The sequence below is a fragment of the Klebsiella ornithinolytica genome (genome assembly GCF_030505655.1).
Taxonomy (GTDB): domain Bacteria; phylum Pseudomonadota; class Gammaproteobacteria; order Enterobacterales; family Enterobacteriaceae; genus Klebsiella; species Klebsiella ornithinolytica.
On the sequence record NZ_CP130153.1, the window covers coordinates 5314985 to 5372655 of the forward strand.

52 protein-coding genes and 4 tRNA genes (2 of these 56 running past the window's edge) are annotated in these 57671 nt (G+C 56.1%); 12 read left to right on the forward strand and 44 right to left on the reverse strand.

The window, feature by feature from the left end; all coding sequences use genetic code 11:
• From tatC to udp, 8 genes are all read right to left on the reverse strand, one after another.
• On the reverse strand, window positions 1-709 hold the 5' portion of the coding sequence (gene tatC, locus Q1L34_RS25125) for a Sec-independent protein translocase subunit TatC (protein WP_004869672.1). The gene continues 65 nt to the left of window position 1, outside the view; the window shows 709 of its 774 coding nt (coding positions 1-709); its start codon is at window positions 707-709; its stop codon lies beyond the left edge, outside the window.
• Between the two features lie 2 nt (window positions 710-711).
• Window positions 712-1260, reverse strand: coding sequence for a Sec-independent protein translocase protein TatB (gene tatB / locus Q1L34_RS25130; RefSeq protein ID WP_004869670.1), 549 nt, complete (start codon window positions 1258-1260; stop codon window positions 712-714).
• Between the two features lie 3 nt (window positions 1261-1263).
• The gene (tatA, locus tag Q1L34_RS25135) at window positions 1264-1515 is read right to left on the reverse strand and encodes a Sec-independent protein translocase subunit TatA (RefSeq protein ID WP_004869668.1); all 252 of its coding nucleotides are present in this window, start codon (window positions 1513-1515) and stop codon (window positions 1264-1266) included.
• A gap of 131 nt (window positions 1516-1646) precedes the next feature.
• On the reverse strand, window positions 1647-3287 hold the full coding sequence (ubiB, locus tag Q1L34_RS25140; RefSeq protein WP_004869667.1) for a ubiquinone biosynthesis regulatory protein kinase UbiB: 1641 nt from the start codon (window positions 3285-3287) through the stop codon (window positions 1647-1649).
• Window positions 3284-3889 carry a ubiquinone biosynthesis protein UbiJ gene (gene ubiJ, locus Q1L34_RS25145; RefSeq protein WP_004869663.1) on the reverse strand — a complete coding sequence of 202 codons (606 nt, stop codon included), beginning with the start codon at window positions 3887-3889 and terminating at the stop codon, window positions 3284-3286. Before ubiJ ends, ubiB begins: the two co-directional genes overlap by 4 nt.
• A 13-nt stretch (window positions 3890-3902) precedes the next feature.
• Window positions 3903-4658 carry a bifunctional demethylmenaquinone methyltransferase/2-methoxy-6-polyprenyl-1,4-benzoquinol methylase UbiE gene (ubiE, locus tag Q1L34_RS25150; RefSeq protein WP_004869660.1) on the reverse strand — a complete coding sequence of 252 codons (756 nt, stop codon included), beginning with the start codon at window positions 4656-4658 and terminating at the stop codon, window positions 3903-3905.
• Between the two features lie 66 nt (window positions 4659-4724).
• Window positions 4725-6173 (reverse strand): DNA recombination protein RmuC, encoded by a 1449-nt coding sequence (rmuC, locus tag Q1L34_RS25155; RefSeq protein WP_032718485.1) that lies wholly within the window; start codon window positions 6171-6173, stop codon window positions 4725-4727.
• Window positions 6174-6312: 139 nt separating this feature from the next.
• Window positions 6313-7074, reverse strand: a complete 762-nt coding sequence (udp, locus tag Q1L34_RS25160) for a uridine phosphorylase (protein WP_004869655.1) — start codon at window positions 7072-7074, stop codon at window positions 6313-6315.
• A 266-nt stretch (window positions 7075-7340) separates the two neighbouring features.
• Here udp and Q1L34_RS25165 point away from each other — a divergent pair, with 266 nt between their 5' ends.
• Window positions 7341-8153 carry a dienelactone hydrolase family protein gene (locus Q1L34_RS25165; protein ID WP_004869653.1) on the forward strand — a complete coding sequence of 271 codons (813 nt, stop codon included), beginning with the start codon at window positions 7341-7343 and terminating at the stop codon, window positions 8151-8153.
• A 4-nt stretch (window positions 8154-8157) separates the two neighbouring features.
• Here the strand turns inward: Q1L34_RS25165 and Q1L34_RS25170 are convergent, their stop codons facing one another.
• On the reverse strand, window positions 8158-8847 hold the full coding sequence (locus Q1L34_RS25170; protein ID WP_015585395.1) for a transporter substrate-binding domain-containing protein: 690 nt from the start codon (window positions 8845-8847) through the stop codon (window positions 8158-8160).
• Between the two features lie 161 nt (window positions 8848-9008).
• On the reverse strand, window positions 9009-11270 hold the full coding sequence (metE, locus tag Q1L34_RS25175) for a 5-methyltetrahydropteroyltriglutamate--homocysteine S-methyltransferase (RefSeq protein ID WP_004869646.1): 2262 nt from the start codon (window positions 11268-11270) through the stop codon (window positions 9009-9011).
• A 231-nt stretch (window positions 11271-11501) separates the two neighbouring features.
• Here metE and metR point away from each other — a divergent pair, with 231 nt between their 5' ends.
• Window positions 11502-12455 carry an HTH-type transcriptional regulator MetR gene (gene metR / locus Q1L34_RS25180; protein WP_004869643.1) on the forward strand — a complete coding sequence of 318 codons (954 nt, stop codon included), beginning with the start codon at window positions 11502-11504 and terminating at the stop codon, window positions 12453-12455.
• Here the strand turns inward: metR and Q1L34_RS25185 are convergent.
• The 3 genes from Q1L34_RS25185 to pldB all read right to left on the reverse strand — a co-directional run bounded on the left by Q1L34_RS25185 (window position 12343) and on the right by pldB (window position 15168).
• A complete protein-coding gene (locus Q1L34_RS25185) occupies window positions 12343-13242 on the reverse strand; it encodes a carboxylate/amino acid/amine transporter (RefSeq protein ID WP_004869640.1) in 900 nt (299 codons plus the stop codon). The genes metR and Q1L34_RS25185 overlap by 113 nt on opposite strands.
• Before the next feature lie 88 nt (window positions 13243-13330).
• Window positions 13331-14131, reverse strand: coding sequence for a sugar/pyridoxal phosphate phosphatase YigL (yigL, locus tag Q1L34_RS25190; RefSeq protein WP_163980683.1), 801 nt, complete (start codon window positions 14129-14131; stop codon window positions 13331-13333).
• 14 nt (window positions 14132-14145) lie between these two features.
• The gene (gene pldB, locus Q1L34_RS25195) at window positions 14146-15168 is read right to left on the reverse strand and encodes a lysophospholipase L2 (RefSeq protein WP_004869634.1); all 1023 of its coding nucleotides are present in this window, start codon (window positions 15166-15168) and stop codon (window positions 14146-14148) included.
• A 109-nt stretch (window positions 15169-15277) separates the two neighbouring features.
• On the opposite strand from pldB, the gene rhtB reads away from it, so the two are divergent.
• On the forward strand, window positions 15278-15898 hold the full coding sequence (rhtB, locus tag Q1L34_RS25200; RefSeq protein WP_004869632.1) for a homoserine/homoserine lactone efflux protein: 621 nt from the start codon (window positions 15278-15280) through the stop codon (window positions 15896-15898).
• A gap of 45 nt (window positions 15899-15943) precedes the next feature.
• On the opposite strand, the gene rhtC is transcribed toward rhtB, so the two are convergent.
• The 3 genes from rhtC to pldA all read right to left on the reverse strand — a co-directional run bounded on the left by rhtC (window position 15944) and on the right by pldA (window position 19415).
• Window positions 15944-16564: a threonine export protein RhtC gene (gene rhtC, locus Q1L34_RS25205; protein ID WP_015585398.1), complete on the reverse strand. Its 621-nt coding sequence runs from the start codon at window positions 16562-16564 to the stop codon at window positions 15944-15946.
• An 84-nt stretch (window positions 16565-16648) separates the two neighbouring features.
• Window positions 16649-18475, reverse strand: coding sequence for an ATP-dependent DNA helicase RecQ (gene recQ, locus Q1L34_RS25210; protein ID WP_327204316.1), 1827 nt, complete (start codon window positions 18473-18475; stop codon window positions 16649-16651).
• A 67-nt stretch (window positions 18476-18542) separates the two neighbouring features.
• Window positions 18543-19415, reverse strand: a complete 873-nt coding sequence (pldA, locus tag Q1L34_RS25215; protein WP_004869621.1) for a phospholipase A — start codon at window positions 19413-19415, stop codon at window positions 18543-18545.
• A gap of 155 nt (window positions 19416-19570) precedes the next feature.
• On the opposite strand from pldA, the gene yigI reads away from it, so the two are divergent.
• Window positions 19571-20035, forward strand: coding sequence for an acyl-CoA thioesterase YigI (gene yigI, locus Q1L34_RS25220; protein WP_004869617.1), 465 nt, complete (start codon window positions 19571-19573; stop codon window positions 20033-20035).
• 49 nt (window positions 20036-20084) lie between these two features.
• On the forward strand, window positions 20085-20978 hold the full coding sequence (gene rarD / locus Q1L34_RS25225; RefSeq protein WP_325993573.1) for an EamA family transporter RarD: 894 nt from the start codon (window positions 20085-20087) through the stop codon (window positions 20976-20978).
• Window positions 20979-21035: 57 nt separating this feature from the next.
• Here the strand turns inward: rarD and Q1L34_RS25230 are convergent, their stop codons facing one another.
• The 9 genes from Q1L34_RS25230 to lptM all read right to left on the reverse strand — a co-directional run bounded on the left by Q1L34_RS25230 (window position 21036) and on the right by lptM (window position 29080).
• A complete protein-coding gene (locus tag Q1L34_RS25230) occupies window positions 21036-21938 on the reverse strand; it encodes an endonuclease/exonuclease/phosphatase family protein (protein WP_327204317.1) in 903 nt (300 codons plus the stop codon).
• Between the two features lie 214 nt (window positions 21939-22152).
• Window positions 22153-23103 carry a magnesium/cobalt transporter CorA gene (corA, locus tag Q1L34_RS25235; protein ID WP_004869610.1) on the reverse strand — a complete coding sequence of 317 codons (951 nt, stop codon included), beginning with the start codon at window positions 23101-23103 and terminating at the stop codon, window positions 22153-22155.
• Between the two features lie 148 nt (window positions 23104-23251).
• Complete coding sequence (ysgD, locus tag Q1L34_RS28445) at window positions 23252-23308, reverse strand: YsgD/CorL family protein (protein ID WP_350028775.1); 57 nt, start codon at window positions 23306-23308, stop codon at window positions 23252-23254.
• A gap of 148 nt (window positions 23309-23456) precedes the next feature.
• Window positions 23457-25619: a DNA helicase II gene (gene uvrD, locus Q1L34_RS25240; protein WP_004869607.1), complete on the reverse strand. Its 2163-nt coding sequence runs from the start codon at window positions 25617-25619 to the stop codon at window positions 23457-23459.
• Window positions 25620-25697: 78 nt separating this feature from the next.
• The gene (gene yigB / locus Q1L34_RS25245) at window positions 25698-26414 is read right to left on the reverse strand and encodes a 5-amino-6-(5-phospho-D-ribitylamino)uracil phosphatase YigB (RefSeq protein WP_048024896.1); all 717 of its coding nucleotides are present in this window, start codon (window positions 26412-26414) and stop codon (window positions 25698-25700) included.
• On the reverse strand, window positions 26414-27316 hold the full coding sequence (gene xerC / locus Q1L34_RS25250) for a tyrosine recombinase XerC (protein ID WP_004869598.1): 903 nt from the start codon (window positions 27314-27316) through the stop codon (window positions 26414-26416). Before xerC ends, yigB begins: the two co-directional genes overlap by 1 nt.
• Window positions 27313-28020 carry a DUF484 domain-containing protein gene (locus Q1L34_RS25255; RefSeq protein ID WP_004869595.1) on the reverse strand — a complete coding sequence of 236 codons (708 nt, stop codon included), beginning with the start codon at window positions 28018-28020 and terminating at the stop codon, window positions 27313-27315. The genes xerC and Q1L34_RS25255 overlap by 4 nt, the downstream gene beginning before the upstream one ends.
• On the reverse strand, window positions 28017-28841 hold the full coding sequence (dapF, locus tag Q1L34_RS25260) for a diaminopimelate epimerase (protein WP_004869591.1): 825 nt from the start codon (window positions 28839-28841) through the stop codon (window positions 28017-28019). Before dapF ends, Q1L34_RS25255 begins: the two co-directional genes overlap by 4 nt.
• A 35-nt stretch (window positions 28842-28876) precedes the next feature.
• Window positions 28877-29080 (reverse strand): LPS translocon maturation chaperone LptM, encoded by a 204-nt coding sequence (lptM, locus tag Q1L34_RS25265; protein WP_015585402.1) that lies wholly within the window; start codon window positions 29078-29080, stop codon window positions 28877-28879.
• Between the two features lie 138 nt (window positions 29081-29218).
• Between lptM and cyaY the strand changes: the two genes are divergently transcribed.
• The gene (gene cyaY / locus Q1L34_RS25270) at window positions 29219-29539 is read left to right on the forward strand and encodes an iron donor protein CyaY (RefSeq protein ID WP_004869588.1); all 321 of its coding nucleotides are present in this window, start codon (window positions 29219-29221) and stop codon (window positions 29537-29539) included.
• Window positions 29540-29623: 84 nt separating this feature from the next.
• Here cyaY and cyaA read toward each other — a convergent pair whose 3' ends face one another.
• Complete coding sequence (gene cyaA, locus Q1L34_RS25275; RefSeq protein WP_015585404.1) at window positions 29624-32176, reverse strand: class I adenylate cyclase; 2553 nt, start codon at window positions 32174-32176, stop codon at window positions 29624-29626.
• Between the two features lie 356 nt (window positions 32177-32532).
• Between cyaA and hemC the strand changes: the two genes are divergently transcribed.
• The 4 genes from hemC to hemY are packed head-to-tail and all read left to right on the forward strand — an operon-like array spanning window position 32533 to window position 36614.
• The gene (gene hemC, locus Q1L34_RS25280) at window positions 32533-33474 is read left to right on the forward strand and encodes a hydroxymethylbilane synthase (RefSeq protein ID WP_032724311.1); all 942 of its coding nucleotides are present in this window, start codon (window positions 32533-32535) and stop codon (window positions 33472-33474) included.
• Complete coding sequence (gene hemD / locus Q1L34_RS25285; protein WP_015585406.1) at window positions 33471-34211, forward strand: uroporphyrinogen-III synthase; 741 nt, start codon at window positions 33471-33473, stop codon at window positions 34209-34211. The genes hemC and hemD overlap by 4 nt, the downstream gene beginning before the upstream one ends.
• 21 nt (window positions 34212-34232) lie before the next feature.
• Window positions 34233-35414: a uroporphyrinogen-III C-methyltransferase gene (gene hemX, locus Q1L34_RS25290; protein WP_004869577.1), complete on the forward strand. Its 1182-nt coding sequence runs from the start codon at window positions 34233-34235 to the stop codon at window positions 35412-35414.
• Window positions 35415-35417: 3 nt separating this feature from the next.
• Window positions 35418-36614, forward strand: coding sequence for a protoheme IX biogenesis protein HemY (hemY, locus tag Q1L34_RS25295; protein WP_004869575.1), 1197 nt, complete (start codon window positions 35418-35420; stop codon window positions 36612-36614).
• A 529-nt stretch (window positions 36615-37143) separates the two neighbouring features.
• Here the strand turns inward: hemY and Q1L34_RS25300 are convergent.
• The 17 genes from Q1L34_RS25300 to trxA form a co-directional block, all read right to left on the reverse strand.
• A tRNA-Pro gene (locus tag Q1L34_RS25300) sits at window positions 37144-37220 on the reverse strand.
• A 42-nt stretch (window positions 37221-37262) separates the two neighbouring features.
• Window positions 37263-37349, reverse strand: a tRNA-Leu gene (locus tag Q1L34_RS25305).
• A 22-nt stretch (window positions 37350-37371) separates the two neighbouring features.
• Window positions 37372-37447 (reverse strand) — tRNA-His (locus Q1L34_RS25310).
• Between the two features lie 67 nt (window positions 37448-37514).
• A tRNA-Arg gene (locus Q1L34_RS25315) sits at window positions 37515-37591 on the reverse strand.
• 102 nt (window positions 37592-37693) lie between these two features.
• Window positions 37694-39079, reverse strand: a complete 1386-nt coding sequence (gene thrP, locus Q1L34_RS25320; RefSeq protein WP_004869573.1) for a bifunctional threonine/serine APC transporter ThrP — start codon at window positions 39077-39079, stop codon at window positions 37694-37696.
• 340 nt (window positions 39080-39419) lie between these two features.
• On the reverse strand, window positions 39420-40160 hold the full coding sequence (gene wecG, locus Q1L34_RS25325; protein ID WP_015585408.1) for a lipopolysaccharide N-acetylmannosaminouronosyltransferase: 741 nt from the start codon (window positions 40158-40160) through the stop codon (window positions 39420-39422).
• An 8-nt stretch (window positions 40161-40168) separates the two neighbouring features.
• Window positions 40169-41518: an ECA oligosaccharide polymerase gene (gene wzyE, locus Q1L34_RS25330; RefSeq protein ID WP_015585409.1), complete on the reverse strand. Its 1350-nt coding sequence runs from the start codon at window positions 41516-41518 to the stop codon at window positions 40169-40171.
• Complete coding sequence (locus Q1L34_RS25335; RefSeq protein WP_032718474.1) at window positions 41515-42594, reverse strand: TDP-N-acetylfucosamine:lipid II N-acetylfucosaminyltransferase; 1080 nt, start codon at window positions 42592-42594, stop codon at window positions 41515-41517. Before Q1L34_RS25335 ends, wzyE begins: the two co-directional genes overlap by 4 nt.
• On the reverse strand, window positions 42591-43841 hold the full coding sequence (gene wzxE / locus Q1L34_RS25340) for a lipid III flippase WzxE (RefSeq protein ID WP_004869559.1): 1251 nt from the start codon (window positions 43839-43841) through the stop codon (window positions 42591-42593). The genes Q1L34_RS25335 and wzxE overlap by 4 nt, the downstream gene beginning before the upstream one ends.
• A gap of 1 nt (window position 43842) precedes the next feature.
• Window positions 43843-44973 carry a dTDP-4-amino-4,6-dideoxygalactose transaminase gene (rffA, locus tag Q1L34_RS25345; protein ID WP_015585412.1) on the reverse strand — a complete coding sequence of 377 codons (1131 nt, stop codon included), beginning with the start codon at window positions 44971-44973 and terminating at the stop codon, window positions 43843-43845.
• 4 nt (window positions 44974-44977) lie between these two features.
• Entirely contained in the window at window positions 44978-45652 is a 675-nt protein-coding gene (rffC, locus tag Q1L34_RS25350; protein WP_048024886.1) for a dTDP-4-amino-4,6-dideoxy-D-galactose acyltransferase, read from the reverse strand.
• Window positions 45653-45730: 78 nt separating this feature from the next.
• Window positions 45731-46993, reverse strand: a complete 1263-nt coding sequence (wecC, locus tag Q1L34_RS25355; RefSeq protein ID WP_004869543.1) for a UDP-N-acetyl-D-mannosamine dehydrogenase — start codon at window positions 46991-46993, stop codon at window positions 45731-45733.
• The gene (gene wecB, locus Q1L34_RS25360; protein ID WP_004869538.1) at window positions 46990-48120 is read right to left on the reverse strand and encodes a non-hydrolyzing UDP-N-acetylglucosamine 2-epimerase; all 1131 of its coding nucleotides are present in this window, start codon (window positions 48118-48120) and stop codon (window positions 46990-46992) included. Before wecB ends, wecC begins: the two co-directional genes overlap by 4 nt.
• A gap of 56 nt (window positions 48121-48176) precedes the next feature.
• Entirely contained in the window at window positions 48177-49223 is a 1047-nt protein-coding gene (wzzE, locus tag Q1L34_RS25365) for an ECA polysaccharide chain length modulation protein (RefSeq protein WP_015585414.1), read from the reverse strand.
• Between the two features lie 13 nt (window positions 49224-49236).
• The gene (wecA, locus tag Q1L34_RS25370) at window positions 49237-50340 is read right to left on the reverse strand and encodes a UDP-N-acetylglucosamine--undecaprenyl-phosphate N-acetylglucosaminephosphotransferase (protein WP_004869531.1); all 1104 of its coding nucleotides are present in this window, start codon (window positions 50338-50340) and stop codon (window positions 49237-49239) included.
• 241 nt (window positions 50341-50581) lie between these two features.
• Window positions 50582-51841 (reverse strand): transcription termination factor Rho, encoded by a 1260-nt coding sequence (gene rho / locus Q1L34_RS25375; protein ID WP_002883293.1) that lies wholly within the window; start codon window positions 51839-51841, stop codon window positions 50582-50584.
• A 333-nt stretch (window positions 51842-52174) separates the two neighbouring features.
• Window positions 52175-52504 (reverse strand): thioredoxin TrxA, encoded by a 330-nt coding sequence (gene trxA, locus Q1L34_RS25380; RefSeq protein WP_004869525.1) that lies wholly within the window; start codon window positions 52502-52504, stop codon window positions 52175-52177.
• 342 nt (window positions 52505-52846) lie between these two features.
• On the opposite strand from trxA, the gene rhlB reads away from it, so the two are divergent.
• Both rhlB and gppA read left to right on the forward strand, forming a co-directional pair.
• Window positions 52847-54112 (forward strand): ATP-dependent RNA helicase RhlB, encoded by a 1266-nt coding sequence (gene rhlB / locus Q1L34_RS25385; RefSeq protein WP_004869522.1) that lies wholly within the window; start codon window positions 52847-52849, stop codon window positions 54110-54112.
• A gap of 8 nt (window positions 54113-54120) precedes the next feature.
• On the forward strand, window positions 54121-55605 hold the full coding sequence (gene gppA / locus Q1L34_RS25390; RefSeq protein ID WP_015585415.1) for a guanosine-5'-triphosphate,3'-diphosphate diphosphatase: 1485 nt from the start codon (window positions 54121-54123) through the stop codon (window positions 55603-55605).
• 68 nt (window positions 55606-55673) lie between these two features.
• Here gppA and rep read toward each other — a convergent pair whose 3' ends face one another.
• Window positions 55674-57671: the 3' portion of a DNA helicase Rep gene (rep, locus tag Q1L34_RS25395; protein ID WP_004869516.1), read on the reverse strand. The gene runs 24 nt beyond the window's last position; only the last 1998 of its 2022 coding nucleotides appear in the window; the start codon falls outside the window, past its right edge — the gene reads right to left on this strand; the stop codon is at window positions 55674-55676.

The window sequence follows — 57671 nt, forward strand, 5'->3', positions numbered from 1 at the left end:
TATAGAAACGCGCAAAGAAAACCCCGATCTCAAACAAGCAGTACATCGGAATCGCCAGCAGCGTTTGCGAGAAGACATCCGGCGGCGTCAGCAGCATGCCGACGACGAATGCTCCCACCAGCACGTACGGCCGCTTCTTACGCAAATCTTCCGGGGTCGTGACGCCCATCCAGCACAGCAGCACGATCGCAACCGGCACTTCAAACGAAACGCCAAAGGCGATAAACAGCGCCATGACGAAATCGAGATAGCTGCGAATATCCGTCGAGACCTGCACGCCCTCCGGCGCCGCGTGGGTCAGGAAACCAAACGCCAGCGGGAAAACGACAAAGTAGGCAAACGCCATACCGATATAGAACAGCAGCGTACTGGAAACCAGCAGCGGCATAACCAGCCGACGCTCATGTTTATACAGCGCCGGGGCAACAAACGCCCAGACCTGGTAAAGAATAACCGGCACCGACAGAATCACCGAAACCATGAAGGTCAGTTTGATCGGCGTAAAGAAAGGGGAAGCCACGTCGGTGGCGATCATCGTTGCACCCACCGGCATCTGCCGGATAAGCGGTGCGGAAACCAGCTGATAGATGTCGTTGGCGAAGTACACTAACGCCAGAAAAATGACCAGTATCGCGATGATGCTATTGATCAGGCGCTTGCGCAGCTCAATCAAATGCGAAATTAGCGGTTGAGTATCTTCTACGCCCATTTTTACGGTTTATCACTCGATGCAGGGGAGGAATCGGAAGCTGTCACGGCAACTTTTTCTTTGGCGACCGGGAGAGGGTCAGGCTGCGCAGCCGGCTGCTCTGACGCCACGCTCTCTTCTGCGGCTGGAGCGTGAACGGGCGCGCTGGCCTGATGTTCAGCCGTCGCCGGCGTAATGTCCTGGCGCTGCGCTTCACTGCCCTTCACTACCGGGTTATGAATCGTGTTCGCTTCGTCGCTCGCTTTCTCAGGATCGTGGGCGGTATAAGAACGTTTCATAGATTCAGCGGCTTCACGCAGCTCATCCATCGACGCTTTCAGCTCCGGCGTCAGGTTATCCAGGCTCGCCTTTTCCACTTTCTTCAGGCTTTCCTGGAACTCCTGCAGTTTTAGTTCCTGAGTGATCTCATTTTGTACGGTGGCCGCCAGCGATCGTAGCGTACGAATCCAGCTGGCCACCGTTTTTACCGCTACAGGCAATCGCTGTGGCCCCAGAACAATGAGGCCAATAACGAACACCAGCAGTAGTTCACTAAAACCGATATCGAACACGAATTACACCTGCTCTTTGTCGTGGCGTTTTGTCTCGTCTTTTTTCGCATCATCCGGCTTATCGGCGATCGATTTCGCCGTGAAATCTGCATCCGGAGCAGACTTTTCAGGTTTTTCATCATCGCTCATGGCCTTTTTAAAGCCTTTAATCGATGCACCCAAATCTGACCCCAGCGAGCTCAGCTTTTTCGTCCCGAAAAGCAGAACCACAATGACGACAACAATTAATAACTGCCAAATACTGATACCACCCATACACATTCCTCTATGACAGATGATGAATTATTAGGACGCATTATACACGTCATCCCACAAGCCGCCTCTTTGTCAGGCCGCTCGTATGACTTCGCGCAACAACGAATGCGCGGTGATAAAGGCGCTTCCCATCAGTGCGTTTTCCGCCAGCCAATCAGCCAGGACACCGCGCCAGCGGCCATCAGCCAGCCTGGCATCATGCCCCATTCCGGGCGGTGGATAAATAACAGCGTACCACTCAGTAACAGAACCGCGCCTATACCAAACAGATAACGGGACTGCCCCTGACGAACATGTCGCACCTGGAAGTCGCGCACGATGGTATCCACGCTGGTCTGCAGCTGTTTGCTTTGCTGCAAAGTCTGGTACACCAGCTCAGGTATTTCCGGCATTCTTTCGATCCAGAACGGCGCTTTTTCTTTAAACGCACGCACCAGCGCCGGAATGCCGACCTGATCTTTAATCCACGACTCAAGGAAAGGTTTCGCCGTTTTCCACAAGTCTAACTGAGGATAGAGCTGGCGGCCTACCCCTTCTACGTAAAGTAATGTCTTCTGCAGTAATACCAGCTGCGGCTGCACTTCCATATTGAAGCGCCGGGCGGTGTTAAACAGGTTCAGCAGCACATGACCAAACGAGATCTCAGCCAGCGGCTTCTCGAAGATCGGCTCGCAGACGGTGCGAATAGCAAACTCGAACTCTTCAACATTGGTATCCGCAGGAACCCAGCCTGAATCTACGTGCAGCTCGGCGACTTTACGATAATCGCGGTTGAAGAACGCAATGAAGTTTTCCGCCAGGTAGCGCTTATCTTCTTTGTTCAGCGACCCCACGATACCGCAGTCGATCCCGATGTACTGGGGGTTCTCCGGATGGTCGTAGCTAACAAAAATATTGCCTGGATGCATGTCTGCGTGGAAGAAGCTGTCGCGGAACACCTGGGTGAAAAAGACCTGCACGCCGCGTTCCGCCAGCAGCTTCATGTTCGTGCCCTGCGCTTCCAGCGCCTCCACGTCGGAAACCGGGATCCCGTAAATCCGCTCCATGACCATCATGTTTTCGCTACAGTAATCGGAGTAGACCTCCGGTACATATAGCATCGGGCTGTCTTCAAAGTTGCGCCGCAGCTGAATGGCGTTCGCCGATTCACGTAGCAGGTTGAGTTCATCCAGCAGCGTTTTTTCGTATTCGCGAACCACTTCCTGCGGGCGCAGGCGGCGACCGTCGGGCAGTAAACGCGGCACCCAGCGCGCGAGACGATAGATAAGCTTCATGTCCGCTTTAATCACCGGCACGATATCCGGGCGGATCACTTTGATAACGACCTCTTTACCGTTTTCTTTCAGCCGTGCGGTATGGACCTGCGCAATAGAGGCCGATGCCAGCGGTTCAATCGAGAAATCGTCAAACCAGGCCTCTACGGGAAGACCGCCCATCGCCTGTTCGATCTGCTGTTTTGCCAACCGGCCATCGAAGGGCGCTACGCGATCCTGCAGCAGCGCGAGCTGATCGGCGATTTGCGGCGGGAACAGATCGCGGCGGGTGGAGAGCATCTGGCCGAACTTGATCCACACCGGCCCCAGCTCCTGCAGCGCAAGGCGCAGACGTTCGCCGAGAGGTTGGTTTTTATGACGATTCGGCATCCAGAACAGCATCCGCCGCCCGATACGCAGCGGCAGCGTGATACGCATTTTGGGAATGAGCTCATCAAGCCCATAGCTCAAAAAGGTGCGGATAATAAGATACAGGCGCCGTAATTCTCCTGGCGTCATTTGCCCTCCAGCGTTTCCAGCCGTTTTTCCAGTGCGGAAAGCGCGCGTTCCACAGCCGCGGTCTCTTCGCCAAACCAGGCCATTTCCAGCGGCCCAGGCGCCATACGCCACTCTTCGGTCAGCGCTTCAGCGACATACCGCTGCTGACGCTGAGCGCCGTGCAGCAGAAAACGAGCTCCGGAGCGAAAGACCTTACTGACCCCTTCCGCAACGATATCGCCGGTGTAAGGCGCCAGCAGCTCAGCCGGATCGAATTCCGCCAGGTCACATAGCGCCACCGTGTTCTGCACCACCTGCAGGTCGCCCTGCACTTCCAGATCACCGCTGCGAATAAGCGCCGTGAGCTGTTGACGGTTGCGCAGCTGTGGCAGCACGCTGAGACGAGTAATGACGGTACAGTCGGCATCGCCTTCCCAGGTCCCCAGCACATCCACCTGACGCTCGCTGAAGACCAGCACAACCGGCGTCGACAGCTCCTTCAGCTCAACGCGCAGCACCTTCCCCAGCAGACGCTGGCGAGCAGGTTTTAACGCTTTGTCGCGCCAGAGAAAGGTATTGAGGGCGGTTTCAATGCCAGCGGTAACCAGTGGTTTGAAAGGCATGCGATCCCTCCTGTCAGAACTTATAACCGCGGTGCAACGCAACGATACCAGCCGTCAGGTTGTAGTAGTCGACGTTTTCGAAACCGGCGTCCTGCATCATGGCTTTCAGGGTGTCCTGATTCGGGTGCATACGAATAGATTCCGCCAGGTAGCGATAGCTTTCACCGTCTTTGGCAACCAGTTCCCCTACGCGCGGCAGCACGTGGAAGGAGTAGGCATCATAGGCTTTGCTGAGCGGCTCAATAATCGGTTTCGAGAACTCGAGCACCAGCAGACGACCGCCCGGCTTCAGGACGCGATACATTGAACGCAGCGCCTTTTCTTTATCGGTGACGTTACGCAGGCCAAATGAAATCGTGATGCAGTCAAAAGTGTTGTCGGCAAACGGCAGCGCTTCTGCGTTAGCCTGAACGTATTCAACGTTGCCGACGATGCCGATGTTGCGCAGCTTTTCGCGCCCCATTTTCAGCATAGAGTCGTTGATATCTGCCAGCATGACGCGCCCCGTTTCACCCACCAGACGAGAGAACTTCGCCGTCAGGTCGCCGGTGCCGCCGGCCAGGTCCAGAACGGTCTGTCCACGGCGTACGCCGCTGCAATCGATGGTGAAACGCTTCCACAAACGATGAATACCGAACGACATCAGATCATTCATAACATCATATTTTGCGGCCACAGAATGGAATACATGTGCCACCATGTCCGCCTTCTGCTCTTTGGCTACCGTCTGAAAACCAAAGTGCGTCGTTTCTTGTGAATCCTCAACCATCTCAATGCCTGCTTATCAAGAAAATGTTCGCCGAGTGTAACAGATTCAGCGCATTTCCCATACGGTTCAACGCGGCATAGAGGACTCGCCGGACATCGTCTCATCGGCCGGATCGGAGGTATATTCGTTATCTTCAAGCGCTTTTTCGTCTTCTTCAGAACGATATTCGTCATCCTGAGCCGTTGCCTGATCGACTAAATCAGGATTAATCCCGCGCTTCACTTCAACGCCAAGACCGCGGAACGCTTCTGCCTGCACCAGCAGATTTCCGCGCCCGGAAGCAAGCTTTTTCATCGCCTGGCGATAGTTATCCTGGGCTTTATCCAGGCTCTGCCCAATGGCGGACATATCATCAACGAACAGTCGCATTTTGTCGTACAGACGACCTGCGCGCTCAGCGATTTTCTGCGCATTGCGGCTTTGATGTTCATAACGCCAGAGATTGGCAATCGTCCGCAGCGCCACCAGCAGCGTCGTCGGACTGACCAGCATAATGTTGTTCTTCAGCGCTTCGCTGATAAGTTCAGGCTGGCGGTCGATAGCCAGCAGGAAAGCCGGCTCCACGGGAATAAACATCAGCACATAGTCGAGCGAGCGCAGGCCCGGCAGCTGTTGATAATCTTTACGTCCGAGCAGGCGAATATGGTTACGCACCGAGGCGATATGCTCCTGCAGCGCCGCCTCGCGGGTGTAGTCATCTTCGGCATTGAAATAGCGTTCGTAGGCCACCAGCGTCATTTTGGCATCAATGACCACATCTTTCCCCTGCGGCAGGCGAACGATGACATCGGGCTGCATGCGCGAACGACCTTCTGTTTCGATGCTGACCTGGGTCTGGTATTCATACCCTTCGCGTAGCCCGGAAGCTTCCAGCACGCGGGTTAGCACCACCTCTCCCCAGTTACCCTGCGTTTTGTTATCCCCTTTCAACGCCCGGGTCAGGTTCAACGCCTCCTGCGCCATCTGCGCGTTCAGCTGCTGCAGATTGCGGATCTCATGGGCCAGCGTATGCCGCTCACGCGCCTCCTGGCCAAAACTGTCCTGCACCTGGCGGCGGAAACCGTCCAGCTGTTCACGCAGCGGCGTCAGCAGGCCATGTAAACTCTGCCGGTTCTGCTCATCGACGCGCCGGTTGCTGTGTTCGAAAATGCGGTTTGCCAGGTTTTCAAACTGCTCGCTCAGACGCTGTTCGCTGTTCACCATCTGGCGGATTTTATCCTCGGCGTGGATCCGGGTAGATTCAAGGCGGGTGGTGACTTCGCGGAGATCGGCCTCCAGAGAGCTATTGATATCACGCAGGCTGCGCAGTTCGTTATTCAGCAACTCACATTCATCGCGCCAGTGGGCCTCCTGCACCAGCTGCTGGCGCGCGGCGCTGAGCTCGATATCCAGTTCACGGCGCTCCTCGATAAGGTCGGCGCGAATTTGGTCAGCTTTGGCTTTGGTCGCCAGCCACCCTGCGACCAGCCCTACGGCCAGCGCCACGATGGCACTTATCACAATCGAGATATCCACAACGCCCCCTGCGGCAACAACTTACGGCACAAAAATAGAATTGTGCTGTACAAACGTCCAGTTTAAAAGAGATTTCCTGCGAGGCGCAGCGCAAAAAAGAAAGGCCGGAAGATCCGGCCCTGGGTGGAGAGGCGAGGAATTACAGCAGACGGCGAGCCGCTTCGACGACGATTTTTACCGCGTGGCTTTCGGTTTGCTTCATGGTTTCCGCGTTCGGAATTTCCTGCTGGGTACGGTTGACGATAACCCCGGCAACCATCCCGGCACGCAGCCCCTGGCTGGCACACATGGTCAGCAGAGTCGCAGACTCCATCTCGTAGTTCATGACCCCCATTGACTGCCACTCTTCCATAGAACCTTTAAAACGGCTGACCACGCGACCGGAGAAGGTGTCGTAGCGCTCCTGGCCCGGGTAGAAGGTGTCAGATGATGCGGTCACGCCGATATGGGTGGTCGCGCCGATCGATTTGGCCGCTTCAACCAGCGCAGTGGTGCAGGCAAAGTCAGCCACGGCCGGGTATTCCATCGGCGCAAAGTGCAGACTCGCGCCATCAAGACGTACGGATGCGGTGGTAACCAGCACGTCACCGACGTTAATGTGTGGCTGGATAGCGCCGGTGGTGCCGATACGCAGGAAGGTACGAATCCCCAGCTGCGCCAGCTCTTCAACGGCGATGGACGTTGACGGGCCGCCGATACCGGTAGAGCAGACAATGACCGACTTGCCATCCAGTTCGGCACGCCAGGAGGTAAATTCGCGGTGAGATGCCAGCTTGACCGGCTTATCCATCAGCGCGGCGATCTTTTCCACACGCTCCGGATCGCCAGGGACGATAGCCAGCGTAGCCCCTTGTAAATCGTTTTTGGTGAGGCCGAGATGAAAAACATCAGACTTAGACATAAAAAACTCCTCTGTGGGTCGAATTATCAGCAGAAGCAAAACGGTACTTTACAGAAGCTACCCGCTTAGTTTTGTGACAAAAATCACCATGAACAAAAATCATTGCAATGATTTTCCATCAAAAAGTGATAAACATCACATTAACAAGTTATATTCATCGTGTCTGAACAAAAGATAGCCTGTTTCAGGCACTGTGCTTTGTTAACGTCCGGTCGATAGCGTCTATAGTTATCGATGCGCTAATAAATAAGGGTACGGAGAATACCATGACCACAACCAAGCAACCTGGCTTTGCGCCTGCAGCCACGCCGCACGCTTCTACCGCCGTTCATACCTCGGAGGAGAGCATCATCACAGGCGAAACGTCGATCCCCACTCAGGGAGAGAACATGCCGGCCTATCATGCTCGTCCGAAGAACGCCGATGGCCTGCTGCCGGTCGTTATCGTTGTTCAGGAAATTTTCGGCGTCCATGAACATATCCGCGACATTTGCCGCCGTCTGGCGCAGGAGGGATATCTGGCTATCGCGCCAGAGCTCTACTTCCGCCAGGGCGATCCGAATGACTATACCGATATCCCCACCCTGTTCCAGGAGCTGGTCAGCAAAGTGCCGGATGCGCAGGTGCTGGCCGACCTCGACCATGTCGCCAGCTGGGCCGCACGCCACGGAGGCGATGCTCATCGTCTGCTGATCACCGGCTTCTGCTGGGGTGGACGCATTACCTGGCTTTATGCCGCCCATAACCCGCAGCTAAAAGCCGCCGTCGCCTGGTACGGAAAGCTGGTCGGGCAGAAAACCCTGAACTCAGCGAAATATCCGGTGGATATCGCCGTTGATCTCAACGCGCCGGTGCTGGGGTTGTACGGTGGCAAAGACGCCAGCATTCCGCAGGATACGGTGGAAACCATGCGTCACGCGCTTCGCGCGGCCAACGCCAAAGCGGAGATCATCGTCTACCCGGAAGCCGATCACGCCTTTAACGCCGATTATCGCGCCAGCTATCATGAAGAATCGGCCAAAGACGGCTGGCAGCGTATGCTGGCATGGTTTGCGCAGTATGGCGGGAAGCGCGCGTAAGCCGCTATCGGTTGCCGATATGGCGGTTAATCATATCGGCGATCGTTCCGTCACTCTTCCATGCCGCCAGACAACCACAGACAAATTCATAGTGCTGTAGCCGGTTTCGGGGAACGCAAATCGCTTGCTGTATCTGGCTGAAACTATCAGGCAGGAGGCGAAACTGGGGATATTCCCGCGCCACGCTGGCAAGCGGCTGACGGATCCCGGCAACCATCTCCCCTTCCCCGGCGATAAACGCGCGGATCGCCTCCTGGGAGGTAGCGTACTGCTGCATCACCGCATGGCGTAGCGTTCGAATCAGATACAGTTCATAGGCCGCCCCTCTCCCGACGTTAATCGTTACTCCCGGGCGATCCATCGCTTGTACGGAGTGAATATCGCTGTCGTTTCTGACCAGCACTGAACTTTCAATCGTGACATACGGCGGGGTGAAGCACAGTTTGTCTTCACGAGCGGGATCAATCGCCAGGAAAGCAATATCCCACTGGTCCAGCAAAGCTACATCAACCACTTTCCCGGCCGTCGGCCAGGTCACAAATCGCGCCTCGCAACCGCATTCCGCGGCCAGTTTTTTGGCTAACTCGGCGGTGATGCCACCCGGGGTATTATCCGGCAATAACGTGGCGAGAACCGGGTTCCCCAGATTAATAGCAAAACATAAGGACCGCTGCGGATCGTCGAGTCTGGTCATCATTCTCCCCCGGAAATGTCTGTGCTTGCTCAGTGCAGCTAAGCGTAGCCCAGCCGCAGGCACTCCGCAGGTTAGACGGGACATTTGCCAGCACGAAAGAGAAAAGAAAAAGAGAAAAGAAGAGGAGGCCTGGGCCTCCTCCGGGACGAGGGTTAACGGAGTTATGCCTGACGCAGATTCTGCGCGGCTTTCACCATGTTAGCCAGCGCGGCGCGGGTTTCCGGCCAGCCGCGAGTTTTCAGGCCACAGTCCGGGTTGACCCACAGACGCTCTGCCGGGATACGCTGCGCCGCTTTCTCCAGCAGTGCTTCAATCCACTCCACGCTCGGAACGTTCGGCGAATGGATGTCATACACGCCCGGTCCGATTTCGTTCGGGTATTCGAACTCTTCAAACGACTCCAGCAGCTCCATGTCAGAACGCGAGGTTTCAATGGTGATCACGTCCGCATCCAGCGCGGCAATCGAATCCATGATGTCGTTGAACTCGCAGTAGCACATATGGGTGTGGATCTGGGTATCATCCCGCGCCACCGCGGCATTGATCCGGAAGGCTTCCACGCCCCACTGCAGATAAGCATCCCAGTCGCTACGCTTGAGCGGCAGTCCTTCACGCAGCGCCGGCTCATCAATCTGGATGATACCGATACCGGCCGCCTCCAGATCCGCCACTTCGTCACGCAGCGCCAGCGCAATCTGTTTGGCGATGGTTTCGCGACTGACGTCTTCACGCGGGAATGACCAGCAAAGAATCGTCACCGGACCGGTCAGCATGCCTTTCACCGGCTTGTCGGTCAGCGACTGGGCAAACTTCGCCCACTCAACGGTGATTGCTTCCGGGCGACTGACATCCCCGATGACCACCGGCGGCTTCACGCAGCGGGAGCCGTAGCTCTGTACCCAACCGTTTTGCGTGAAGATGAACCCGTCGAGATGCTCACCGAAGTACTCCACCATGTCGTTACGCTCGGCTTCGCCGTGAACCAGAACATCTAGCCCTAAACGTTCCTGCTCAACAATCGCCTGCTTGATATGCTCCGCAATACCGGTGCGATAGTGGTTGGCATCGAGATTGCCTTTTTTGAAGTCCAGACGCAGGCCACGGATCTCGGTAGTCTGTGGAAAAGAGCCGATGGTCGTGGTCGGCCACGCCGGTAGATTGAAGCGCGTACGCTGCGCCCTGGCGCGTTCAGCATATGGGCTGTTGCGCTGGCTGTCCTGAGCGGTAATGGCCGCCAGACGTTTTTCTACCGCCGCATTATGTACGCGGGTAGAGTGACGGCGAGCCTGAATCGGCGCGCTCCATTCAACCAGTTTTGCGGTCTCACCGCTATTCAGCGCATCGCGCAGAAGGGCCAGCTCGGTACATTTCTGCAGGGCAAAAGCGAACCAGCTTTTCACTTCCGCATCGAGACGGGTTTCCACGCTCAGGTCGATCGGGCTGTGCAACAGGGAGCATGAAGTCGCGATCCACAGCGCACGCTGGCCGACGATGTCTTTAATTTGCGCATACTTCTCCGTCAGATCGGCGCGCCAGACGTTACGGCCGTTGATCAGGCCCGCAGAGAGCAGCCAGTCGGCTGGCAGACGCCGGTGCAGATCGGCCACATCATCTTTACCGTGAACCAGGTCAACGTGCAGACCCTGCACCGGCAGCGCGGTGATGGTGTCGAGGTTGGCGGTGATGCCTTCAAAGTAGGTGGTCAGCAGCAGCTTAACCTGACCTGCGAGCGCGTCATACGCCGGTTTGAACGCCTCCAGCCACGCCTGCGGCAGTTCCAGCACCAGAGCCGGCTCGTCAATCTGTACCCACTCGATGCCGCGTTTTGCCAGCTCTGCCAGCACCTGCTGGTAAACCGGCAGGATATCCTTCAGCAGGCTCAAACGGTCAAACTGTTCGCCTTTGACTTTGCCCAGCCACAGATAAGTGACCGGCCCCAACAGGACGGGTTTAACCTTATGACCAAGCGCCAGCGCTTCGTCCACTTCATCCAGCAGCTGGGTCCAGGTCAGTTTGAACGACTGCCCTTTCACAAACTCTGGCACCATGTAGTGATAGTTGGTGTTAAACCATTTGGTCATTTCTGCCGCTGCCGCCGGTTCGCCGGTCGGCGCACGGCCGCGGCCAATGCGGAACAGGGTATCGATATCAACCGAGCCATCTTTGTTCTGATGACGAGCCGGCACGTTACCCAGTAGCAGGCTGGTAGTCAGAACATGGTCGTACCAGGCGAAATCACCCACCGGCAGCAGGTCAACGCCCGCCTGCTTCTGCTGCTCCCAGTGACGGGCGCGCAGCTCGCGGCCCACCGCCAGCAGTTCTTCGCGGGTTGAGTTACCCGCCCAGTAGCTCTCTTGCGCTTTTTTCAGCTCGCGACGTAGACCAACGCGAGGGAAACCGAGGGTGTGATTAATAATTGTCATTTTTTGAGCCTCATGATTGCAATCCGAAAGATTTCGGATTCAGGGAAGGCGGCAAACTTGCTCATTCCCAGGAGCTTACTGAAGTAAGTGACCGGGGTGAGGAAGTGCGGCCAACGCACCATAAATTCGAAAGATAAAGGATTTAGACGTCCAGATGTTTACACATCCATAATTGGCGGTTACTGTATATTCCTCAAGCGCAAATTATTCATGCCGAAGTGAAGGACTTTCATGATCGAAATAAAACACCTGAAAACGCTACAGGCGTTGCGGAATAGCGGGTCGCTGGCAGGCGCTGCGGCAGCTCTGCATCAAACTCAGTCCGCCCTGTCTCACCAGTTCAGCGATCTGGAACAACGCCTTGGCTTCCGCTTGTTTGTGCGTAAAAGTCAGCCTCTGCGCTTCACCCCACAGGGGGAGATCCTGCTCCAGCTGGCAAACCAGGTTCTGCCGCAAATCAGCCGCGCGCTGCAGGACTGCCACGAGCCGCAGCAAACCCGTCTGCGCATCGCTATCGAGTGTCATAGCTGTATACAGTGGTTGACCCCGGCGCTGGAGAGTTTCCGCGCCCGCTGGCCGCATGTCGAAGTGGATTTTCAGTCCGGCGTAACCTTTGACCCGCAGCCAGCTCTGCAGCAAAGCGAGCTGGACCTGGTCATGACCTCCGATATCCTGCCGCGTAGCGGCCTGCACTATTCGCCTATGTTCGATTTTGAAGTTCGCCTGGTGCTGGCGCCGGAGCATCCGCTGGCAGCGAAAACGCGCATCTCGCCGGAAGATCTGGCATCGGAACTGCTGTTGATTTATCCGGTTCAGCGCGGTCGCCTGGATATCTGGCGCCACTTCCTGCAGCCGGCCGGCATCAGCCCGCAGCTCAAAAGCGTCGACAATACCCTGCTGTTAATCCAGATGGTCGCCGCGCGGATGGGCATCGCCGCCCTGCCGCACTGGGTGGTGGAAAGTTTTGAGCGCCAGGGTCTGGTCGTCACCAAAACCCTGGGCGAAGGACTGTGGAGCCGACTGTACGCCGCGGTACGCGACGGCGAGCAGCGCCAGCCGGTCACCGAAGCGTTTATTCGCTCAGCGCGGAATCACGCTTGCGATCATTTGCCGTTTGTCCGGAGTGCGGAGCGACCCAACGGCGATGGACCCACAGTGAGGCCAGGATCACCAGAGCTCCTGTAATAAAGCTCGGCCAGTGGGGCTGTTCTTGCCAGATGGCAAGGTTAACCAGCAGCCCGGCGGGGACATGCACGTTATTCATAATGCCCAGCGTTCCGGCATCCACCTGCGTGGCCCCGTAGTTCCACATAAAGTACCCCAGCCCCGACGCTGCCACGCCCAGCCAGACCAGGACACCCCACTGTAGGGTTGTGGTTGGCAGCCTCTGCGGATTGCCCAGCATAAACCAGGCCGCCACTGCCACCAGGAAAGCCCCCATATAGAACCACGCAAACGCGTTGTGCTGCGGCATAGGACGTAGCTCCATCAGCCGCTTATAGCCCACCATTCCGATAGCAAAGCTAAGGTTCGACAGCTGAACCAGCAGCAGCCCCGTCCAGAAATGATCGCTCACTTTGTCATAGCGAATAATGGCCGCGCCCAGCACCGCCAGCCCCGCGCTCAGCAGATATCCCCAGCGGAGCTTGCGTCCGCTGAGCAGATCGTAAATCAGCGTGATATAAAGCGGCGTAAAGACGGTAAACAGCAGGAATTCAGACACCGTCAGGTACACATAGGCGCGGAATGCCAGCAGGTACATGATGCCAAGCTGCATGGCGCCGACCAGCATGTAGAGCACGATAGTACGCGGCGATTGCCCGCGGGTACGCAGAAACGGCAGAAACACCAGTGCCGCCAGCCCCACGCGCATTAGCACGGAAAAGTAGCTATCGACGCTGCCAGCCAGGTATTCGCCTATCAGGCTAAAGGAAAAAGCCCACAGGATAGTGGTAATAATCAGTAGCGCCACAATGAATGTCTCTCAGGAAGAAGAGCACTCATTGTAGCGGAGAGTCAGGTTGACGACTGAGCAATAAACAAACAGTCGTCAATCTTTATCAGGCGAGATAGAGCTTACGCAGATAGTGCGGCACCGCATCGTCAGCGTTGCTGCCGATCACTTCCAGATCCGGATGCAGGTCTTTCAGCCGCTGGTGAGCATTCTGCATAATGCAGCCTTTTCCCGCCATCGACAGCATTTCTGCGTCGTTCATGCCATCACCAAAAGCGATGCAGTCTTTCAGGCGATAGCCCAGCATTTTGGCGACCGCTTCCAGCGCATGCCCCTTCGACACGCCACCGGCCATCACTTCCAGACAGGTCAGCGTGGAGAAGCTGACGTTCACGCGATCGCCCCAGCGGGCGTTGATCGCCTGCTCCAGCGGCAGCAGATGCTCATGATCCTCGCAGGTGAAAAACACTTTGCTGCTCCCCTGCGGATCAAGCTCGCCCGCTTCGTAGAGCTGATAGTTGAAGACGGCCTCTTTGAAAAAACGCATCTCTTCCGGGCGGTGGCGGTTCATATACCACTCATCTTCGCGGTAGACGTTGGTCACCACTTTCGGGTCATTGCGCATCATTTCAAACAGATCGGCCGCAATGTCGCGGTCAAGGTTATGGGCAAAGATCTGTTTCCCCTCGCCGTCGTGCACGCGCGCGCCGTTGGAGGTGATCATGTAGGACCGGATGCCGAGATTATCGCGAATCTGACCGACATCGATGTAATGACGACCGGTGGCAAAGACAAAATCGATCCCGCGCGCGGTCAGCAGCTGCAGCGTCTCTTTTGCGTAGGGAGTTAAGTAGTGATCGGGAGAAAGCAGCGTGCCATCTAAGTCAGACGCAACAACCTGGTACATAAAAATTTTAACCTCTAAGCAGGGCGACGAGCGTTTTCGTCGGATTCATTGTGTCGACTGAAAAAATCGACGATGGCATTCAGCGCGACTGAGCGCATGGCGTCCTTTTCAAAAAGGATCTCATGGTATGCCCCTTCTATAACAAGCGGCTTATTACCTTCGCAGGGCCGACCTGCCGCGGCACGGAGTTCGCAGTAGCGTTCGTGCATGCGGTTATCGACTACGCGTTCTTCTTCTGCCTGCAATAACAATGTGGGAGTGGTGTCTTTCTCTACGCCCGCCAGCGCCTCTTCACCTGCGAGGATCCCCTCACGCACCCAGTGGTAGGTTGGCCCGCCGACGCGCAGCTGTGGTTCATCGGCATAGAAGCGCAGATTACGACGATAGCGTTGGCGACTGTGCGTCAGCACGTTGACCGAAAAGGGCAGCGCCCGCCAGCGACCGGTACCCAGCGCATACTCTTCACGAATGCGCTGATGGCCCTCAGCCCAATCGAGAATATGGCGTACCATCCAGTCCGGGAAACGCATGACGATACCGAACATAGGCGCGCACAGCGCAATAGCGTCGCAATGCTGCTGGTGACGCTGCAAAAACAGCGTCGCAATGGCGCCCCCCATCGAATGGGCGAGGATAAACCTTTTTCGCCAGTGGCCGGGGGCAACTTCCTGCTGCCAGAGCGCAGCCAGATCGTCAACATAATCGCTAAAGCGCACCACGTGGCCGCGATGGCTGTCGGTCAATATTCGCCCGGAACGCCCCTGGCCGCGATGGTCGATAATCATCACGTCGAAACCGCTGTGGAACAGATCGTAAGCCAGCTCGGCGTATTTCACGTAGCTTTCAATACGCCCCGGACAGATGACCACGACCCGATCGTTTTCTTTGGCGCAAAAGCGAACAAAACGGACCGGGACATCATCAACGCCCCTGAATTCCGCCTCTTCCCGCTGATGCCAGAAATCGGTAAGTGGCCCCATCGTAAAAGCCGCAAACGCGTTTTCTCGTGTATCCCAATCCTTTTGCTGCCGAAACATCGGGCTTACACCCCTGTTAACCACTGAAAATCGTTTTTTTAGCGCGCATCACACAATGCTTACGCAATAGCGTATTGTGGCATAAAAACAGACAACCAGGGAGTTTCTCATGACGTTCGAGTGGTGGTTCGCCTATCTGCTGACATCCATTATCCTCAGCCTGTCGCCAGGTTCCGGGGCCATTAATACCATGACGACCTCGATCAACCACGGCTACCGCGGCGCGGCCGCCTCGATTGCCGGATTACAAACCGGACTGGCGATTCATATCGTCCTTGTTGGTATCGGCCTGGGAACGCTGTTTTCCCGCTCGGTGCTGGCCTTCGAGGTGCTGAAGTGGGCCGGGGCGGCTTATCTTATCTGGCTGGGTATTCAGCAATGGCGCGCGGCGGGATCGCTCAATCTCAATACCCTGGCAAAGGCGCAAACGCGTGGAAAACTGTTCCAGCGCGCGGTTTTCGTCAACCTGACCAACCCGAAAAGCATTGTCTTTCTGGCGGCCCTGTTCCCGCAGTTTATCGTGCCGCATCAGCCGCAGGTCATGCAGTATCTGGTTCTCGGCGTTACCACGATTGCGGTGGATATCATCGTGATGATTGGCTACGCGACGCTGGCGCAGCGTATTGCGGCATGGATTAAAGGACCGAAACAGATGAAGGCGTTGAACAAAGTCTTCGGATCGTTGTTTATGCTGGTGGGCGCGCTGTTGGCTTCCGCACGCCATGCCTGAGGCGAGAACCCCGGTTTGCCTTCAGCAAACCGGGAAAACCAGCGCTTAGCGCGAAATGATCAGATGAATACCGAAACCGGCGAACAGCGTTCCGGCAATGCCGTCGATCCATTTTGCCATCCGCTGGTAACCACGACGCATAGCCGGTAAGGCAAACAGGCTGGCCACGACGGTAAACCAGGCCAGCGTTTCCAGAACGATCAGCAGGAAAATCCCCCAGCGCTCGCCCGTGCCGACGTTATCGCCGACAAAGAGTGAGAAGACGGAACCAAAATAGATAATCGCCTTCGGGTTAGCGAGGTTGGTCAGCAGCCCTTTCAGGAAGCTACGGCCACTGCGGGCCAGCTCGACCTGCGGCTCCGGCGCCGGCGCATCGCTTTTCTTCAGCGCACCGCGCAGCATCTGATAGCCCATCCAGCACAGGTATAAGCCGCCGCCGACCATAATAATGGTGTGCAGCCAGGCCATTTTTTCGATAATCAGGTGCAGGCCAAGCAGCGCGACGCCCGCCCAGACCATGACGCCACAGGTAATCCCCAGCACGCCCATCAATGCCTCTTTACGAGAACGGCTAACGGCGGTCTGAGAAACAAAGAAAAAGTCCGGACCTGGACTCATCAGCGCAATGATATGCACCAGCGCGACGGTGAGGAAAAGCATCAGCATGATTGAACCCTAATCTATCGGCAATTTGGATCGCAGGAATATAGTGAAGACCGAAACTATCCTGACACTTTTTCGTCCGGCTGACTACTCATCTTCACCATCAATGTGCGCGCGGATCAGCGCCATAAACTCTTTCCCGAAACGCTCCAGTTTTCGCGTTCCCACGCCGTTCACGCTCAGCATCTCGCCGGCGGTTATCGGCGACTGCTCCGCCATTTCGATCAGCGTCGCATCGTTAAATACAACGTACGGCGGGATATTTTCTTCATCGGCAATCGCTTTACGCAGCTTGCGCAGCTTGGCGAACAGCTTGCGGTCGTAATTGCCGCCGAAGGATTTTTGCATCGCCTTCGGCTTCAGCGCCACGATACGCGGAACGGCGAGCTGCAGCGGAACCTCGCCACGCAGCACGGGACGCGCGGCTTCGGTCAGCTGCAGCGCCGAATGCTGGGCGATGTTTTGCGTGACCAGGCCAAGATGAATCAGCTGACGAATCACGCTCACCCAGTGTTCATGGCTCTGTTCGCGACCGATGCCGTATACCGGCAGCTTGTCATGCGCCATTTCGCGGATACGCTGATTATTCGCCCCGCGCAGCACCTCCACCACATAGCCCATGCCAAAGCGCTGATTCACGCGGTAAATGGTCGAGAGCGCCTTACGCGCATCCATTAATCCGTCGTACTGCTTCGGCGGATCGAGGCAGATATCACAGTTGCCGCATGCTTCCTGGCGCCCTTCGCCAAAATAGTTCAGCAGTACCAGACGGCGGCAGGTTTGCGCTTCGGCAAAAGCGCCCATCGCGTTCAGCTTATGGCGTTCAATATCCTGCAGCGGCCCGGCGGGTTTCTCCTCCAGACAGCGACGCAACCACGCCATATCGGCCGGATCGTAAAACAGCATCGCTTCCGCCGGCAGGCCATCGCGACCGGCGCGACCGGTTTCCTGATAGTAGGATTCAATATTACGGGGAATGTCGAAGTGCACCACGAAGCGGACGTTGGGTTTATTGATCCCCATGCCGAAAGCTACCGTGGCCACCACGATTTGCAGATCGTCGCGCTGAAATTTCTCCTGCACATCCGCACGAACGTCGTTCTCCAGCCCGGCATGGTAGGCGGCCGCGCTGATTCCACGGCTTTGCAGTCGAGCGGCGGTATCTTCCACTTTCGAACGGCTGTTGCAGTAGATAATGCCCGATTTGCCGCGCTGGTCCTGCACGTAGCGCATCAGCTGATCGAGCGGTTTAAACTTCTCCATCAGCATGTAGCGGATGTTCGGGCGGTCGAAGCTGCTGACCTGAATCAGCGGGTCATTCAACCCCAGCAGGCGAACGATATCGCGGCGGGTGGTGTCATCGGCGGTGGCGGTGAGCGCCATAAACGGGATCTGCGGCACGCGCTGGCGCAGCTGGCCCAGGGCAGCATATTCCGGCCGGAAATCATGTCCCCACAGGGAAATACAGTGCGCTTCATCCACCGCCACCATTGCCAGGTTCCAGTGGCTGAGATGCTCAAGGAAGTTATCCAGCATCAAGCGTTCGGGGGCGATATACAGCAGGCGAATCTGCCCACTGCGACAGCCGGCCATGACTTCCTGCTGCTGTTCGCGGCTCTGGGTCGAGTTAAGACAGGCAGCGGCCACGCCGTTCGCCAGCAGCTGGTCGACCTGATCTTTCATCAGCGAGATCAGCGGCGATACCACCACCGTCAGGCCGCCCAGCACCAGCGCGGGCACCTGATAGCACAGCGATTTGCCGCCGCCGGTGGGCATTACGACCAGGCAGTCACGCCCGCCCAGCGCCGTATCGATAATGGTTTCCTGGCCTGGGCGAAACTGCTGGTAGCCGAAGGTTTCCTGTAAAACCTGCTTTGCCAGCAATGTTTGATTCAATACTTCCGCCTGCGCCACGTTGACCCCGTCTGCCTGAAAAGAAAACAGGCGCTATTTTCAGCGCCAGTGAGCCAGAGTGCAACGATTAAAACAGATCGTTGAGCGTCACACCGACGCCAACCCGGGTCTGGTTAAAGTTATAATCAATGAGCGACTCGCCATAACCGCTGTAGACCTGGGTGTAGAAACGCACGTGGCGGGTGATCGGATAGCTGACGCCGAGCTCTGCGCCGCCATAACCGCTGTTCCAGTTATATTGCCCCTGGGCGCTCAGGATAGCGTCACCGAGTTGATAACCAACCTTCAGGCGGTAATAGCCCATATATTTCGTGATATCCGGATTATCGTTGGTGCTCCCGACAACGTACCAGGGCTTCACCTCCACCAGCCAGTTGCCATTTTGCGCCATCAGGCGGGCATACAGGCGGTTCCAGCTGCGGGAAGTGGGATCCGAGCGGCCGTTAGAATCGTGGTTGTAACCCATTTCGACATCACGCAACGTCCAGCCGGCAAGCTGGTAATCCGTCGCAAAACCCAGGAACAGCTGCGGTTCATAGTTGGTTTCACGAAACGGCGCGGACTCTTTGCTGTTGGAGAGCTGCCACCAGGACTTCTGCGTATAGGAAGCCCCGAGCAGCGAGTTCTCGCCGAGGATCCCTCGCCACAGCGGAAACGCCAGACTGAGCTGGAATTTCACTTCGTCCTTGCGGGCATTTTCCGCCCAGTCATAGCTGGAGATCGCTTCCTTGTTGATATCGCTACTCCACGTATAGAGCAGGTAGTTGCTCTCGTAGGGATACAGCAAGAAAGGATTATCATGGTCCTGCAACAGGTTAGCGATAATGCTACCGCGTACCGCAGGGGTATCATGAACAGGATGACTAACCGGCGCATCCTGCGCCAAAACGCCAGCCGGAAGCGCGCTCAGCGCTAACAGCCAGGCCAAAGAGATACGCATTACTGTTCTCCTGAATGAGTGATTATTATTTCTGTTTTACCCGGCATCATTCTACCTGTTTACGGGCTCCCCGCCCGGTTATCCGTTCTGAAAGTGGAAATCACCGTTTTAGAAGCATAAAATCAACATTTCATTAACGAATGGATACAATCGTCATGTCTGAACTCACAGCCGAAGCCGCCCTTAAGCTGGTGGGAGAAATCTTTGTCTACCACATGCCTTTTAATCGCGCCTTAGGACTGAAGCTGGAGCGTTACGAAAAAGAGTTTGCTCAGCTCAGCTTTAAAAACCAGCCTATGATGGTTGGCAACTGGGCGCAAAGTATTCTGCATGGCGGGGTCATCGCCTCCGCGCTGGATGTGGCCGCAGGGCTGGTGTGCGTGGGCAGTACGCTGACCCGGCATGACACCATTAATGAAGAAGAGTTACGCCAGCGGCTGTCGCGGATGGGGACCATCGATCTGCGCGTTGATTATCTGCGCCCTGGGCGCGGCGAGCACTTTACCGCCACCAGCAGCCTGTTGCGCGCCGGGAATAAGGTCGCGGTCGCCCGCGTGGAGTTGCATAACGAAGATCGGGTCTATATCGCCAGCGCCACGGCGACGTATATGGTGGGTTGATCGCGGTAAATAAAGTAACATCGTTGTTTTGGCGTAACGGATTTTACCGATGGATGCAAAACAAACGCGGCTGGGGGTGATGCTGGCTCTTGCCGCCTATTTTATCTGGGGCATCGCACCTGCCTACTTCAAACTTATCTACTATGTTCCCGCCGATGAAATCCTGACGCATCGCGTGATCTGGTCATTCTTTTTTATGCTGGCGTTAATCAGCCTCAGCCACCAGTGGCCGCAGGTGAAAAAACTGCTGCATATGCCGCGCAAGATTTTCCTGCTGGCGCTGTCGGCGGTGCTGATTGGCGGTAACTGGCTGCTCTTCATCTGGGCGGTGAATAACCACCACATGCTGGAGGCCAGTCTCGGCTACTTCATTAACCCGCTGGTGAATATTGTGCTGGGGATGATTTTCCTCGGCGAGCGTTTTCGCCGCATGCAGTGGCTGGCGGTGCTGCTGGCCGTGTGCGGTGTGCTGGTACAGCTGTGGACCTTTGGTTCGCTGCCGGTTATCGGCCTTGGGCTGGCCTTCAGCTTTGCCTTTTACGGGCTGCTGCGTAAAAAGATCGCCGTGGATGCGCAAACCGGAATGTTAGTTGAAACCCTGTGGCTCCTGCCGGTCGCCGCCGTATACCTGTTTGCCATCGCCGACAGCCCAACCAGCCATATGGGAGAGAACCCGTGGTCGCTGAACCTGCTGCTGATGGCGGCGGGCGTTGTCACCACGATTCCTCTGCTGTGCTTTACCGGGGCCGCCACCCGCCTGCGTCTCTCCACGCTGGGATTCTTCCAGTATATTGGTCCGACGCTGATGTTCCTGCTGGCGGTCGTATTTTACGGGGAAATGCCGGGGGCAGATAAGATGGTGACCTTCGCCTTTATCTGGGTAGCGCTGGCGGTGTTTATCGTCGATGCGCTGTATACCCAGCGCCGGCTGCGTCGGGCATAACGTCACTACCTCCACATCACGCACCTGCCTCTCGTGCGTAGAGGCAGGTGCGTTATTTTACTGCTCGGTGAGCTCCAGTTCGGCAATCAGGGGTAAATGATCGCTGGCGGATGACCAGTTAAAGGCCGGTGAGTTGTGCGGCACCTCGATGTTTTTCACATTCCATTTTTGCCCTTTGAAGGTGAAAATATGGTCAATATCTATTGCCGGGTTAACCGCAGGCCAGGTGCGGTAATCCGTCCCCTGCTTCGCCACGGGGTTAAAGAAATAACCGACCTCTTTTAGCGGCTGCTCATCGTGCGTGGAGTTAAAATCACCCGCGAGAATTTTGATTGATGAGGCGATATCTTTGAAGTCCGATGGGGCATCGCCGATGCTCACGTCCAGAAGATGGCGGACCTGCTCAATGCGCATCGTCGGATCTTTTTGCCAGTCGAGATGGGTCACCATCACCAGCACCGGGCTATCAAAGCCGGGAACGGCGATTTGCGCCAATAGCGCTATTCGCTGCTCGGCATCCCCTGACGGCAGTTTAATAACCTGAGTGTGCTCAATTTTATATTTAGACAGAATACCGACACCGTACTCTCCGCCGTCGAACTCCAGCGCTTTGCCGAAGGCATAGTGGTAGCCGTTAGCGTCCGCGATGGTTTTGAGCTGATCGATTTTTCGGCTTCTGGCGGTTTTATTATCGACTTCCGGAACCGCAATAATATCGGCGCCAATGTTCTTAATCGCTAAATTGAGTGAAGTAAAATCCGCAACGTTATCGGAAGCTTCATTCTTGCCGATGTTATAGGTCGCAATCTTCAGCTGAGGATAATTCTCGGCATAGACTTTATCCGCAACGCCGCCTTTTTGAACCGCGAGAATTTCATTACCTGCAAGTTTTTCAACAGCTTGTGCATTGACAGAGAGGCAGGCAAGAGCCAGAAATGTTAATGTAAAGATACTTTTCATTGTAAAATTTCGCCTTTTTTTACCGGGAATATTGCGATGGTAACAATTATCCCCCCCCCTTTTTGTGATACACGGCCCACACTTCTGGTGCGCAGAGAATTAAGCGGCGGCGATAATAAAAGCATATTTCCGGTGGCCACCGCGATGGCAGCCATAAAGGCAAAAAAAAGCCGGCCCCCCCAGAAGGGAGCCGGCTTTGATATAATTTATTGTTTTAAAGCCAGTTTTTACGCTTGAAGTAGAGATACGGCGCCAGACCGGCAAGCATCATAAAAACAATCGCGCCGGGATAGCCAAAGCTCCAGTGCAGCTCCGGCATAAACTCGAAGTTCATCCCGTAGCTGGAAGCCACCAGCGTAGGCGGCAGGAAGACCACGGAAACCACCGAGAAGATCTTGATGATGCGGTTCTGCTCGATGTTGATAAAGCCCATCGCCGCTTGCATCAGGAAGTTGACCTTCTGGAACAGCGATTCGTTGTGCGGCAGCAGGGATTCGATATCTCGCAGGATTTCGCGCGCCTGCTCCAGCTGCCCCGCAGGTAAACGCGCCTTGCGCACCAGGAAGTTCAGAGCGCGCTGGGTATCCATCAGACACAGACGGACCTTCCAGCCGATATCTTCCTGCTCGGCAAGCGTTGAGAGCGCGTCATCGTACTCATCGCCCTGACGACCTTCCATGATCACGCGGCTGAGTTTTTCCAGGTCGCTATAGATATTTTCGATTTCATCCGCCAGCTGTTCGATTTTGGTTTCGAACAGATCCAGCAGCAGTTCATAGGCGTTGCCATCAACCATTAGCTGGTTGCGAACGCGCATGCGATAGAGGCGAAATGCCGGTAATTCACGTTCGCGCAGGGTAAACAGGCGCCCTTCACGAATCGTAAATGCCACGGTGGAGTTACCGGCGTGATCCTCTGCATCTTCAAAAAAGAAAAAAGAGTGAATGTGTAAACCGTCTTCATCTTCGAAGAAACGCGCCGATGCTTCGATATCTTCCAGTTCCGGGCGCGTTGCCAGGTTCTGACCCAATTCCGTCTGCACGCGGCTTCGTTCTTCGTCGTCGGGCTCGACCAGATCGACCCACACCGAACTGGCGAGATGCTTGATCTCATCAGCTTCCAGGCGTGTTAAACGATTATTTTCCAGTTGAAATGCGCTCAGCATGACCGGGACTCCCAATGCAAAAAAATTATCGGACAGTTCGGTGGGCACACAGAAACAATTTGGGTTTCAGACCATTAAGCCTGACTCAGAGCGACGGGTATGACGGGTCGCTGACAACCGCTAAGGCTATCAGCATAAGAGGATAGCCTTAGGAGTTGTTCCTGACGGACAGGAAGTTGAGCCAGCATCTACTGGGTGTGTCCAAGGCGAATGTCCTCTTAGCGTAATCGTGCGCGCATGTTACGCCAGCACAAAAACGGCGTCAACACGCAACGGAACGCTAAAGAGCAAATCCTGCCCTTTAGCATATAAGGCTAGCAGATTATTACAAAAAAACGATATTTTTCTTACTGTTACACTGTTTCCAGCCGGGCATAGGCCGCCACTAACCATTTAATACCTTGCCCCTGGAAGGCGACCTGCAAACGGCTATGCTCGCCGCTGCCTTCCAGATTCACGATGGTGCCTTCGCCAAACTTCGGATGGCGTACGCGCTGTCCCAGTTTGTAGCCAGTATCGTTTTCCGCCATCGGCGTCCCCATCCGCTGATGGCTGACCGGACGGCTCACCGTCGCGCGCAGGCGTACCTCTTCCACACAGGCCTCCGGCAGCTCGCCGATAAAGCGCGACGGGCGATGGTAAACCTCTTTGCCGTACAGACGGCGGGTTTCCGCATAGGTGAGAGTCAGTTTCTGCATCGCGCGCGTCACGCCGACGTAAGCCAGGCGACGCTCCTCTTCCAGTCGGCCACCTTCATCCAGCGCCATCTGGCTCGGGAACATCCCCTCTTCCACGCCGACGATAAACACCTGCGGGAACTCCAGACCTTTCGCCGAGTGCAGCGTCATCAGCTGCACCGCATCCTGCCAGGTATCCGCCTGCCCTTCACCCGCTTCCAGCGCGGCGTGAGAAAGGAAGGCCTGCAGCGGCATTAAATCCTCATCTTCATCGTTGTAGCTGAACTGGCGCGTTGCCGTCACCAGCTCTTCTAAGTTTTCTATCCGCGTCTGGCCTTTTTCGCCCTTTTCCTGCTCGTACATCGTCCGCAGGCCGGAGTCGTTAATCACCCGGTCGGTCTGCACATGCAGCGGCATATCCGCCGTCTCCTGCGCCAGGGCGTCAATCAGCTCCATAAAGCGTTGCAGCGCGCTGGCGGCGCGCCCGGCGAGGACTTTATCTTTTAACAGCTCGCGGCAAGCCTGCCACAGCGTGAGCTGACGGTCGCGCGAGGTCTGGCGCACCACGTCCAGCGTGCGGTCGCCGATACCGCGAGTGGGCGTATTCACCACCCGCTCAAACGCCGCATCGTCGTTACGGTTGGCGATCAGGCGCAGATAGGAGAGCGCATCTTTGATCTCCTGGCGTTCGAAGAAGCGCATGCCGCCATAGATACGGTACGGCATGCTGGCCTGCAGCAGCGCCTCTTCCAGCACGCGCGACTGGGCGTTACTGCGGTAGAGAATGGCGCACTGCTCAAGCGCCCCGCCGTTCTCCTGCCAGGTTTTGATGCGGTTGACGACAAAGCGCGCTTCATCAAGATCGTTAAACGCGCAATAGAGGGAGATAGGCTCACCGTCGGCCCCGTCGGTCCACAGCTTTTTGCCCAGACGCCCGCTGTTGTTTTCAATCAGGGCGTTAGCGGCGCTCAGGATATTGCTGGTCGAGCGGTAGTTCTGCTCCAGGCGGATGGTCTGCGCGCCGGGGAAATCGGTGAGAAAGCGCTGAATATTCTCCACCTGGGCGCCGCGCCAGCCGTAGATCGACTGGTCATCATCCCCCACAATCATCACCTTGCCGCTATCGCCCGCCAGCAGGCGAATCCAGGCATACTGGATGTTGTTGGTATCCTGAAACTCATCCACGAGGATGTTGGTGAAGCGTTCGCGGTAGTGCTGGAGAATATGCGGTTTATTGAGCCACAGCTCGTGCGCGCGCAGCAGCAGTTCAGCAAAGTCCACCAGACCAGCGCGATCGCAGGCCTCCTGATAGGCCTGATAAACTTTCTGCCAGGTCTGTTCCACCGGGTTGCCGTAGCTCTGAATATGATGCGGGCGCAGCCCTTCATCTTTCTGGCTATTGATGTACCACATCGCCTGACGCGGCGGCCACTGCTTCTCGTCGAGGTTCATCGCCTTAATCAGACGCTTCAGCAGACGCAGCTGGTCTTCGCTATCGAGGATCTGAAAATCTTGCGGCAGGTTAGCGTCCAGATGGTGGGCCCGCAGCAGGCGATGCGCCAGCCCGTGGAATGTCCCGACCCACATGCCGCCCTGGGTTGTCCCCATCAGCTGGCCAATACGATGGCGCATCTCCGCTGCCGCTTTGTTGGTAAAGGTCACCGCCATAATCGAATACGGTGAGCAGTTTTCCACGCTCAGCAGCCAGGCAATACGGTGTACCAGAACCCGCGTCTTACCGCTGCCCGCTCCCGCCAGAACCAGCATATTGGTGCGTGAAGCGGCTACGGCTTCACGCTGTTTATCATTGAGGCTGTCGAGCAGGTAAGAAACGTCCATTGGCACCGCCGGAAATGAGCTGCCCGGCCACGCATCGTCTACCGGGCATACTGTTAATATATACAGAACTAGTGGTGATTATATCAGCGAGGTCAGAGATGCCAACCGTGAAATTTCAATGTGCGGCAGCAGGCGGCTGTCGGTCGCACGCATCAGATCGGCCCCCTGCGGTTTGATCCAGCAGGCCTGCATGCCGCAGCGAATAGCGCCCGCCACATCGGTGGTCAGATCATCCCCCACGTGAAGTATCCGATCCAGCGGCAAATCAAGACGCTCCGCCGCCAGATGATACATATCGGCAAAGGGTTTCGATCGCCCGTCCGGACCAGCACGCAGAACAAAACGGAAATAGTCGCTCAAACCAAAGAGTTCAGGTTGCGCGTTGCCGTTGGTCACCGCCACCAGCGGCCATTTCTCCGCCAGCGCAGCCAGCGTATCGTGAGTTTCACGCGGCACATCGATCAGACTCCGCCAGTGGGCAAAATTCGCCATTGCCGCATCCGCGCCCGCGGCAGCCTGCCCGGGAGAGAGCCCGGCATTGGTCATCCCCAGCACCAGCGCGCGTCGCCGCCACTCGGTCACGTCGTGGTAAATCTCCGGTTCTGTCTCGAGCAGCGTCTGACGCAGCTGTTGCAGCTCGTTCGCATCAAACCGGCTCAGTGACGGATGGTAGCTGCGCACAAAGGCCAGCGACTCGTGCAGCGTCCGGTCGATGACCGGGCGGTTGTCGTAAAGGGTGTCGTCCAGGTCAAACGTCAGTGCAGAAATTTGGCCCAGCGGTCGGTAAAAACGCATTATTTCCCCCGTTTGGCGCGCGGATGCGCCGCATCATACACCGAGGCAAGGTGTTGAAAATCAAGATGGGTATAGATTTGAGTCGTCGAGAGATTGGCATGACCCAGCAGCTCCTGTACGCCGCGCAGATCGCCGCTCGACTCCAGCATATGGGTGGCAAAGGAGTGGCGCAGTTTATGCGGATGCACGTGGCTATTCAGCCCCTGCTTAATGCCCCACTCGGCAAAGCGCTTCTGCACATTACGCGCGGAAATACGTTTCCCGAGTTTAGATAAAAACAGCGCATCGTCATCCGTGCCAAACAGACCGCGTAAATCGAGCCAGTGTTCGATCCACGCCACCGCGCTGCGCCCAATCGGCAGACGGCGTTCTTTGCTTCCTTTGCCCATCACCCACACCTCCCCGGATTCCAGATCGAGGTGTTTAATATCAAGATTGACCAGCTCGGAGAGACGCAGACCCGCGCCGTACATGACCTCCAGCATCGCCCGATCGCGTACCGCCAGCGGATCGTTAAGATCGATATCCAGCAGCCGGTTGACATCATCGACATCAATATTTTTAGGTAAGTGACGGGGAATTTTCGGGGCGGAGATACCTTTCGCCGGGTTCGCCGCCAGCTCGCCCTGCGCCACCAGCCAGTCAAAGAAACTGCGCAACGCGGAAAGCCGCAGCGCAAGACTTGCCGGCCCCAGGCCCTGTTTACGGCTACGGACCGCCAGGCCACGAACCTGAGCGGCATCGCACTGCTGCCAGCTTTTGAGCCCCGCCTGTTCAGCGAGCGCCATCAGCGCATCAAGCTGACGCCGGTAGTTCAGTAGCGTGATCGGGCTCAGCTGACGCTCCACGCCCAGGTAGCGTAGAAAGCGGTCAACGGCGGTGAATAAGGGAGAGTCGGTCATGCGCGTTCAACCCAGCGCTCCAACAGACCCGGCAGCATTAACGCAATTTCCTGCAGCAGCTGCGTTCCCTGGCCTTGTTGATAATGCTGGGCATCGCGACTGCTGAAAAGCATCACGCCAGGGGCGTCATCGCCGCCCAGCAGCGACATCGCCACCGAGCCGATAGCTTTCGCTTCCGGCAGCACCACCAGCAGTTCAGGTCCGTGCAGCGGCCCGAGATAATGACGAGCCTGCCCAAGACGCTGAATGCGGATCGGCTCAAATGCCTGCCGGCTTAGCGCCAGATGGGTGAATTTTGACGGTGCGCCCAGCCGCCAGCTATCGGGAAACAAACGCACCGTCGCGCCCGCCAGCCCTATCTCGCGCGCCCAGCGATGAAAACGGTTCAGCATCTCATCAAGGCTTTCCGCCGCCGCCAGCCGCGTCTGCAGATGCAGCAGACGCTGGAACAGGCTCTCATTCGCCGTTGCCTGCTCCATCAGCAGCATCATGTTCTCTTCCAGCACGTTGATATGGTTACGTGCCCGCACCATGTGCCATTCCACCAGCGAGATCGAGCCGCGTACCGGATGCGGAACGCGCATGTGCTCGACCAGCGCAGCATTACGAATAAAAAATTCAGGATGTTGCAACAGATAGTCCACCACCGCGCGGTCATTCAGCGCGCCGGTGATTTCCTGCTGTTCTTCCCCGACTTGTTTCATAAGTGAATAAATCCGTCGTAGACATGTGCCGCCGGGCCAGTCATAAACAACGGTTGGCCCGGGCCTTTCCAGGCGATATCAAGACGCCCGCCTGGCAATTCCACGCGTACTTCTTCGGCCAGCAGTCCCTGTTGGATACCAACCGCTACCGCCGCACAGGCCCCGCTGCCGCAGGCCTGAGTTTCGCCTGCGCCGCGTTCATAAACACGCAGACGAATGCGATCGCGCTCAACCACCTGCATAAAACCGATGTTGGCGCGCTCCGGGAAGCGTTCGTGGCTTTCCATCACCGGACCGAGAGTTTCCACCGCGGCGGTTTCCACATTATCGACCTGAATGACGCAGTGCGGGTTCCCCATCGAGACCACGCCGCACAATACTGTCTGCTCGGCGGCGCGCATAATATAGGTCTTTTCCGCTTTGTTGGCGCGGAAGGGTACCTGAGAGGGCTCGAAGTTCGGCTCCCCCATGTTGACGCGCACCAGATCGTCTTCCGTTACGCTTAATACCATACGACCGTTCGCCGTGCTCACGCGGATGTCACGTTTATTGGTCAGGCCTTTCAGACGGACAAATCGGGCAAAGCAGCGCGCGCCGTTACCGCACTGCGACACTTCGCTGCCGTCGGCGTTGAAGATACGATAATGGAAATCCAGATCCGGATCGTAAGGCGGCTCAACAACCAGCAGCTGATCGAAACCGACGCCCAGATGCCGATCCGCCAGGCGGCGAATCAGCTCCGGTGAGAAAAAAACATTCTGCGTTACCGCGTCAACGACCATAAAGTCGTTGCCAAGGCCATGCATTTTAGAGAACTGCATCATCTACTCCAGTCGCGCGGAACAGAACGTTATCGTTAATAGTTTACCTGGGTCGGGCCGCCGCTATCGCCGCGATCGTTACGATCTGGCGCCGAGCTCTGGATACCGCTATTGACCGGTTTGGTTGGCGGAGCCGCCGTCTTTTCTGCCGGAGGGAAATAAAGCGGTCCCTTCAGACCACAGCCGGTCAGGCTGAAGATCGCCAATAAAACGGCAAGCGTTGGAAAAACGTTTTTCATTGATAGTTGCCCGTGATTCACTCTTTCTGCTTTCTATCATCGCAGGAGAAGACGTAAAAGCAAGCGTTTAGCATCCGACTGCGCGCGCTTTTGTTTCGCGCTATACTGCCGCCATCTTCAAAAAAGCAGGGTAGAACCATGAACGACAGTGAATTCCATCGCCTGGCTGATAGCCTGTGGATGACCATCGAAGAGCGTCTGGACGAGCGGGACGGCGATAGCGATATCGACTGTGAGATCAACGGCGGCGTGCTGACTCTCAGTTTTGAGAACGGCAGCAAAATTATTATCAACCGTCAGGAGCCGCTGCATCAGGTGTGGCTGGCGACCAAGCAAGGCGGCTACCATTTTGATCTTAAAGGTGATGAGTGGGTGTGCGACCGCAGCGGTGAAACCTTCTGGGATCTGCTGGAGCAGGCGGCGACCCGGCAGGCTGGCGAAGCCGTGAGTTTTCGCTAAGCCCGCGCTTTCATCGTAACCGGAAAAGCAAAACCCCGGCGAAAACACAACGTCGCCGGGGAAATAGTGACTCAGGAATGTCGATCAGGAATAGTGCTGCTGCAGCATGGGCGACGCCACGGCATCCGGGCTCACCGGCGCGGCAGCCGCCCCGATCGCCTGGCTGCGGAACGGAATCACTTGAGGTCGACCGTCAACGTCGACAATCTGATAGAACTGCGGCAGGTTGAAGTTGATAAAACTGGAGCCGTAGGTGAAACGATCGTGGGATGAAGAGTAGAAGCGGCTCACGTCACGCACCAGCTCCTCTTTACTGCCTTCACAGTGATGATAAACCTCGGCGCGGTTGCTCTCGTCGAGAATATAGATATTAAATCCGCTCTCGTTATCCGCCTCTTCAAAGAAGAACTGAATAATCCCTTCGCTGGCAAAGCCATCCACTACCGCCGGCAGCTTAACATGGTTGGTTTCCACCTGAACCGACAGACCATGCAGCTTGTTATGCGAGATGGCGCCGTAGAATTCAATGGCGTTCTCCAGCTTCTGCACCGACACGTTAAGACGTTCGAAGAACAGTCCCCAGGTCTGCCCGGAAACGCGCAGCGCCTTAAAGCGCCCGGTATCCTGACGGGTACTGGAAAGGCGCAGTTCAATGCACTCGGAGACCATCTGCTGCACGCGGGTGCGGATTAGACCGCGCAGATGCTGACTGTAGCAGAACACTTCAACACTATCCGGCGGCGCAGCATCCTGATGCATTTTACCCAGAATGGTCTTCAGCGCTTCGATCATCGCCTGCTCGCCGTTAAAGTGCAGGGTTCGCACTTCGTTCCACGAGTTGCGGTACAGCAGATCGACGCTGCCGATTAAACACTTCTGCTCTTCGCCAAAGCTAAAGACATCCAGTTTACGGAAGTCAAAATGCACGACCTGATTACGGAACGCCGCCGTCGGGTCATATTCGAGGTTGACGATAATCGCCAGGTGGCGGATTTCACAGGGACTATACAGCGCTTTAGGCGTTGGTGACGGCAGACGCAGCGGGAAATGGTGCGCAACGTCGGCGACCATCTCCTGAAGCTTCGCCAGATCGACGATGCCGTTGCCCTTAATAAACAGGCGAGTGCGTGACGTCAGCAGGCCGTTAAACCAGGCCCATGCCACCAGCTTATTAAGATAACGGTTATATTCCAGCGGCTGATGGCTGATGATCGATTCCATATCCGGCGCACGGTTATACACATACCAACCGGTACGGTTGGCGCGGCCAGGAGGCACGTGGATAAAGGTCAGATTCGGCTCGGAGAGATCCGGAGAGATTTGCGGGTTCACCAGCGTCACTTTGCCCGGCAGCGCTTCAAACGCCGCATACAGCTTACGGGTCAGTACGCCGATATCCTGCGGACTGGCGGACACGCTGAGGTTGTTACGCCGCGCAAAGCGGATCAGGTTGCGATAGCTTTGCATCATCGCATCCAGCAGTTCGTTGTGCGCTTTGCGTACTTCGTCGATCTTCCAGTTAGCCCGGTTGTCCAGCATCATCAGACGCTTTTCATCCCAGCCCCACTCTTTCACCAGGTGGCTCACGACTTCACGACGCCAGCCCACGCAGGCGCGCTCGCGGCTGAGTTTTTCGCACACCTTCAGATAGAAACAGCGGCGCACCAGATCGAGACGCGTGTCGTCTTCAATGGCCTGCAGATAGGCGGTCACGCGCTCCAGCATCATGCAGTAGGGATCGAGCCCAAACGAGACGATTTCTCCGTCATGCAGACGCTGTTTAATGTCTTTCGCCAGCAGGCGGTTGTTTGGGTACTCCCAGGAGTAGGCTTCCAGCAGCAGCGTTTTCAGCACCGCTTTATACGGTGAATCGATACTTTTATAGAGCTGCCACAGGCTGGCGCCGAAATATTCTTCCGCCGACAGCGAGCTCAGGCCGCCCAGATCGAGCCACTCATTGGGCGTCAGTACGCCTTGCGCGTAGAGTCCCATCACGTAATCGTCGTAATGATCCTCTTCGTCGCACGGCACCATATTCCACAGAATACGTTTCCCGGCGAGGCGCACGGCGGTGCGGTAGAACTCATCCAGCAGCAGGATATGCTGCGTCGACCCGCAGTCTTCGCCGCCAAGGCTGCCGCTTTCGTTATGGCGGAAGCGGTTTTCGTCAATCAGGAAGAAGCTGACTTCAACCCCCAGTGATGCCGCCCAGCTTTCCAGCAGGCTACATTTGCGCTGCAGCAGCTGACGCTCTTCGGTATCAAGCCATGCCTGATGACAAACCCAGATATCCAGGTCGGAAGAGCAGCTTTGGCCTACGGAGGAGGTACTGCCCATCGAGTAGACGCCGGTAATCGGCAGTTCGCCTTTCGGCGGCTCCTGCGCCAGCATGCCGCGGTGCAGTTCTAACTCGTCAAGGTAGTGGCGTTGGGTTTCATCAGGCGTGTAGAGGCAAATGCCGCGGGGAACGTTACCGTCAAGGTAACCCGGCATCAACGGGTGATGATAATGTAGTAATGTCGGCAGTAGACTGTAAACCTGCTGGAAAGCGGGTCCCATGGCAGCAAGCGCGCGATCCACGCGCAGTTGGTTGATGGCATCCAGTCTCTGTTTCAGTGTCTCAATATAGAGGTACAAGACATATCGCCTGATGTTCAAAAACCCGTCGTACAATAGTACGGAGGATTTCAGTATTTCAACAAAAACCGTCACCATTTGTCGTCGGTGTGGTTGTGATGAGCTGCTGACGGACAAATGGTTTAAAACGTGATCAATCTAACACCTTGCTCATTGACCGTAAAGAAAGATGCGCTACATACAAGTGTAGCACCGTTTACTGCGTGTAAATTCCTCACTACGGTTGTGGCAACCGCAATGGCACCAAACGCAAATAACGCAAAAAAAGAAAGAGCCGCCCCCCTAATCCCACAAAACTAACATCCATAAGGCAACAATGTTAGGATAGTTTGTGGTCGACAATGACGGTAACAAGCATGTTAGACAAAGTTTTGAGAATTGCCACACGGCAAAGCCCACTTGCGCTATGGCAGGCGCATTATGTGAAAGAGCGCCTTGAGTCCTGCCATCCTGGGCTGGCGGTGGAACTGGTGCCGATGGTCACTCGCGGCGACGTGCTCCTTGATACTCCGCTGGCAAAAGTGGGCGGCAAGGGCTTGTTTGTCAAAGAATTAGAACTGGCCATTATGGAAGGGCGCGCGGATATCGCCGTGCATTCCATGAAAGATGTTCCCGTCGAGTTTCCCGAGGGACTGGGGCTGGTCACGATTTGCGAGCGCGAAGATCCGCGCGACGCCTTCGTCTCTAATCACTATGCGTCAATCGATGCACTGCCGCACGGCAGCATCGTTGGCACTTCAAGTTTACGTCGCCAGTGCCAGCTGGCAGCTCAACGTCCCGATCTGGAGATCCGCTCTCTGCGCGGTAACGTCGGGACCCGCCTCGGCAAGCTCGATAGCGGCGAATATGATGCGATTATCCTTGCGGCGGCCGGGCTGAAACGCCTGGGGCTGGAGTCGCGCATTCGTCAACCGTTAACGCCTGAGCAGTCGCTGCCCGCGGTCGGCCAGGGCGCAGTCGGTATTGAATGTCGTCTTGACGATCAATGGACGCAAACGCTGTTAGCACCGCTGAATCATGCGGAAACCGCCATTCGCGTCCGCGCGGAACGCGCGATGAATACCCGGCTGGAAGGCGGCTGTCAGGTTCCGATCGGCAGCTACGCTGAGCTGATTAACGGTGAGCTGTGGCTGCGCGCCCTGGTCGGTGCGCCGGACGGTTCGCAGGTGGTGCGCGGTGAACGACGCGGCCAGCCGGAAGATGCCGAGCGCCTCGGCGTCTCGCTGGCGGAAGAGCTGCTGGATAGTGGCGCCCGCGACATTCTCGCCGCCGTGTATGCAGGAGAAGCGCCTCGATGAGTATTCTGGTCACCCGTCCGTTGCCCCAAAGTGAAGAGCTGGTCAGCCGCCTGCGCGCGCTGGGACATGTGGCCTGGAGTTTTCCACTCATTGAGTTTACGCCCGGGCGCGAACTGCCTGCGCTAAGCGGCCAGCTGGCCGCCTTATCCACAGGCGATCTTTTGTTTGCGCTCTCGCAGCATGCGGTAGAGTTTGCCCATGCTCGCTTGCATCAACTGGGCCAACGCTGGCCGAAAGCACCCGGCTATTTTGCGATTGGCCGCACTACGGCGCTGGCCCTGCATACGGTCAGTGGGCAGAATATTCGCTACCCATTAGATCGGGAAATTAGCGAAGTCTTGCTACAATTACCTGAATTACAAAACATTGCCGGGAAGAAAGCCCTTCTTCTTCGCGGTAACGGCGGGCGGGAATTATTAGGCGAAACGCTCCGCGAGCGCGGCGCCGACGTCACTTTTTGTGAATGCTATCAACGTAGTGCAAAGCATTACGATGGCGCAGAAGAAGCAATGCGCTGGCAGTCCCGCGGCGTCACTACGCTGGTCGTCACCAGCGGCGAGATGCTGCAACAGCTTTGGGCGCTGATACCCCAATGGTATCGCGAACGGTGGCTCCTTCGCTGTCGCATTTTAGTTGTCAGTGAACGCCTGGCCCGGCAGGCCCGTGAATTGGGCTGGCAGGATATCCAGGTTGCCGATAGCGCCGACAACGATGCGCTGCTACGCGCATTACAATAACTCTCAACATTGGAAGCCATAATGACGGAACAACAAAACCAATCCGCCGTGGTTGAAGAGACCAGGGAGGCCGTGGACAAGGCGCCACAGCCAGAGAATACCGGAAAGAAAAACGGCGGCAATAAAACCAGCCTCGTTCTGAGCGCGGTTGCTATCGCCATTGCCCTCGCCGCTGGCGTCGGCCTGTTTGGTTTAAATAAACAGCAAGTATCACGACAGAACGAGACCAGCACGGCGCTCGCCGATCGGGTGGCGGAACTGCAAAAAGCGCAAGAAAGCCAAAAAAATGAACTCGAAGGGATTATCAAGCAGCAGGCGGACCAGCTAGCCGATGCGAAGCATCAGCAGGAGACGCTGGCGAAGCAGCTGGAAGACGTGCAGCAAAAAGTGGCCGTCATTTCCGGCAGCGATGCCAAAACCTGGCTGCTGGCGCAGGCTGATTTTCTGGTCAAATCGGCCGGGCGTAAGCTGTGGAGCGATCGGGACGTCACCACCGCCGCTGCGCTGTTAAAAAGCGCCGATGCCAGCCTCGCCGATATGAACGATCCCAGTCTGATTAGCGCCCGCCGCGCCATTACCGACGATATCGCGTCGCTGTCGGCCGTCAGCCAGGTCGACTACGACGGTATCATTCTCAAGGTCAACCAGCTTGCTAACCAGATTGATAACCTGCGCCTTGCCGACAATAACGATGACGACTCCCCGATGGACTCCGACAGCGAAGAGCTCTCCAGCTCCATTGGCGAATGGCGCGTGAATCTGCAAAAGAGCTGGCAGAGCTTTATGGACAGCTTTATTACCATTCGACGCCGCGACGAAACGGCAGTCCCGCTGCTGGCGCCAAACCAGGATATCTACCTGCGCGAAAATATTCGCTCCCGTCTGCTGGTTGCGGCACAAGCGGTACCGCGCCATCAGGAAGAGACATACAAACAAGCGCTGGATAATGTTTCCACCTGGGTTCGCGCGTATTACGACACGGAAGATGCCACGACCAGGGCATTCCTGGAAGATGTCGATAAGCTGAGTCAGCAAAGCATCACGATGAATGTGCCGGAAAATCTGCAAAGCCAGGCCATTCTCGAGAAGCTGATGCAAACGCGGGTACGCAACCTGATGGCGCAGCCTGCCGTGACTCAGAGCAGTGCCCCGGCGCCGACGCCCCCTGTACCTGCACCCGCACCTGCGCCACAAGGAGAGTAACGCATGCTGAAAATTCTCTTACTCTTCGCACTGCTGATCGCCGGGATCGTTGTCGGCCCGATTATCTCCGGGCACCAGGGCTACGTTCTGATCCAGACCGATAACTACAATATCGAAACCAGCGTAACCGGACTGGCGATCATCATGATCCTCACCATGGTGGTACTGTTTGCGATTGAGTGGCTGTTCCGCCGTATTTTCCGTACCGGCGCCCATACCCGCGGCTGGTTCGTAGGTCGCAAACGCCGTCGCGCACGTAAGCAAACCGAACAGGCATTGCTGAAGCTGGCGGAAGGCGACTATCAGCAGGTTGAGAAGCTGATGGCGAAGAATGCCGATCATGCCGAACAACCGGTGGTGAACTATCTGCTGGCGGCGGAAGCGGCCCAGCAGCGTGGTGATGAAGCCCGGGCGAATCAGCATCTGGAGCGCGCCACGGAGCTGGCCGGAGACGATCTGATTCCGGTCGAGATTGCGCGCGTGCGCCTGCAGCTGGCCCGCAATGAAAACCATGCGGCCCGCCACGGCATTGATAAGCTGCTGGAGATTACCCCACGGCATCCGGAAGTCTTGCGCCTGGCCGAGCAGGCCTATACCCGCACCGGCGCGTGGAATTCACTGCTGGATATCCTGCCGTCAATGGCAAAAGCCAACGTCAGCGATGAAGAGCACCGCGCCGCGCTGGAGCAGCAGGCCTGGATTGGCTTGATGGACCAGACCCTGGCCGATCGCGGAAGCGATGGGTTACGTGAGTGGTGGAAAAACCAGAACCGCAAAACTCGCGGCCAGGTGTCCCTGCAGGTGGCGATGGCCAGTCTGCTCATCGAGAGCGACGATCACGATACCGCGCAGCAGATTATTATCGACGGACTGAAGAAGCAGTATGATGACCGCCTGGTGATGCTTATTCCGCGTCTGAAGACGAATAATCCGGAGCAGCTGGAAAAAGTGCTGCGTCAGCAGATTAAATCGGTCGGCGATCGGCCTTTACTGTGGAGCACGCTGGGGCAATCCCTGATGCGCCACGGCGAGTGGCAGGAAGCCAGCATCGCGTTCCGTGCTGCGCTGAAGCAGCGTCCGGATGCCTTTGATTATGCATGGCTGGCCGATACGCTCGACCGTATGCATCAGCCAGAAGAAGCGGCATTAATGCGCCGTGATGGCCTGCTGTTAACGCTACAGAACAATCCTCAGCCTTAACCTGCCCTTTCGCTATCGTCTCTTCCAGAGGCGATAGCGCGCTTCTCTTCGCTCTCTTCTGCTCATCCCGTCGCGGGCATAAAAAAACGCCTGCACTGAAATCAGGGCAGGCGTTAAAACAGGTCTGTTTGACAACAAATTGGGTGCTTCACTCAACGTTATGTCCATGGTGTTTGATGAGACGATACGCTGTATCTCTCAGGCTGCGTCGAAGCAGCGTGAAGAACGTGCGTATAAACGCGACATCTGTCAGTGGACGATAAGCACCGTAAACGGCTCTGCATCATTCCTGAGTTTATGAGGCCCGAGGGCGAACATAAGAGATGGAATGAGCATCTACCCGTTTATTATCGCACAGGTTCCGTGGAAATTGCATTAGCCACAACGGTAAATTGGGAGGATTCCGGCCAAGAAATTACGCGTTCGCATAGCGCACGGATAGCCGCTTTTTATTCGGGAGATCAGGGAGATATAAGATTGTTGCGATACGACAGAAAACAAAAAACCCCGCCGAAGCGGGGTTCAAAATTGGTCGGCGAGAGAGGATTCGAACCTCCGACCCACTGGTCCCAAACCAGTTGCGCTACCAAGCTGCGCTACTCGCCGATGTACTGCTTTTTGAATTTTTAGTTCAATTCGTTAAAGTCGTGGTGCGAGGGGGGGGACTTGAACCCCCACGTCCGTAAGAACACTAACACCTGAAGCTAGCGCGTCTACCAATTCCGCCACCTTCGCATTTCACAACTCTATCAAATAATGGGGTGGCTAATGGGATTCGAACCCACGACAACTGGAATCACAATCCAGGGCTCTACCAACTGAGCTATAGCCACCACTGCAAATCTTTTCACGCGGCACTGTTAAATTAACAGTCCACCGCAGCTCAAGCACCGGGTTAAATGGTGCGCCCGACAGGATTCGAACCTGAGACCTCTGCCTCCGGAGGGCAGCGCTCTATCCAGCTGAGCTACGGGCGCTTAGCGCCGTTGCGGGGTCGGATAATACGGACTTCCCCCCCCGCTGTCTAGTGCCTTTTTAAATAAAATTTCTGTTTGCTCACGCTTTGTGCACTTTGGCGTTTATTCCGTCGTTTTATCGACATTTCCATGTCGACCGAGACCAAACACCTTATAAATAAGCGTCACGAGGGCCAGGAAAAGTATTCCGACGAACAGCGACATACGGGTGTCGTCATTAAAGCCCATGCCGATCAGCACACAAACCAGAAACGCCATCGTGAAATAGTTCGCCCACGGGAACAGCAGCGAACGGAACGGGTGGCTGGCCATCTCCTTCTGATGCGCACGGCGAAAACGCAGCTGACTAATCAGAATCACAAACCACGGCACCATGCCCGGCAGTACGCTTGCGCTATAGACATAGACGAAGACCCGCTGCGGATTGGGAATAATATAGTTCAGGCAGGAGCCAATCAGCAGAATCAGAATCGACAGCGCGACGCCCACGGCCGGTACGCCATTGCGCGAAACTTTCGCCATCGCCGCAGGCAGCTGCCGGTTGCGCGCCAGCGCGTAGAGCATACGACCGCAGCTATACATCCCGCTATTACAGCCGGAAAGCGCCGCCGTCAGCACCACAAAGTTGATAATACCCGCCGCCGCAGTAATACCGATTTTCGCAAAGGTCAGGACGAACGGACTGCCGCCGGAACCAATTTGATTCCACGGGAAAATCGTGACAATCACGAAAATCGCGCCCACATAAAAAATCAGGATACGCCACAGAACCTTACCCACCGCGCTGCGCAGCGTGACCTGCGGATTCTTCGCCTCACCGGCGGTGATGCCGATAAGTTCAACGCCCTGATAGGAGGCCACCACGATACACAGCGCCGTCAGGAACCCTTTCCAGCCGCCGGCAAAGAAGCCGCCGTGCTCGGTCAGGTTGCCAAAGCCGATAGAGTGCCCACCATTACCAAAGCCAAAGAAAATAACCCCCAGCCCGACGACAATCATCACAATGATGGTGGTGACCTTTATCATCGCGAACCAGAATTCGATCTCACCGTACAGGCGTACTGCGGCCAGGTTTGCCAGCGCCACCAGCCCGACGGCAATAAGCGCCGGTATCCATTGCGCCATATCCGGGAACCAGAACTGTACATACACCCCGATAGCCGTAATCTCCGAGATCCCGACCGCCATCCACATAAACCAGTATGACCAGGCGGTAAGATAGCCGAAAAACGGGCTCATATAGCGGTGTGCGTAAACGGCGAATGAACCGGTCACCGGCTCAAGGAACAGCATTTCGCCCATTGAGCGCATGATAAAGAAGACAAATAAACCGGCGATAATATACGCCAGCAGGACCGAAGGACCGGCCCACTTCAGCGTGCTTGCCGCCCCCATAAACAAACCCACGCCAATCGTCCCGCCAAGGGCGATAAGCTCAATGTGTCTGGCCTCCAGTCCGCGCTGGAGTTCCGCTTTTTTCTCTGTCATATAACCTCTTGTGTTTGCCCTGCTTCCGGTTTTTGTTCCTCGCCCCTCGAACGGCACGCCTGATGGCCAGCCTCACACCTTCCCGTAGCACAGCGATTCATGCCGCCGGGGAGTGACAGGTTTGCCATGGCGCGACCTGCGAATGGTCTTGCCCATATACCGGTTATTTTTATTAATGAATGAAAGGAAATGTTCTTGCCTGCACGACGGCACACGCTGCCCGCCGCGCATTAAGCATGCGAATGGTTAATGAATTTTCAGGAAATGGCAAATAAAGTATCAGGCGAGTTACTGTAGTAAACACAATACGTACGTAAACTCGCCAGTTTGCAGTGGAATATCAGAGCTGACCGGTATAATACCAACGTAAATATCGCAGCAGGCGAATCTGTCTTTTAATCCGGCTCGGCTGAGAGACCAAACGATAGAACCACTCCAGCCCCAGGTTCTGCCAGAATTTTGGCGCCCGGTGGACATGGCCGGTGAACACATCGTAGGTGCCGCCAACCCCCATATACAGCGCCTGCGGATAGACCTCCCGGCAGTCGCGCATCAGGATCTCCTGACGCGGTGAGCCCATCGCCACGGTCACGATTTTCGCGCCGCTATCGCGAATACGCTCGAACAACGCCTGGCGCCGATCGGCAGCGAAATACCCATCCTGACTGCCGACAATATTGACCTTCCAGCGGGCACGCAGCTGCGCCTCCGTCTGTGCCAACACCTCCGGCTTGCCGCCAACCAGAAAAACCGGGGTCCCCTGTGCGCCCGCCCGTTCCATCAGCGCTTCCCAGAGGTCAGCGCCCGCCACGCGCGATACCTGCGCCTGAGGATATTTTTTACGTAATGAACGCACCACGCTAATGCCGTCGGCATATTTAAACTCAGCCGCTTCAATCAGCGCCCGAACTTCGGGATCGTCCTCGACTGCCAACATCTTTTCGGCGTTGATTGCCACCAGCGTTCCCTGGCGGATAGTGCCGTCCGCATACAGATAGTCCAGAGCGTGCTGCATATTGCGCCAACCAATGAGTTGTAACCCTCTCAGCAGATACAACGGCGCAGAAATAGTCTCAGTCATGTCCATCCTTATCTGACCTGAGGTTGCGAAAGCGGTTTAACCCGCCGGTGAATCAGTCCCGCGCTATCCAGGAACCAGTACAGCAATTTCGCCGCCAGTAAGCAGATACCAAAGATCACGAGGAAAAACACCACGCGGGAGCCAAATGAGTCCAGCCCTTCGCGCGCCAGCACTATCATGTTGAAGATAGCGCCAAAACAGAAACTGTGCAGAATAGCCGCTTTATAACGGTTACTCTCGCGGTTACCCAGCTCATACAGCCAGTCAAACCACTTAATAATCAGTCCGACCGCCACCGCACCCAGCGGAACAAACCAGATCCCCCCCATCACCACCAGCGAGCCGATCAGCGTCGGCGAGATTGCCAGGCCGGAGTGGTTATTCAGCACTTCCCAGGTAAAGTAGTTAGCGGTATTGAGCACCATCGATGGTCGGCTATGCCACATCCAGCTGGGGATAAAGACGTAGAAATCCCTGATCATCGGCGCCAGCCCCTGGAAGGCAATCTTGTCGTAGTTTTGCAGCAGCAGCGCCAGATTTTCCCACGGCGAAAACGTATCGCGGGTCAAATAGAGGAAGGTATAAAACGCTTCATCGCCGCTGACGTTCATGCCATAGCGCTTAAGCGCCAGCCAGAACATTCCCACGATGCCCAGGACGCCAGCCGCCGCCAGCATCCACAGGCTGATCCAGCCGCGAATAATGCCGATAAACAGGAAAATGGCGAAAGCGATAATGATATTCGCGCGGGTCCCGCCGACGATGGCATAGGTCAGCAGCCCAAACGCCACGGTGCTGAGCAGGAAGAATATCCACGCCTTATAATCCTGGCGCAGGAAATAGACCACCAGCATCGCCGGGATAAAGAAATAGAAAAAGCGCTTCAGCGCCACGCCGGAGACTTCGGCAGAGAAGATCTGACTGTAGGAGTTGAGCTTAAACAGCAGGAAGCCATTGTGGGCAAAGAAAATCCCGACGCACAGCAGCGCCAGGCCCAGCAGAATGATCCATGCCAGATGCGTTTCCACGCGGTTCATCGTAAAGAGCGGCCGCCGCTGGCTGTCGTGCGTGGCCGAACGCAGACGCGTTTTATAGGTCACGTAATAGACCGCATAGAAACAGACCGACACCAGTAAGGTTTGCAACAGCACATCCGGCGGAGCAACGCTGACATCAAAGCGGAACACCAGGATACTGGTCAGCGGGAAACCAAAGAAGAAAGTCAGCAGAAACAGCAACGAGAAGAACACATTGAAGTTAAAGCGCACGCGGCGAAACTCAAAATACGTCGCGGTGGCGATAAACAGCGTTGACAGCAGCCAGACCACCAGCAGCCCGCAAAATTGCATTAATGTCATGCGTTGACCCCCGCGGCAATCTGCAATGCCTGCTGCCAGCCCGCCAGGTAGTTCGGCCGGAAGAAAGCAATCTGGTTCTTATCAACGCTTGCCAGCTGACGCTGGGCTTCACGCACCACGGCAACATCCAGCGCATCGCCGGTAAACAGCACCGGAATATTCTGCTCCGTCATATCCTGCCAGAACGGGTTTTCCCGGTTCAGCACGCAGGGTATCCCTGCCTGAATTAATAAACATAGTGTGCCGATGCCCTGCTGGCGAGCAAACAGGAAATAGCCCAGATCGCAGCGGCGCAGCAGATTCAGATAATCAGGAAACGCCAGCTTCTCACTGAGAATCTGCAGGTGCGTGGCGCTAAATAGCGCAGCGCCCGCTTCACGGACCTCGTTAATATAGTCCGTATTGTTTTCCGGATACCCCATCGGCACGATCACGTTTACCGTATCGCCAAATTGCTGATGGATAGCGCGCAGCGCCGCAATATGCTCATTACTGCGGTCACCCGAGTTCCCGACCAGAATCGTCAGCGTCTCGGCGTGCGGTGCGCTATCGGCCAGCGAATTGAGCGCCGGATCCATGCGCGTCGGAAAATAGAGCAGTTCGCCGGGCACGCGCGGATGACGGCGAGCAAACCAGCTGAGATCGCCCCGGGTGGCAAAAACGCGCCCGACCCGGCCCTGGGCAAGACGCCGCAGCGGATAGAACAGGCGAAACTTCAGGCTGGACGAATTTTCATACAGATCGGCACCCCAGATATGCCAGTTAAACTGGGCAGGACGAATCCCCCCGCTCAACAGCGCCAGCCACAGCCCGGTATTAAACTGGCCGTGGAAGAAAAAGCGCTGTTGGCGATCGGCTTTTGCCAGAGCTATCACCGCCTGTGCCAGGGATTTTTTTCCGGGATAACAGGTGACAGACAAGGCCGGACAGGCCTCGCGCACTCCCGTTGCATCACCGACGACCATAAACCTACGCGCCTGCTCGTCATGGACGGCCAGCTCGTCGTTAAAGAACCGCAACACGGTCTGGTTGTGGTGTGGGATATCCGATCCCAGTACATGTATCAGTGCTGTCATGCCCGTTTACGCCAGAGTAAAAATACGCCACTACAGAGGGCGAAATAAACAATATACGTAGCCATATACGCCTGCGCTGCGCCAATCGCGCCGTGCGCCGGGATCAGCCAGTGCGAGAATGCGGTCAACAGCGTGAACTGGCTGATTTCCGTGAGTATATAAAAACGCAGCGACGCTTTCGCAATCACCAGATAGCCATAAACATAGGCGCCGACCTTCAGCACATCGCCGACCAGTTGCCAGGCAAACAGGTCGCGCATCGCCGTAAAGCGGTCAGAAAACAGCAGCCAGATGGCAAAGTCGCGCAGTAGCCAGACGGTTAAGCTCGCCACTGCCACCGCCGGCAGGACAAATTTTAATGATTTGCCGATCTCACGGGTAATCTCTGATTTGGCCGTCAATCGGGAGAGCGTAGGCAGCAGGTAGACGCTAAACGATGCGGTGATAAACTGCAGGTAGGCATCGGAAATGCTGCTGACCCCTTGCCAGATCCCAACCGCCTCCCAGTCATAATGCTCCGCCAGCAGGTTACGCATCATCACGTAAGCCACCGGCAGCGTCACCGAGGTAATCAGCGCCATCAGGGTAAATTTGGAAAGCTGTCCCGCAAGGCCGTTATCCCAACGCGGACGCAGTGCGCTGAGCGGGATTGTCCCGCGCCGCCATAGCACGATTGCCGCCGGGATCACCACCAGCGCCGGCACCAGCGCCAGCCCGAGCAGCGCCCCCTGATAGCCCGCGAAGTGATAGCAGGCGTAATAGGCCACGACACCAATCAGGCTACCGGCGATCAGCGACAGGGCATTACCCGCCGCATCGCGAAAACCTTTCATCAAGGCCAGCAGCAGGTTTGCCCAGGCAATGCCCATCTGCACCAGCGCCACCAGCCGCACCAGCCCCTGATAGTGCGTGTGGCCGAACAGCCCCTGGCTGACCGGCGCGGCCGCCAGCAGAAAGACCAGCGCCAGCAGCGTTGAGAAGCCAAGCACCATCGCTGAGGAGGTGCCGACGACCTTATTCAGCTGCTGGCGATCGTCATGATGCTGCGCGACCAGTTTGGTGACGCCGTTGAAAATACCGGCGCCCGCCAGTACGCCAAGCACGGTCACCAGCTGGCGAAAGTTACCGGCCTGACCCACCCCTGCCGGGCCAAAGGAGACAGCCAGTAGTTTAACCACCAGCAGTCCGGCCCCAATTTTGACCAGCGTGGACGCGGCGGTCCACAGTGAAGCTTTAGCCAGCGACATATCAGGAGAAATAGCTCAGCAGCGAATTAATCACCGTACGCTGATTGGCTGACGACAGGTTATAGAACAGCGGCAGGCGCAGCAGACGTTCGCTCTCCTGGGTGGTATGACGATCGTCACCGCGGAATTCGCCAAAGTGCTCCCCCGCCGGGCAGCTATGCAGCGGAATGTAGTGGAACACGGCCAGAATTTCGGCCTCTTTTAGCCAGGCGATCAGGTTACTGCGATCGTCAATATCGCGCAGCTTAATATAAAACATGTGCGCGTTGTGCCCGCAGTCGGCCGGAATGACCGGCAGATCGATGCGACCGGCCCGTGCCAGTGGCAGCAGCGCATCATAATAGCGCTGCCAGAGCGTTAAACGTTGCTGGTTAATCTGTTCCGCCGCTTCCAGCTGCGCCCACAGATATGCCGCCTGCAGGTCAGACATCAGATAGCTGGAGCCGATATCGCGCCAGGTGTATTTATCCACCAGCCCGCGGAAGAACTGGCTACGGTTGGTCCCTTTTTCGCGGATAATTTCCGCACGATCGATCAGCTTACGATCGTTAACCAGCGTCGCGCCACCTTCACCACCGGCAGTATAATTTTTGGTTTCATGGAAACTGAAACAGCCGATATGGCCGATCGTGCCCAGCGCTCGCCCTTTGTAAGTCGACATGACGCCCTGCGCGGCATCTTCCACTACGAACAGATTGTACTTGCTGGCAAGGGCCATGATGGTGTCCATCTCACAGGCCACGCCGGCATAGTGTACCGGCACAATAGCGCGGGTTTTCTCAGTGATTGCCGCTTCAATTTTGGTTTCATCGATATTCATCGTATCGCGACGAATATCGACAAAGACGATTTTCGCCCCGCGCAATACAAAGGCGTTGGCGGTGGAGACAAAGGTATAGCTCGGCATAATCACTTCATCGCCCGGCTGGATATCCAGCAGCAGCGCGGCCATTTCCAGCGAAGCGGTGCAGGAAGGCGTCAACAGTGCTTTGGCAGTCCCGAACCGCTGCTCCATCCACTGCTGGCAGCGGCGGGTAAATCCGCCGTCGCCGCACAGTTTTCCGCTGTCCATCGCGGATTGCATATAATCAAGCTCGCTTCCCACCACCGGCGGTGCGTTAAATGGAATCATCATGTCACCTGTATAACCAGTACGCGGTGTTTTCCACATTCGCACCGCTGAGAATATAACGTTTAAGCGCGGCGGTGTTCCCCATCTGGGTTGCCACCCGCAGTGTAGACAGCCCGCGGAGTTCGGCCCAATGCCGTGCGGCCTGCATCAGTTCAGCACCCGCGCCGCGACCGGCCAGCAGGCCGATTCGGGCATCCGTCTCATTGAGCTGACGCAGTGAAACAAAAGCGCGAATGTCGCCATCGGCGGCGCGAAAAATAAGACACTGGTTATCGAAGGTTCCCCGTACCGCGTTTTCAATCCATTGGGCGTAGAAACGGCCGCTGGCATCGGCAGCATACCAGGGCGCGCGGAAGCGGCTTTGCGCAAAGGCCTGCGCCGCCAGCTCGCGCAGTCGTGGAATCTCTGCCGCCGTAGCCACTTCACAGCCCGCATCGGCAGACCGACCGACCGGCAGTGCCAGATCGACTTCGCCTTCTACGAGCTGGAAACCCAGCTGCTGTAGCGCATCCAGCCGCACGCCATCATCCGCCGCAATCTTCGCCTGCAAACGCGTCCAGCCGGCCAGCGCCTGAGCCGTCAGCGGCGGGGCGTCATCGCCAAAGCGCACAATCGCGCTCTGGATGCCGAAGAAGCGATTTTCCCACTCCAGGGGTTCAATACTGGCGCGCAGAGACATGGAAGGAGTCCTGGTTAGATTGGTCACGGCCAGAGGCTGGCATAGAACACAGGCTTGCACCGGTGACCAGAACCGTACTCACCGCCACACCCCTTTGGTATCGACAATATAATCCTGCGTCACACTATCGCCGCTGATGGCTTTAAACTCGTGATGGTCAACCAGCATCACCAGCACATCGGCGTTCGCCAATGCGTCATCCAGCAAGGCCAGCGTACACAGACCGTCAAGTTTCGCCGGAAGCTGGTGAATATTGGGTTCCACGACCAGCGTTTCACCGCTGTGCCAGCGGGCGATTTGCATAGCGATCGACATCGCCGGGCTTTCGCGCAAATCGTCGATATTCGGCTTAAAAGCCAGGCCAAAACAGGCGATCTTCAGCTCACTGGCGCGTTTATTACTGGCGGCCAGACAATCGGCGACCCGGGCTTTGACCTGCTCGATAACCCAGTCAGGTTTATGGTCGTTAACTTCACGAGCGGTGCGAATCAGCCGCGCCTGCTGCGGATTTTGCGCCACGATGAACCACGGGTCGACGGCGATGCAGTGTCCTCCTACCCCAGGTCCCGGCTGCAGAATATTCACGCGCGGATGACGGTTCGCCAGGCGAATCAGCTCCCAGACGTTAATGTCCTGCTCAGCGCAGATCAGCGACAGCTCGTTCGCAAACGCAATGTTAACGTCGCGGAAGCTGTTTTCGGTCAGCTTACACATCTCGGCGGTGCGGGAGTTGGTGACTACGCATTCGCCTTCGAGAAAAATTTTATACAGCTCGCTGGCGCGGGCGGAGCAAACCGGCGACATACCGCCGATAACGCGGTCGTTTTTAATCAGCTCGACCATGACCTGGCCTGGCAACACGCGCTCCGGGCAGTAGGCAATATTGACATCCGCCGCTTCACCAGCCTGCTGCGGGAAGCTCAGGTCCGGGCGCATTTCAGCGAGCCACGCGGCCATTTGCTCCGTCGAACCAACCGGAGAAGTGGACTCCAGAATCACCAGCGCCCCCTTCTTCAGCACTGGCGCAATGGATTTTGCCGCCGACTCGACGAAGACCATATCCGGTTCATGCAGATCTTTGAACGGGGTGGGTACGGCAATCAGGTATGCATCTGCCGCAACCGGCTCGGTCGTCGCACATAAATAGCCCTGCTCAACCGCCGTTTTGACCACGCTCGCCAGATCCGGCTCTACGATATGAATCTCGCCACGGTTAATGGTCTCCACGGCATGTTGATTGATATCAACGCCGACCACCCGCTTTTGCCGGGAGGCGAACGCGGCAGCGGTTGGCAGGCCAATATATCCAAGGCCAATCACTGAAATGGTAGAAAAACTCATAGCGTTACCTGATTATTTTTAAGTGCGGACAAAATACGGCGACATGCCTGACCATCGCCGTAAGGATTATGCGCCCGGCTCATTGCCTGATACGCGGCATCATCCTGCAGCAAATGCGTGACTTCAGCGACGATACGCTGGCTGTCGGTCCCGACCAGACGCACGGTACCTGCGGCAATCGCCTCCGGGCGCTCCGTCATCTCACGCATCACCAGTACCGGTTTCCCTAACGATGGCGCCTCCTCCTGAATACCGCCGGAGTCGGTGAGGATCAGCCATGCGCGATCCATCAACCAGACAAACGGCAGATAATCCTGCGGTTCAATCAACATCACGTTATCGACATGACCGAGAATACGGTTCACCGGCTCGCTGACGTTCGGGTTCAGGTGCACCGGGTACACAATCTGGACATCGGGATTGCTGGCGGCGATTTCTGCCAGCGCGTGGCAAATTTGCTCAAACCCGCGGCCAAAGCTTTCCCGGCGGTGGCCGGTGACCAGAATCATCTTCTTGCCGTTCGCCAGGAAAGGGTAGCGCTGCATCAGTACGTTACGCAGCGCCTCATCGCCCAGCACCCGGTCGCGAACCCAGAACAACGCATCAATGACCGTATTGCCGGTGACCGTGATATGGCCATCGGTGATATTTTCGCGGAGCAGATTCTGCCGCGAGGTTTCTGTCGGGGCAAAGTGGTAGGTTGCCAGATGTCCGGTCAGCGTACGGTTCCCCTCTTCCGGCCACGGCGAGCTCAGATCGCCGGTTCGCAACCCCGCTTCGACGTGTCCGACCGGGATACGCTGATAGAACGCGGCCAGACTTGCAGCCATCGTCGTCGTGGTATCGCCGTGAACCAGCACAACGTCCGGTTTGAACGATTCCAGCACCGGTTTTAACCCTTCGAGGATACGGCAGGTGATTTCCGTCAGGCCCTGACCTGGCTGCATAATATTGAGGTCGTAATCCGGCACAATAGAAAAAAGTTTCAACACCTGGTCGAGCATCTCCCGATGCTGCGCCGTGACGCAAACTTTCGCCTCAAAGTGAGGATCTTTTGCCAGCGCATGAACCAGAGGTGCCATTTTGATGGCTTCGGGTCTGGTGCCAAATACCGTTAGTACTTTCACATCGATTCTCTTCGATTAGGTGATGAAGTTGATTAATGCTCCATCACAGGCCGCATTCACTGGACTCTGCGTCGCGATAATGCAACGCCTGCGCCGATGAGCGCGCCCACGATACCCCACATCACCATCAGAAATACGCGCCGCGGGCTATCGCGTTTTACCGGTTCTTCCGGCGTACGCAAATACCGGTAAGTCTGAAAACGTGGATCTAATGTCGGTCCGACGTTGAGCGTATTCAGCATGGCCCGGCTTTGGTCATAGTCGAGATCGTATTCCGGCCCCACCGCTTGCAAGTTTTCCAGCCGCGCCTGCAGCATTGGCCTGCCGAGCAAGAACAGCTCGGAATCCGGCAGCTGATCGGCCGGGATATCCGTTTCACTGCGGGAGATGTTGTGCTGCTGCGCCACTTTCAACGCCTCTTCCACGCTGTGAGTACGACGGTTGAAAATTTCGCGCGCCACCTCTTCCTGGCGCTTCACCTGTGCTTTCATCTGCACGGTGCGGGCCGCCCAGGCACCTTTCAGCTCGTCATTCAGATGCCCTGCCGCACGCTGGCTGGCGAAGGCCACGTACTGGCGCAGCAGATTATTGGCATCCGCCGCGGTCTCGGCCGTCAGCTTCACGCTGTCGTTAACATTTTTTAGCGGGTCGCCGGGCATGAACTGAATATTGTTAATCAGATCGTCCAGCAGCGCAGCGTCCGCGCGGGCATTGCCCGACTGGCGCTGTTTGTAATAGTCGGTTTGCAACCAAAAATCGCGGCGGGTATCCCAGGATCCCTGCTGCATGATGAACTCTTTGTAGGCTTGATCCATCGCCGACGGCTGGTCGACAGGAACCAGATTGGCTTTAATATCCAGATTGCGTAAGAACTGCTGTTGAGAATAGTAACCGCCCAGCATATTCACGGTTGGCCGATCGGTTATCGCCGTTGCGCTCCACTCCTGGCGAGCAAAGAAGGCGTAAACCAGAACGATCAGCGCAAATAGCACGGCCATACCGGCTATCCAGATTTTTCCTGCCCATAAGGCGCGAAACAGCCCGCGAATATCCAGCTCATTCTCAACGTTCACTGCTTGTGCTCCCGGTAATGGTTGAGTCATCACGTCCCCAGTTCTACTTGGTTAATTTTGGATTATTGCCGCTGTGTCGCCGTATTCTGCGTCTGATGCGCTTAACCAGTCGCGCCACTTTCCATGCGCGTTTAATGCAGTAGCCATAAAGGAAAAAGGCCAACAAAAAGAGAATTAACATCACCCATTCAGGAACGATACGGGTATATTCCGCCACCACGCCCACCAGCGCCAGCAGCGCGGCCGCCAGCGTGATCAGGACAAACGCCTGTCGGGAAGTAAACCCGGCACGCATGATCAAATGATGAATATGCTGGCGATCCGGAGAGAACGGACTCATGCCTTTACGCAGGCGACGATACATAATCGCCACCATATCCATCAACGGAATCGCAATAATCCACAGGGCGGTCACCGGGCTAATGGGATGCGTTTTGCCCTGGGTCGTTTCCAGCAGAATCCAGATGATGGTGAAGCCAATCATGGTACTGCCGGCATCCCCCATAAAAACTTTATAACGACGGCCAAGCGCGCCGAGGTTAAGTAAAATATAGGGCAGAATGGCGGCTATCATCGCAAAACACCACATTGCCAGGCTGTATTGGCCGTCAAACCACAGAATAATGCCGGTTGCCGCAAAGGAGACCGATGACAGACCGCCGAGCAGGCCGTCGATACCATCGACCATATTAAAGGCGTTAATCGCGGCCCAGACGGCAAAAAGGGTGAGGAAGAAACCAAAGGGGCCGAGGACCAGCTCCCACGAACCAAAAATATAGCCCAGACTACTCAGGTGCAGATTTCCTGCCGTCATCATGACAACGGCAATGGCGGCCTGAATCACCGCGCGAATTTTTACACTGATATCAAACCGGTCATCCAGCGCACCGACCAGCACAAGGATGCCGGCACAGGCCAGATATAAGGATGAATGGGGAATGTAATAATCAGCGATGGCAAAAGTAAAACAAATGCCAGCATAAACTGAGATGCCACCCACTAACGGAACCAAACCCTGGTGCCGTTTTCGATAGTTAGGTTTATCCACTAACCCGACTTTTTTTGCTGCTTTTCGGGCAACAAATATAAAAAGGGTAGTGAATAAGAAAATACTGATTAATTCAGTAATAGCAGTGAGTAAATTCACAACACATGTGCTCTCAGCATGGTTAATCCGGGAAGTATAACGACGATGTCTCAACTCCTGAAGGGGTAAAGCAGAACATTACAAATTTATTGTATAGATTTTAGTCTGTTAAAATCATCTCTGCCTGGAGTGGTGCGCTAATCATACGATAATCCCTGCTTCCTTTTCCCTTCCTGGATCATACAAACCCAAAAAACAAAACGCCACGCGATTGCGTGGCGTTTTTGGGCTTTTTTTTAACTTACGAGCGCTTCATCATATCGAAGAAGTCATCGTTCGTTTTGGTCATCGCCAGTTTGTTGATGAGGAACTCCATCGCGTCAATCTCACCCATCGGATGGATAATTTTACGCAGGATCCACATCTTCTGCAGCTCTTCCTGGGTGGTGAGCAGCTCTTCTTTACGGGTACCGGAACGGTTGTAGTCGATAGCCGGGAAGACGCGTTTTTCAGCGATTTTACGCGAGAGATGCAGCTCCATGTTACCGGTGCCTTTAAACTCTTCGTAGATAACCTCATCCATTTTGGAGCCGGTATCAATCAGCGCGGTGGCGATGATTGTCAGGCTACCGCCCTCTTCCACGTTACGTGCTGCACCGAAGAAACGCTTCGGACGATGCAGGGCGTTGGCATCCACACCACCGGTCAATACTTTACCGGAAGCCGGAACAACGGTGTTGTAGGCACGTGCCAGACGAGTAATGGAGTCGAGCAGAATGATAACGTCTTTCTTGTGCTCAACCAGACGTTTCGCCTTCTCGATAACCATCTCGGCAACCTGAACGTGGCGAGAAGCCGGTTCGTCAAAGGTAGAAGCAACCACTTCACCTTTAACCAGACGCTGCATCTCGGTCACTTCTTCCGGACGTTCGTCGATCAGCAGCACCATCAGCACGCAGTCAGGATGGTTGTACGCGATGCTCTGCGCGATATTCTGCAGCAGCATGGTTTTACCGGCTTTCGGCGGTGCAACAATCAGACCACGCTGACCGCGACCAATTGGCGAAGCCAGATCCAGCACACGTGCGGTTAAGTCTTCGGTTGAACCGTTACCACGTTCCATGCGCAGACGTGAGTTCGCATGCAGCGGCGTCAAGTTCTCGAACAGGATCTTATTACGCGCGTTTTCCGGCTTGTCGTAGTTAACTTCGTTAACTTTCAACAGCGCAAAGTAACGCTCACCCTCTTTAGGAGGACGAATCTTACCGGAAATGGTGTCACCAGTGCGGAGGTTGAAACGGCGGATTTGGCTTGGGGATACGTAGATGTCATCGGGACCGGCGAGGTAGGAGCTGTCTGCGGAGCGGAGGAAACCAAATCCATCCTGCAGTATCTCCAGTACGCCATCGCCAAAGATATCCTCGCCACTCTTCGAATGCTGCTTGAGGATGGCAAAAATAATATCCTGCTTACGCATACGGGCCAGGTTTTCCAGCCCCATATTTTCGCCGAGAGTAATCAGCTCAGAAACCGGCGTATTCTTTAATTCGGTAAGATTCATAATGGTGTGGGTTCTTAAACTCGGGGTAGAACTCGAACTTAATGTTGTGAATGGTATGGCAGGAACATCCATGCCTGTTAACGGCCTTCATCTCGTGCCTGTACGTTGCCTGGTCACAGGAAAGAACGCAGAGCTGGAACGACAAAACGGAATGAGTGAAAAGCCCGGAATTTGTAGCCTCTCGCGCATTTTCTGCGGGACGCTTCGGGTAAAACAAGATTCAAACAATAAGGTATGTTTAAAACGAAGTCTGAAGTTAACTTAGCACGACTCTGGCCGGGCGTCCAGAGTTCCGCTAAAAATAGGAACCCGGACGCCGGAATGGCAAACTGCTTACGCCAGGTTGGCGTCGAGGAAATCTTTCAGCTGGCCTTTAGACAGTGCGCCAACCTTAGTTGCCGCCACTTCGCCGTTCTTAAACAGCAGCAGAGTCGGGATGCCGCGAATGCCGTATTTCGGCGCAGTACCCGGGTTCTGATCGATGTTCAGTTTAGCTACGGTCAGTTTGCCCTGATACTCTTCAGCGATCTCATCCAGAATCGGGGCGATCATTTTGCACGGACCGCACCACTCTGCCCAGAAATCGACGAGGGTTAGCCCGTCAGCCTTGAGTACGTCCGTGTCAAAACTGTCGTCAGTCAGGTGAATAATTTTATCGCTCATATTTAACTCCACAGGAATAAGCCTGGTGTGTTGGTGTCGCAGACATCAACGACGTGCCGATGCTACGTTATACACGTTATTTTTCAGGATGCCTCTATTACTGGCCACTGCGCGATCCGATCCCTCATGGATGTCGTCTTGCAGGAGCCAAAGCAAACCGCCTTCAAACCGTTCCCGGTAGATTAATTCTCCTCGACTCGCTGAGTAGTCTAAGCTTTCGAGGATTCATCAGGTTGCCGTAGATGCACCTTAAGTCATTTCGCGTATAGCCAACGAAAGGTTGACGTTATTTCAACGGATACGCTTTCTTAATGCAATAGTTAGCTGATATTCTACCACACTATGAGCAAAACACATTTAACAGAACAGAAGTTTTCCGACTTCGCCCTGCACCCGGCAGTGATTGAAGCCCTTGAAAAGAAAGGGTTTCATAATTGTACGCCCATTCAGGCACTCGCTCTTCCGCTAACGCTGGAAGGTCGTGATGTCGCCGGGCAGGCGCAAACCGGTACCGGAAAAACGATGGCGTTCCTGACGTCAACGTTTCATTACCTTCTCTCTCACCCGGCCAGCGCTGACCGCCAGGTAAACCAACCGCGTGCGCTGATCATGGCTCCTACGCGTGAGCTGGCGGTACAAATTCACGCTGACGCAGAACCGCTGGCTGCGGCCACTGGCCTGAAGCTGGGTCTGGCGTACGGCGGCGATGGCTACGATAAGCAGCTGAAAGTGCTGGAAAGCGGCGTCGATATTCTGATCGGTACCACCGGTCGTCTTATTGATTACGCTAAACAGAATCACATTAACCTTGGTGCGATTCAGGTCGTCGTACTGGATGAAGCCGATCGCATGTACGATCTCGGCTTTATTAAAGATATCCGCTGGCTGTTCCGTCGCATGCCGCCGACCAATCAGCGTCTGAACATGCTGTTCTCCGCAACCCTTTCTTACCGTGTCCGCGAACTGGCGTTTGAACAAATGAACAACGCCGAATATGTTGAAGTCGAGCCGGAACAGAAAACGGGTCACCGGATTAAAGAAGAGCTGTTCTATCCTTCCAACGAAGAAAAAATGCGCCTGCTGCAGACGCTTCTGGAAGAAGAGTGGCCGGATCGCGCCATTATTTTCGCGAACACTAAACATCGTTGCGAAGATATCTGGGGCCACCTGGCAGCAGACGGTCATCGCGTCGGTTTGTTAACCGGCGACGTCGCACAGAAAAAACGTCTGCGGATTCTTGAAGAGTTCACCCGTGGCGATATCGACATTCTGGTGGCGACCGACGTTGCTGCACGTGGTCTGCATATCCCGGCCGTAACGCATGTCTTTAACTATGACCTGCCGGACGACTGTGAAGATTACGTCCACCGTATCGGCCGTACCGGTCGCGCGGGCGCCAGCGGTCACTCCATCAGCCTGGCCTGCGAAGAGTACGCGCTGAATCTTCCGGCGATTGAGACCTACACCGGTCACTCTATTCCGGTCAGCAAATACAACCCAGATGCACTTATGACAGATTTGCCTAAGCCGCTGCGCCTGACGCGCCCGCGCACTGGCAATGGCCCGCGTCGCAGCGGTCCGCCTCGTAACCGTCGTCGTTCAGGTTAAATACATTTATGCTCAGTTCCACCTCGCTTTATGCAGCTATCGATCTTGGTTCTAATAGCTTTCATATGTTGGTTGTACGCGAGGTGGCCGGGAGCATCCAGACGCTCAGCCGCATCAAGCGCAAAGTGCGTCTGGCCGCTGGCCTGAACAGCGATAACACGCTCTCCGCGGAAGCGATGGAGCGTGGATGGCAGTGTTTGCGTCTGTTTGCCGAACGCCTGCAGGATATCCCCCCCATTCAGATTCGCGTTGTGGCCACCGCCACGCTGCGCCTGGCCGTCAATGCCGACGAGTTTTTAGCCAAGGCCCGGGAAATTCTCGGCTGTCCGGTGCAGGTAATCAGCGGTGAAGAAGAAGCCCGTCTGATTTATCAAGGCGTTGCCCATACGACCGGCGGCGAAGACCGGCGCCTGGTTGTCGATATTGGCGGCGCCAGTACCGAACTGGTGACTGGTACGGGGGCACAGACCACCTCTCTTTTTAGCCTGTCGATGGGGTGCGTCACCTGGCTGGAACGCTACTTCGCCGATCGCAACCTGACAAAAGAAAACTTCGATCTCGCAGAAAATGCGGCTCGGGAAGTTCTGCGTCCGATTACTGACATCCTGAATTACCACGGCTGGAAAGTTTGCGTCGGCGCATCCGGTACCGTTCAGGCTCTGCAGGAAATCATGATGGCGCAGGGAATGGACGAGCGTATCACCCTGGCTAAATTGCAGCAGCTCAAGCAGCGTGCGATCCAGTGCGGGCGCCTGGAAGAGCTTGAAATCGAAGGTTTAACCTTAGAACGAGCGCTGGTTTTCCCCAGCGGGCTGGCCATACTTATCGCCATCTTCAGCGAACTGAATATTCAGTGTATGACCCTCGCGGGCGGTGCGCTCCGTGAAGGCCTGGTTTACGGCATGCTGCATCTGTCCGTCGATCAGGATATCCGTAGCCGTACGCTGCGCAATATTCAACGCCGCTTCATGATCGACACCGAGCAGGCCCAGCGTGTAACCCAACTCGCCGCGCATCTGGTGAATCAGCTGGACGATGCCTGGGAGCTGGAATCGCTCAGCCGCGAGCTGCTCGCCAGCGCCTGCGAGCTGCACGAAATTGGCCTGAGCGTCGATTTTAAACGCGCCCCGCAGCACGCCGCCTATCTGGTGAGCAACCTCGATCTCCCCGGCTTCACGCCGGCGCAGAAAAAACTGCTCGCCACGCTGCTGCTCAACCAGACCAATACCATCGACCTCTCCTCGCTCCATCAACAAAATGCGGTGAAACCGCGGGTTGCTGAGCACCTGTGTCGGCTGCTGCGTCTGGCGATCCTGTTTGCCAGCCGCCGTCGCGACGATCTGCTGCCGGCCATTTCACTCGCCGTCGACGGCGAGAAACTGGTGCTGACGCTGCCGGAGGGGTGGCTGGAAAGTCATCCGCTGGGTCGGGAGATGGTGGAGCAGGAGTGCCAGTGGCAAAGCTATGTCCACTGGGCTCTCGAAGTGGCTTAATTTCGCCTGATAAGCAGCGGGCTCAGTAAAATCTCCCGCTGCGTGCCACCGGGAGATACGCGGTCGTACTACTTCCCTTTCGCTTTTGCCAGCATCGCGCGAATATTGGCGACGTTGGCCTGCCCTTTATGCATCCGCTCCTCCGGCGAGATAACCTTGCGCTCCTGCTCCCAGATCAGGTCATCCTGCGGTAGCTCCAGCAGAAAACGGCTGGGCTCAGGGCGCACCAGCTCTCCGTACTGACGACGCTCTTTACACAGCGTGAAGGTCAGCTCTTTTTGCGCGCGGGTAATCCCGACATACGCCAGGCGGCGCTCTTCATCCACGTTGTCTTCATCGATGCTACTCTGATGCGGCAGCAGCCCCTCTTCCATACCCACCAGATAGACGTAGGGAAACTCCAGCCCCTTTGAGGCGTGCAGGGTCATCAACTGCACCTGATCCGACTCTTCATCGGACTCGCCGCGCTCCATCATATCGCGCAGAGTAAAACGGGTGACCACCTGGGTCAGGGTCATTGGCTCGTCTATGTCGCTGCCCTCGAGCATCTCCGTCATCCAGCTGAACAGCTGATTGACGTTTTTCATCCGCATTTCTGCGGCCTTCGGGCTCGGAGAGGTCTCATACAGCCAGGATTCATAATCCACCCCGCGAATCAGATCGCGCACCGCGGCGACCGGTTCGCGCTCCGCCAGGCGCTGGATATCAGCCAGCCACTGCGTAAACCCGGTGAGCGCATCATAGCCGCGACCGGTTAGCGTCTGGTTGAGGCCCATATCAAAACTGGCGGTAAACAAGCTTTTGTTACGGGTCATCGCCCACTCGCCCAGCTTTTGCAAGGTGGCCGGGCCGATTTCGCGCTTTGGCGTATTAACGATACGCAGGAAAGCGCTGTCATCATCCGGGTTGGTCAGCACGCGCAGATAGGCCAACAGGTCTTTAATCTCGGGCCGTGAAAAGAACGACGTACCGCCCGAAATTTTGTACGGGATGCGGTTTTGCATCAGCATCTTTTCAAAGACCCGCGACTGATGGTTGCCGCGGTAGAGAATGGCGTAATCTTTATATTGCGTCTTATTGATAAAGTGGTGGGCGATCAGTTCCCCGGTCACCCGCTCCGCTTCATGTTCTTCATGGTTCGCTGAAAGCACTTTAAGCTCTGCGCCATATCCCAGCTCGGAAAACAGGCGTTTTTCGAAGACGTGCGGGTTGTTGGCAATCAGGATGTTAGCGGCTTTTAGTATGCGCCCGGAAGAACGGTAGTTCTGTTCCAGCTTAATCACCTGCAGCGCCGGGAAATCCTGGCTCAGCAGGACCAGGTTCTGCGGCCGTGCTCCGCGCCAGGAGTAGATCGACTGGTCATCATCGCCGACGACGGTAAACCGCGCACGCTGCCCCACCAGCAGCTTCACCATCTCATACTGACTGGTGTTGGTATCCTGATATTCATCCACCAGCAGATAGCGAATCTTGTTCTGCCAGCGTTCACGCACCTCTTCATTGCGCTGTAACAGCAGGGTCGGCAACAGGATCAGATCGTCAAAATCCAGCACGTTGCAGGCCTTCATATGGGCATCATAGAGCCCGTAGCAGTGGGCAAAGATCCGATCCCGTTCACCCTTTGCGCCTGCCGCGGCCTGTGCCGGGGTTTGCAGATCGTTTTTCCAGTTGGAGATCGTCGAGATCAGCTGCTGTAACACGACTTTATCGTCGTCGATGAGCCCTTCGGTCAGCTCTTTAAGCAGCGCAACCTGGTCGGTATCATCGAACAGAGAAAAGTTAGATTTCATCCCCAGCGCAGCATATTCGCGCTTAATAATATCCAGCCCCAGGGTATGGAAGGTGGAAATCATCAGGCCCCGCGCTTCTTTGCGCCCCAGCGTTTGCCCGACACGTTCTTTCATTTCACGTGCCGCTTTGTTGGTAAAGGTTACCGCCGCAATATGGCGCGCCTGATAGCCGCATCCGCGGATCAGGTGAGCGATTTTATTGGTGATAACGCGGGTCTTACCGGAACCGGCGCCCGCCAGCACCAGGCACGGTCCGGTAACAAATTCGACGGCTTG

Excerpts from the sequence above, each read along its gene's own strand:
- wecC (WP_004869543.1), bottom strand. The coding sequence starts at position 46,993 with ATGAGTTTTTCTACCATTTCAGTGATTGGCCTTGGATATATTGGCCTG.
- pldA (WP_004869621.1), bottom strand. The coding sequence starts at position 19,415 with ATGCGTATCTCTTTGGCCTGGCTGTTAGCGCTGAGCGCGCTTCCGGCT.
- Q1L34_RS25165 (WP_004869653.1), top strand. The coding sequence starts at position 7,341 with ATGACCACAACCAAGCAACCTGGCTTTGCGCCTGCAGCCACGCCGCAC.
- metR (WP_004869643.1), top strand. The coding sequence starts at position 11,502 with ATGATCGAAATAAAACACCTGAAAACGCTACAGGCGTTGCGGAATAGC.
- wzyE (WP_015585409.1), bottom strand. The coding sequence starts at position 41,518 with ATGACATTAATGCAATTTTGCGGGCTGCTGGTGGTCTGGCTGCTGTCA.
- yigB (WP_048024896.1), bottom strand. The coding sequence starts at position 26,414 with ATGCGTTTTTACCGACCGCTGGGCCAAATTTCTGCACTGACGTTTGAC.
- Q1L34_RS25255 (WP_004869595.1), bottom strand. The coding sequence starts at position 28,020 with ATGAAACAAGTCGGGGAAGAACAGCAGGAAATCACCGGCGCGCTGAAT.
- uvrD (WP_004869607.1), bottom strand. The coding sequence starts at position 25,619 with ATGGACGTTTCTTACCTGCTCGACAGCCTCAATGATAAACAGCGTGAA.
- hemD (WP_015585406.1), top strand. The coding sequence starts at position 33,471 with ATGAGTATTCTGGTCACCCGTCCGTTGCCCCAAAGTGAAGAGCTGGTC.
- yigL (WP_163980683.1), bottom strand. The coding sequence starts at position 14,131 with ATGTACCAGGTTGTTGCGTCTGACTTAGATGGCACGCTGCTTTCTCCC.
- Q1L34_RS25230 (WP_327204317.1), bottom strand. The coding sequence starts at position 21,938 with ATGAAAAGTATCTTTACATTAACATTTCTGGCTCTTGCCTGCCTCTCT.
- rho (WP_002883293.1), bottom strand. The coding sequence starts at position 51,841 with ATGAATCTTACCGAATTAAAGAATACGCCGGTTTCTGAGCTGATTACT.
- thrP (WP_004869573.1), bottom strand. The coding sequence starts at position 39,079 with ATGACAGAGAAAAAAGCGGAACTCCAGCGCGGACTGGAGGCCAGACAC.
- wzzE (WP_015585414.1), bottom strand. The coding sequence starts at position 49,223 with ATGACTCAACCATTACCGGGAGCACAAGCAGTGAACGTTGAGAATGAG.
- cyaY (WP_004869588.1), top strand. The coding sequence starts at position 29,219 with ATGAACGACAGTGAATTCCATCGCCTGGCTGATAGCCTGTGGATGACC.
- ubiE (WP_004869660.1), bottom strand. The coding sequence starts at position 4,658 with ATGGTTGAGGATTCACAAGAAACGACGCACTTTGGTTTTCAGACGGTA.
- udp (WP_004869655.1), bottom strand. The coding sequence starts at position 7,074 with ATGTCTAAGTCTGATGTTTTTCATCTCGGCCTCACCAAAAACGATTTA.
- hemC (WP_032724311.1), top strand. The coding sequence starts at position 32,533 with ATGTTAGACAAAGTTTTGAGAATTGCCACACGGCAAAGCCCACTTGCG.
- hemY (WP_004869575.1), top strand. The coding sequence starts at position 35,418 with ATGCTGAAAATTCTCTTACTCTTCGCACTGCTGATCGCCGGGATCGTT.
- ubiB (WP_004869667.1), bottom strand. The coding sequence starts at position 3,287 with ATGACGCCAGGAGAATTACGGCGCCTGTATCTTATTATCCGCACCTTT.
- xerC (WP_004869598.1), bottom strand. The coding sequence starts at position 27,316 with ATGACCGACTCTCCCTTATTCACCGCCGTTGACCGCTTTCTACGCTAC.
- corA (WP_004869610.1), bottom strand. The coding sequence starts at position 23,103 with ATGCTGAGCGCATTTCAACTGGAAAATAATCGTTTAACACGCCTGGAA.
- hemX (WP_004869577.1), top strand. The coding sequence starts at position 34,233 with ATGACGGAACAACAAAACCAATCCGCCGTGGTTGAAGAGACCAGGGAG.
- gppA (WP_015585415.1), top strand. The coding sequence starts at position 54,121 with ATGCTCAGTTCCACCTCGCTTTATGCAGCTATCGATCTTGGTTCTAAT.
- pldB (WP_004869634.1), bottom strand. The coding sequence starts at position 15,168 with ATGTTTCGGCAGCAAAAGGATTGGGATACACGAGAAAACGCGTTTGCG.
- lptM (WP_015585402.1), bottom strand. The coding sequence starts at position 29,080 with ATGAAAAACGTTTTTCCAACGCTTGCCGTTTTATTGGCGATCTTCAGC.
- rarD (WP_325993573.1), top strand. The coding sequence starts at position 20,085 with ATGGATGCAAAACAAACGCGGCTGGGGGTGATGCTGGCTCTTGCCGCC.
- tatA (WP_004869668.1), bottom strand. The coding sequence starts at position 1,515 with ATGGGTGGTATCAGTATTTGGCAGTTATTAATTGTTGTCGTCATTGTG.
- yigI (WP_004869617.1), top strand. The coding sequence starts at position 19,571 with ATGTCTGAACTCACAGCCGAAGCCGCCCTTAAGCTGGTGGGAGAAATC.
- rffC (WP_048024886.1), bottom strand. The coding sequence starts at position 45,652 with ATGTCTCTGCGCGCCAGTATTGAACCCCTGGAGTGGGAAAATCGCTTC.
- metE (WP_004869646.1), bottom strand. The coding sequence starts at position 11,270 with ATGACAATTATTAATCACACCCTCGGTTTCCCTCGCGTTGGTCTACGT.
- trxA (WP_004869525.1), bottom strand. The coding sequence starts at position 52,504 with ATGAGCGATAAAATTATTCACCTGACTGACGACAGTTTTGACACGGAC.
- wecG (WP_015585408.1), bottom strand. The coding sequence starts at position 40,160 with ATGACTGAGACTATTTCTGCGCCGTTGTATCTGCTGAGAGGGTTACAA.
- rffA (WP_015585412.1), bottom strand. The coding sequence starts at position 44,973 with ATGATTCCATTTAACGCACCGCCGGTGGTGGGAAGCGAGCTTGATTAT.
- ubiJ (WP_004869663.1), bottom strand. The coding sequence starts at position 3,889 with ATGCCTTTCAAACCACTGGTTACCGCTGGCATTGAAACCGCCCTCAAT.
- rhlB (WP_004869522.1), top strand. The coding sequence starts at position 52,847 with ATGAGCAAAACACATTTAACAGAACAGAAGTTTTCCGACTTCGCCCTG.
- rhtB (WP_004869632.1), top strand. The coding sequence starts at position 15,278 with ATGACGTTCGAGTGGTGGTTCGCCTATCTGCTGACATCCATTATCCTC.
- Q1L34_RS25170 (WP_015585395.1), bottom strand. The coding sequence starts at position 8,847 with ATGACCAGACTCGACGATCCGCAGCGGTCCTTATGTTTTGCTATTAAT.
- wzxE (WP_004869559.1), bottom strand. The coding sequence starts at position 43,841 with ATGTCGCTGGCTAAAGCTTCACTGTGGACCGCCGCGTCCACGCTGGTC.
- dapF (WP_004869591.1), bottom strand. The coding sequence starts at position 28,841 with ATGCAGTTCTCTAAAATGCATGGCCTTGGCAACGACTTTATGGTCGTT.
- rhtC (WP_015585398.1), bottom strand. The coding sequence starts at position 16,564 with ATGCTGATGCTTTTCCTCACCGTCGCGCTGGTGCATATCATTGCGCTG.
- Q1L34_RS25335 (WP_032718474.1), bottom strand. The coding sequence starts at position 42,594 with ATGACAGCACTGATACATGTACTGGGATCGGATATCCCACACCACAAC.